This window comes from Rhodococcoides kyotonense, from assembly GCF_001645385.1.
Classification (GTDB): Bacteria; Actinomycetota; Actinomycetes; order Mycobacteriales; family Mycobacteriaceae; genus Rhodococcoides; species Rhodococcoides kyotonensis_B.
In genome coordinates this window covers 1-57,671 of the sequence record NZ_LVHI01000005.1, presented here as the reverse complement: position 1 = coordinate 57,671, position 57,671 = coordinate 1, and the positions used below count along the sequence as shown (strand labels likewise).

At 61.1% G+C, this 57,671-nt stretch carries 54 protein-coding genes and 1 pseudogene (1 of these 55 running past the window's edge); 37 read left to right on the top strand and 18 right to left on the bottom strand.

Annotation, left to right across the window (positions count from 1 at the left end):
• Positions 1-849, bottom strand: the 5' portion of a protein-coding gene (locus tag A3K89_RS04485; protein ID WP_167674231.1) for an LLM class flavin-dependent oxidoreductase. Its footprint begins 378 nt before the window's first position; 849 of the gene's 1,227 nt are visible here — the first part of the coding sequence; the start codon lies at positions 847-849; its stop codon lies beyond the left edge, outside the window.
• Entirely contained in the window at positions 846-1,595 is a 750-nt protein-coding gene (locus A3K89_RS04480) for an SDR family NAD(P)-dependent oxidoreductase (protein ID WP_068422636.1), read from the bottom strand. Before A3K89_RS04480 ends, A3K89_RS04485 begins: the two co-directional genes overlap by 4 nt.
• 625 nt (positions 1,596-2,220) lie before the next feature.
• Here A3K89_RS04480 and A3K89_RS04475 point away from each other — a divergent pair.
• From A3K89_RS04475 to A3K89_RS04430, 9 genes and pseudogenes are all read left to right on the top strand, one after another.
• A complete protein-coding gene (locus A3K89_RS04475) occupies positions 2,221-3,558 on the top strand; it encodes a helix-turn-helix domain-containing protein (RefSeq protein WP_157105226.1) in 1,338 nt (445 codons plus the stop codon).
• A 173-nt stretch (positions 3,559-3,731) separates the two neighbouring features.
• Complete coding sequence (locus tag A3K89_RS04470; RefSeq protein ID WP_068422442.1) at positions 3,732-4,943, top strand: acyl-CoA dehydrogenase family protein; 1,212 nt, start codon at positions 3,732-3,734, stop codon at positions 4,941-4,943.
• A complete protein-coding gene (locus tag A3K89_RS04465) occupies positions 4,940-5,965 on the top strand; it encodes a phosphotransferase family protein (protein WP_068422438.1) in 1,026 nt (341 codons plus the stop codon). The genes A3K89_RS04470 and A3K89_RS04465 overlap by 4 nt, the downstream gene beginning before the upstream one ends.
• Positions 5,966-5,980: 15 nt before the next feature.
• A pseudogene (locus A3K89_RS26225) lies at positions 5,981-7,713 on the top strand (acyl-CoA carboxylase subunit beta).
• Complete coding sequence (locus A3K89_RS04450) at positions 7,710-8,048, top strand: acyl-CoA carboxylase subunit epsilon (RefSeq protein WP_084423572.1); 339 nt, start codon at positions 7,710-7,712, stop codon at positions 8,046-8,048. Before A3K89_RS26225 ends, A3K89_RS04450 begins: the two are co-directional and overlap by 4 nt.
• A 9-nt stretch (positions 8,049-8,057) precedes the next feature.
• Positions 8,058-9,860: an acetyl/propionyl/methylcrotonyl-CoA carboxylase subunit alpha gene (locus A3K89_RS04445; RefSeq protein WP_068422432.1), complete on the top strand. Its 1,803-nt coding sequence runs from the start codon at positions 8,058-8,060 to the stop codon at positions 9,858-9,860.
• Positions 9,861-9,897: 37 nt separating this feature from the next.
• The gene (locus tag A3K89_RS04440; RefSeq protein ID WP_068422429.1) at positions 9,898-10,188 is read left to right on the top strand and encodes a WhiB family transcriptional regulator; all 291 of its coding nucleotides are present in this window, start codon (positions 9,898-9,900) and stop codon (positions 10,186-10,188) included.
• 4 nt (positions 10,189-10,192) lie between these two features.
• Entirely contained in the window at positions 10,193-10,690 is a 498-nt protein-coding gene (locus tag A3K89_RS26650) for a MarR family winged helix-turn-helix transcriptional regulator (RefSeq protein ID WP_068422426.1), read from the top strand.
• A complete protein-coding gene (locus A3K89_RS04430; RefSeq protein ID WP_084423571.1) occupies positions 10,687-12,300 on the top strand; it encodes a thiamine pyrophosphate-binding protein in 1,614 nt (537 codons plus the stop codon). The genes A3K89_RS26650 and A3K89_RS04430 overlap by 4 nt, the downstream gene beginning before the upstream one ends.
• 24 nt (positions 12,301-12,324) lie before the next feature.
• Here the strand turns inward: A3K89_RS04430 and A3K89_RS04425 are convergent, their stop codons facing one another.
• The 4 genes from A3K89_RS04425 to A3K89_RS04410 all read right to left on the bottom strand — a co-directional run bounded on the left by A3K89_RS04425 (position 12,325) and on the right by A3K89_RS04410 (position 16,796).
• On the bottom strand, positions 12,325-14,112 hold the full coding sequence (locus A3K89_RS04425; RefSeq protein WP_254303423.1) for a sigma-54-dependent Fis family transcriptional regulator: 1,788 nt from the start codon (positions 14,110-14,112) through the stop codon (positions 12,325-12,327).
• A gap of 166 nt (positions 14,113-14,278) precedes the next feature.
• On the bottom strand, positions 14,279-15,112 hold the full coding sequence (limC, locus tag A3K89_RS04420; RefSeq protein ID WP_068422419.1) for a (-)-trans-carveol dehydrogenase LimC: 834 nt from the start codon (positions 15,110-15,112) through the stop codon (positions 14,279-14,281).
• 42 nt (positions 15,113-15,154) lie between these two features.
• Positions 15,155-16,318 (bottom strand): LLM class flavin-dependent oxidoreductase, encoded by a 1,164-nt coding sequence (locus A3K89_RS04415; protein ID WP_068422417.1) that lies wholly within the window; start codon positions 16,316-16,318, stop codon positions 15,155-15,157.
• Positions 16,319-16,346: 28 nt separating this feature from the next.
• Entirely contained in the window at positions 16,347-16,796 is a 450-nt protein-coding gene (locus A3K89_RS04410) for a limonene-1,2-epoxide hydrolase family protein (protein WP_068422413.1), read from the bottom strand.
• Positions 16,797-17,090: 294 nt separating this feature from the next.
• Here A3K89_RS04410 and A3K89_RS04405 point away from each other — a divergent pair, with 294 nt between their 5' ends.
• The 14 genes from A3K89_RS04405 to A3K89_RS04340 all read left to right on the top strand — a co-directional run bounded on the left by A3K89_RS04405 (position 17,091) and on the right by A3K89_RS04340 (position 31,401).
• Complete coding sequence (locus A3K89_RS04405; protein ID WP_254303411.1) at positions 17,091-18,314, top strand: acyl-CoA dehydrogenase family protein; 1,224 nt, start codon at positions 17,091-17,093, stop codon at positions 18,312-18,314.
• A gap of 182 nt (positions 18,315-18,496) precedes the next feature.
• Positions 18,497-19,192 carry an MlaE family ABC transporter permease gene (locus tag A3K89_RS04400; protein ID WP_217266250.1) on the top strand — a complete coding sequence of 232 codons (696 nt, stop codon included), beginning with the start codon at positions 18,497-18,499 and terminating at the stop codon, positions 19,190-19,192.
• 126 nt (positions 19,193-19,318) lie between these two features.
• A complete protein-coding gene (locus A3K89_RS04395) occupies positions 19,319-20,098 on the top strand; it encodes an ABC transporter permease (protein ID WP_157105224.1) in 780 nt (259 codons plus the stop codon).
• Complete coding sequence (locus tag A3K89_RS04390; protein WP_068422409.1) at positions 20,098-21,261, top strand: MCE family protein; 1,164 nt, start codon at positions 20,098-20,100, stop codon at positions 21,259-21,261. The genes A3K89_RS04395 and A3K89_RS04390 overlap by 1 nt, the downstream gene beginning before the upstream one ends.
• On the top strand, positions 21,258-22,262 hold the full coding sequence (locus A3K89_RS04385) for an MCE family protein (protein ID WP_068422405.1): 1,005 nt from the start codon (positions 21,258-21,260) through the stop codon (positions 22,260-22,262). The genes A3K89_RS04390 and A3K89_RS04385 overlap by 4 nt, the downstream gene beginning before the upstream one ends.
• A complete protein-coding gene (locus tag A3K89_RS04380; RefSeq protein ID WP_084423570.1) occupies positions 22,263-23,267 on the top strand; it encodes an MCE family protein in 1,005 nt (334 codons plus the stop codon). It abuts the gene before it with no gap.
• Positions 23,264-24,361, top strand: coding sequence for an MCE family protein (locus A3K89_RS04375; protein WP_068422402.1), 1,098 nt, complete (start codon positions 23,264-23,266; stop codon positions 24,359-24,361). Before A3K89_RS04380 ends, A3K89_RS04375 begins: the two co-directional genes overlap by 4 nt.
• Entirely contained in the window at positions 24,358-25,512 is a 1,155-nt protein-coding gene (locus A3K89_RS04370; RefSeq protein ID WP_068422399.1) for an MCE family protein, read from the top strand. Before A3K89_RS04375 ends, A3K89_RS04370 begins: the two co-directional genes overlap by 4 nt.
• A gap of 11 nt (positions 25,513-25,523) precedes the next feature.
• Complete coding sequence (locus A3K89_RS04365) at positions 25,524-26,969, top strand: MCE family protein (RefSeq protein ID WP_371828786.1); 1,446 nt, start codon at positions 25,524-25,526, stop codon at positions 26,967-26,969.
• Positions 26,948-27,562, top strand: a complete 615-nt coding sequence (locus A3K89_RS04360) for a hypothetical protein (protein WP_157105223.1) — start codon at positions 26,948-26,950, stop codon at positions 27,560-27,562. Before A3K89_RS04365 ends, A3K89_RS04360 begins: the two co-directional genes overlap by 22 nt.
• On the top strand, positions 27,529-28,077 hold the full coding sequence (locus A3K89_RS04355; protein ID WP_167674229.1) for a hypothetical protein: 549 nt from the start codon (positions 27,529-27,531) through the stop codon (positions 28,075-28,077). Before A3K89_RS04360 ends, A3K89_RS04355 begins: the two co-directional genes overlap by 34 nt.
• 27 nt (positions 28,078-28,104) lie before the next feature.
• The gene (locus A3K89_RS04350; protein ID WP_068422391.1) at positions 28,105-29,115 is read left to right on the top strand and encodes an ABC transporter ATP-binding protein; all 1,011 of its coding nucleotides are present in this window, start codon (positions 28,105-28,107) and stop codon (positions 29,113-29,115) included.
• A 72-nt stretch (positions 29,116-29,187) separates the two neighbouring features.
• The gene (locus A3K89_RS04345) at positions 29,188-30,039 is read left to right on the top strand and encodes a mycofactocin-coupled SDR family oxidoreductase (RefSeq protein WP_068422388.1); all 852 of its coding nucleotides are present in this window, start codon (positions 29,188-29,190) and stop codon (positions 30,037-30,039) included.
• 72 nt (positions 30,040-30,111) lie between these two features.
• The gene (locus tag A3K89_RS04340) at positions 30,112-31,401 is read left to right on the top strand and encodes an MFS transporter (RefSeq protein ID WP_254303408.1); all 1,290 of its coding nucleotides are present in this window, start codon (positions 30,112-30,114) and stop codon (positions 31,399-31,401) included.
• Positions 31,402-31,466: 65 nt separating this feature from the next.
• On the opposite strand, the gene A3K89_RS04335 is transcribed toward A3K89_RS04340, so the two are convergent.
• Positions 31,467-32,726 carry a bifunctional 3,4-dihydroxy-2-butanone-4-phosphate synthase/GTP cyclohydrolase II gene (locus A3K89_RS04335; RefSeq protein ID WP_068422385.1) on the bottom strand — a complete coding sequence of 420 codons (1,260 nt, stop codon included), beginning with the start codon at positions 32,724-32,726 and terminating at the stop codon, positions 31,467-31,469.
• A gap of 30 nt (positions 32,727-32,756) precedes the next feature.
• Positions 32,757-33,248, bottom strand: coding sequence for a flavin reductase family protein (locus A3K89_RS04330; protein WP_068422381.1), 492 nt, complete (start codon positions 33,246-33,248; stop codon positions 32,757-32,759).
• Positions 33,249-33,398: 150 nt separating this feature from the next.
• Here A3K89_RS04330 and A3K89_RS04325 point away from each other — a divergent pair, with 150 nt between their 5' ends.
• The 5 genes from A3K89_RS04325 (at position 33,399) to A3K89_RS04305 (ending at position 37,195) form a co-directional block, all read left to right on the top strand.
• Positions 33,399-33,731, top strand: coding sequence for a hypothetical protein (locus A3K89_RS04325; protein WP_157105221.1), 333 nt, complete (start codon positions 33,399-33,401; stop codon positions 33,729-33,731).
• Between the two features lie 46 nt (positions 33,732-33,777).
• A complete protein-coding gene (locus A3K89_RS04320) occupies positions 33,778-34,536 on the top strand; it encodes an SDR family NAD(P)-dependent oxidoreductase (protein ID WP_068422376.1) in 759 nt (252 codons plus the stop codon).
• Positions 34,533-35,270, top strand: coding sequence for an SDR family NAD(P)-dependent oxidoreductase (locus A3K89_RS04315; protein ID WP_068422373.1), 738 nt, complete (start codon positions 34,533-34,535; stop codon positions 35,268-35,270). The genes A3K89_RS04320 and A3K89_RS04315 overlap by 4 nt, the downstream gene beginning before the upstream one ends.
• A 46-nt stretch (positions 35,271-35,316) precedes the next feature.
• Positions 35,317-36,501, top strand: coding sequence for a thiolase family protein (locus tag A3K89_RS04310; protein WP_068422370.1), 1,185 nt, complete (start codon positions 35,317-35,319; stop codon positions 36,499-36,501).
• Between the two features lie 67 nt (positions 36,502-36,568).
• A complete protein-coding gene (locus A3K89_RS04305) occupies positions 36,569-37,195 on the top strand; it encodes a TetR/AcrR family transcriptional regulator (RefSeq protein WP_254303407.1) in 627 nt (208 codons plus the stop codon).
• A gap of 90 nt (positions 37,196-37,285) precedes the next feature.
• Here A3K89_RS04305 and A3K89_RS04300 read toward each other — a convergent pair whose 3' ends face one another.
• The 4 genes from A3K89_RS04300 to A3K89_RS04285 form a co-directional block, all read right to left on the bottom strand.
• Complete coding sequence (locus A3K89_RS04300; RefSeq protein ID WP_068422367.1) at positions 37,286-37,744, bottom strand: Zn-ribbon domain-containing OB-fold protein; 459 nt, start codon at positions 37,742-37,744, stop codon at positions 37,286-37,288.
• Positions 37,745-37,746: 2 nt separating this feature from the next.
• A complete protein-coding gene (locus A3K89_RS04295) occupies positions 37,747-38,928 on the bottom strand; it encodes a thiolase family protein (RefSeq protein ID WP_068422364.1) in 1,182 nt (393 codons plus the stop codon).
• A complete protein-coding gene (locus tag A3K89_RS04290; RefSeq protein ID WP_254303406.1) occupies positions 38,928-39,983 on the bottom strand; it encodes a hypothetical protein in 1,056 nt (351 codons plus the stop codon). Before A3K89_RS04290 ends, A3K89_RS04295 begins: the two co-directional genes overlap by 1 nt.
• Positions 39,984-40,132: 149 nt before the next feature.
• A complete protein-coding gene (locus tag A3K89_RS04285; RefSeq protein WP_068422359.1) occupies positions 40,133-41,665 on the bottom strand; it encodes a class I adenylate-forming enzyme family protein in 1,533 nt (510 codons plus the stop codon).
• 190 nt (positions 41,666-41,855) lie between these two features.
• Between A3K89_RS04285 and A3K89_RS04280 the strand changes: the two genes are divergently transcribed.
• Both A3K89_RS04280 and A3K89_RS04275 read left to right on the top strand, forming a co-directional pair.
• On the top strand, positions 41,856-42,674 hold the full coding sequence (locus A3K89_RS04280) for an enoyl-CoA hydratase/isomerase family protein (RefSeq protein WP_068422356.1): 819 nt from the start codon (positions 41,856-41,858) through the stop codon (positions 42,672-42,674).
• Positions 42,671-43,828, top strand: a complete 1,158-nt coding sequence (locus tag A3K89_RS04275; RefSeq protein ID WP_068422353.1) for an acyl-CoA dehydrogenase family protein — start codon at positions 42,671-42,673, stop codon at positions 43,826-43,828. Before A3K89_RS04280 ends, A3K89_RS04275 begins: the two co-directional genes overlap by 4 nt.
• Before the next feature lie 15 nt (positions 43,829-43,843).
• Here A3K89_RS04275 and A3K89_RS04270 read toward each other — a convergent pair whose 3' ends face one another.
• Positions 43,844-44,308 (bottom strand): MaoC family dehydratase, encoded by a 465-nt coding sequence (locus A3K89_RS04270; RefSeq protein ID WP_068422350.1) that lies wholly within the window; start codon positions 44,306-44,308, stop codon positions 43,844-43,846.
• A 172-nt stretch (positions 44,309-44,480) separates the two neighbouring features.
• On the opposite strand from A3K89_RS04270, the gene A3K89_RS04265 reads away from it, so the two are divergent.
• Genes A3K89_RS04265 through A3K89_RS04250 form a run of 4 tightly spaced genes read left to right on the top strand, consistent with a single transcriptional unit; the run spans position 44,481 to position 48,357 of the window.
• Positions 44,481-45,707, top strand: coding sequence for an acyl-CoA dehydrogenase family protein (locus A3K89_RS04265; RefSeq protein ID WP_371828785.1), 1,227 nt, complete (start codon positions 44,481-44,483; stop codon positions 45,705-45,707).
• Positions 45,704-46,837, top strand: coding sequence for an acyl-CoA dehydrogenase family protein (locus A3K89_RS04260; protein ID WP_068422346.1), 1,134 nt, complete (start codon positions 45,704-45,706; stop codon positions 46,835-46,837). The genes A3K89_RS04265 and A3K89_RS04260 overlap by 4 nt, the downstream gene beginning before the upstream one ends.
• A complete protein-coding gene (locus tag A3K89_RS04255) occupies positions 46,834-47,589 on the top strand; it encodes an SDR family NAD(P)-dependent oxidoreductase (RefSeq protein ID WP_068422343.1) in 756 nt (251 codons plus the stop codon). Before A3K89_RS04260 ends, A3K89_RS04255 begins: the two co-directional genes overlap by 4 nt.
• Positions 47,590-47,616: 27 nt before the next feature.
• Complete coding sequence (locus A3K89_RS04250; RefSeq protein ID WP_068422339.1) at positions 47,617-48,357, top strand: SDR family oxidoreductase; 741 nt, start codon at positions 47,617-47,619, stop codon at positions 48,355-48,357.
• 74 nt (positions 48,358-48,431) lie between these two features.
• Here A3K89_RS04250 and A3K89_RS04245 read toward each other — a convergent pair whose 3' ends face one another.
• From A3K89_RS04245 to A3K89_RS04230, 4 genes are all read right to left on the bottom strand, one after another.
• Positions 48,432-48,836 carry a MaoC family dehydratase gene (locus tag A3K89_RS04245; protein WP_068422337.1) on the bottom strand — a complete coding sequence of 135 codons (405 nt, stop codon included), beginning with the start codon at positions 48,834-48,836 and terminating at the stop codon, positions 48,432-48,434.
• On the bottom strand, positions 48,833-49,201 hold the full coding sequence (locus tag A3K89_RS04240; RefSeq protein ID WP_254303404.1) for a hypothetical protein: 369 nt from the start codon (positions 49,199-49,201) through the stop codon (positions 48,833-48,835). Before A3K89_RS04240 ends, A3K89_RS04245 begins: the two co-directional genes overlap by 4 nt.
• Before the next feature lie 107 nt (positions 49,202-49,308).
• Positions 49,309-50,508: an acyl-CoA dehydrogenase family protein gene (locus A3K89_RS04235; RefSeq protein ID WP_068422332.1), complete on the bottom strand. Its 1,200-nt coding sequence runs from the start codon at positions 50,506-50,508 to the stop codon at positions 49,309-49,311.
• A gap of 96 nt (positions 50,509-50,604) precedes the next feature.
• Positions 50,605-52,332, bottom strand: coding sequence for a sigma-54-dependent Fis family transcriptional regulator (locus A3K89_RS04230; RefSeq protein WP_084423568.1), 1,728 nt, complete (start codon positions 52,330-52,332; stop codon positions 50,605-50,607).
• A gap of 548 nt (positions 52,333-52,880) precedes the next feature.
• On the opposite strand from A3K89_RS04230, the gene A3K89_RS25270 reads away from it, so the two are divergent.
• Positions 52,881-53,198, top strand: coding sequence for a response regulator transcription factor (locus tag A3K89_RS25270; protein WP_254303402.1), 318 nt, complete (start codon positions 52,881-52,883; stop codon positions 53,196-53,198).
• A gap of 330 nt (positions 53,199-53,528) precedes the next feature.
• Here A3K89_RS25270 and A3K89_RS04225 read toward each other — a convergent pair whose 3' ends face one another.
• Positions 53,529-54,002 (bottom strand): ester cyclase, encoded by a 474-nt coding sequence (locus tag A3K89_RS04225; protein WP_254303401.1) that lies wholly within the window; start codon positions 54,000-54,002, stop codon positions 53,529-53,531.
• Between the two features lie 488 nt (positions 54,003-54,490).
• On the opposite strand from A3K89_RS04225, the gene A3K89_RS04220 reads away from it, so the two are divergent.
• Positions 54,491-56,131, top strand: a complete 1,641-nt coding sequence (locus A3K89_RS04220) for a hypothetical protein (RefSeq protein WP_068422320.1) — start codon at positions 54,491-54,493, stop codon at positions 56,129-56,131.
• A gap of 179 nt (positions 56,132-56,310) precedes the next feature.
• The gene (locus tag A3K89_RS25665; RefSeq protein WP_157105220.1) at positions 56,311-57,456 is read left to right on the top strand and encodes a hypothetical protein; all 1,146 of its coding nucleotides are present in this window, start codon (positions 56,311-56,313) and stop codon (positions 57,454-57,456) included.
• Positions 57,457-57,671: the final 215 nt, after the last annotated feature.

Here is a 57,671-nt window from a genome sequence, read left to right as displayed (position 1 = left end):
GTCGATCAGCTTGGGCGGCTCGGCTTCCGTGCCCCAGGTTTCCCGGTGAGCCTGCCGGTACTGCTCGATCATCGGCATGTGCATTTCCTTCATGGGCCCTTGAATGAACGCCATCATTGCGATTCCCAGCTTGCCAACTGCCACAGCGGAATCCGGACTCATCGCGACACCCATGGTGCGACCCTTGAATGTCTTCATCGGAGCCGGGTGAATCGGGACACGAGCCTGTTTGTAGAACTCGCCGTCGTTCTCGACGTAGCCTTCTTCGAGTCCGCGCAGGACCATCTCGGCGGCTTCGTCGAAGCGTTCACGCGAGGTAGCCATGTCGATGCCGAACGCCTCGAATTCCCGGCGGGCGAGACCGCGGCCGATGCCGAAGATTGCGCGGCCGTCGGCGAGAGTGTCGAGCAAGGAGATCTTCTCGACGACGCGCATGGGATCGTTCCACGGCAGAATCACCGCTGTTGTCGCCAGCTTGATGTTCTTGGTGCGGGCGGCGAGGTAAGACAAGAACTGTGTGTTGTCGGGGCACATCGAGTAGCCGGGGTCGAAGTGGTGCTCGACGCATCCGACACTCTCGTAGTCGTACTGATCGGCCAACTCCGACAGGTGCAGATGGTCCTTGTAGATCTCGTAGTCCGAGACCTTGTTTCCGTAGTTCTGCAGGAGGTTGGTCATGTGAACCTTCACGGTGCACCCTTTCTTCGGCGGGGGTTTCGAATGACGAAGACTACGAGAGTCTTTCGCTCTGGTTCCTACAATTCTGGGCCTGAATACGGCCACGTGTTCGATGCTGCCAGCGTCGGTCGATGTGACGTGTTGCACTCCGCTACAAAATCGGCCGATCACCGCGACAGAAACCCGCCATCAACCGGCACATAGGCGCCTGTCATGAAAGATGCAGCGGGAGAAGCTAGGAACGTGATGACCGACGCGACCTCATCGGGTTTCCCCAGTCGCCCGAGGGGATGTGAAGCTGCTATGGATTCAATCCATTTCGGGTCGCGGCCGGTCAACAGAGGCGTGTCGACGAAGCCTGCACCGACTGCATTGATGCGTATGGAGTTCGGGGCGTAATCGAGGGCGGCCGCCTTCGTCAGGCCCACCAAAGCGTGCTTGGACGCGACGTACGGTCCTGCGCCGGGCGACGCAACCGCACCCATCACGGATGCCACGTTGACAACTGCCCCTCCGCGTCCTTGTGCGGCCATCTCCGCGACTTGCGCTCGCAGGCACATGAATGCTCCATCGAGATTGACTGCCAAGACAGTCCGCCACAGCTCGTCGCTCGTCGTACCGACTGGCGACTTCACTGGCATCCCGATGCCTGCGTTGTTGACTGCAACGTCGATCGAGCCGAAGTGATCTTGGGCCGCGCGGACCATTGCGACGGCGTCGTCGGGGTTAGTCACGTCAGCCTCGATTGCGACCGCGCCGGGGCCGATCTCGGCTGCGACTCGTGCTGCTGCTTCGCCCGAGAGGTCGGCGACGACGACGCGAGCGCCCGATGCTGCCATGCTATGAACGACAGCCCTGCCGATTCCGGAACCGCCGCCCGTGACCAGCGCGACCTGGCCCTCCAAGTCGAATTTCACGTCATTGTCCAATCGTGTTCGTGTGGATGAGTCGAATCGACGCTAAGCAGAGGAGTTCGGGCGTCGTGTTGCATTTCGCGACAGTGGGCGTGATCGCCCGAAGGCGGGATCGGTCGGTTATTGACATCTGTGTCAGTGAGCTGCACGATGTGCTGTAGCTCACAGAAGGGTAGAGCTCGAGCAGTATGGGAAGGCGGTTGCTGTGACGATCGACGACAACACGCGAACAATCCTTCTTGCTCGGGAGTCGGCGCTCGCAGCACCCAAGAATTTCGCAACGGCGGAAGGCGTCAAGCCAAAGATCGTCGATTCTTGGCGGCGTTCGATCCAGTATGGATTGGACCCGGACAGTTGTGCCCCCAAGCATGCGCCGTCGCCTACGACAAGCCAACAGCTCAGAGTGGCGGCCGACCGCGTTGTCGAGCACCGGAGGGCCGCGCTCGAGCAGTCGAGTTCCAGCCTCGCGGTGACCGACGCTCAAGGCCGCATTCTCAACAGGTGGGTCGAAGATGACGGCTTCGGAAAAGTGCTGGACACACAGCTTGTATCTCCCGAGTACTCGGTAGCCGAAGCGACCACTGGCACAACCAGCGGCGGGATTGTACTCGAGACCGGGCAGCCGGCCATGGTCGCTGGACCAGAACACTTCTACGGGAGCTGGCTCGGTTTCACGTGTGCCGGCGCACCGATCTACCACCCCATCACACGCAGGCTGGTCGGGAGTGTGAACCTGACCGTTCGCTTCGGCGATACGAGTCCTGTTCTGCTGTCCTGGGTGACCGATGTAGCGGCAGATATCGAGCGCGCACTGTTGGATTCTGCATCGCAGCGCGAACGCACCTTGTTGGACGCATTCCTCACCGCCCATCGCGATCCGCGCCATCCGGTGCTCTGTCTCGACGACCAGACGGTGATCGCCAACGCGTCCGCATCACGAATATTGAGTTCGGTCGACAAGTCCCTTTTATGGGAACACGCCTGGAGGAGACTGACGGACTCGAGCGCGGACTCTTCGGACCTGACCTTGGAGAGCGGTGTGTCGCTCTCCGTCGATGTGACAGCGATAGCCGAATCCGGCAAAGCAGTGGGCGCGCTGATCAAGTTGAGGGAACGAGCCGCTCCTCGTGCAGCTCGTTCGACCGAACCCACGCACCGCATGGGGCACCTGTCCGGTCTCGTCGGTATGACCCCCGAATGGCGAGCGATGTGTGCCGAGGTGATTGCGGTCACTGCAGGTTCGGTGTTGCTGATGGGCGATCCGGGTGTCGGAAAGTACGCTGTCGCGTCCGCGCTGGCAGGGAGCAATGCCACGATTCTCGACGCTTCGGAGTTTCACGGCGACGGACGTGGATGGTTGAGCGCGCTGGGCGCCGTCGAGGGAACATGCGCAATCGTCAGAAGGCTGGATTCGCTGGACCCTACGAGCGCGAATTCGACTGTGCGTACGTTCGATTCGCTGCGAGTTCGTGGCGTGCACATAATCGGCACGATGTGCGGGAACTCGGGAGCCCCGAATCCACTCGTGGATTGGTTCGATTCCCTCGTCGAGGTGCCCAATCTGGCACAGCGGATGGCGGATCTGAGAGCTCTCCTCGACGCGCTGACCCGTCGCCACGTCTCCGGCGCACGAGCGATCCGTTGGAGCCCCGACGTCGTTCAAACTCTGAGTAGAGTTTCATGGCCACGGAACGTCGCCTCGCTCGATACCTTCGTTCGCGAAACCCTCAGCAACGTCCACAAGCCGTCCGTCGAGGTTTCGGACATTCCCCCCTACCTGAGGGCAAGAGCGAGTAGACGGGCTCTCGTGGGCCTCGAGCAGGTAGAAGCAAAGGCCATACTGCAAGCGCTGCGAGATGCCAAGGGCAACAAGAGTGTTGCTGCGGATTCGTTGGGCATCGCACGGTCTACCCTGTACAGAAAGGTCAGGGCGCTCGGTATCGATCTGGCCGTCTCGAACTTTTAGATCTGCTCGAGCCCTCCGATGTCGGGTCCTGTGTCAAAACGCGACAAGAATGCCCAGCGCAAAGAATTTACCCTCGTATCGAGTACCGAACCACTTGGTTGAACGGACCGGCAGTTGTCTTGTGCCCACGCCCGACCGTCAACGCTGGTTTGTCGGCAATACGAGGAGTGAGTGTGGCGATCGATCTGTCTTACGGTCCTGTCGTCGAGAACTTGGTTCAGACGACACGGGCGTTCGTGCGCGAATACGTCCTTCCGATCGAGGATGAAAACACAGGAAATATCACTGACGCTGGAGGAGACACCCTCCGCCTCGAACTGCAACGAGCGGCCCGTGATGCCGGAGTATTCGCACCGCACGCGCCTGTCGAATACGGCGGCCAGGGACTGAACATGAGCGACCGAGCGCCGGTGTTCGAGGAAGCCGGGTATTCGCTGTTCGGGCCGCTGGCCCTGAACCTGGCCGCACCTGACGAGGGCAACGTACACATGCTTGCCCATATCGCGTCGACCAGCCAGAAAGAGCAGTTTCTAGCGCCACTTGCCGCGGGCGACGTACGTTCGGCGTTCGCTATGACCGAGCCGGCGCCGGGCGCCGGCTCGGACCCCTCAGCTCTCATGACGACGGCGGCGAAGGTTGCCGGCGGGTGGTCGGTGAACGGACGCAAGTGGTTCATCACGGGTGCAGACGGCGCAGGGTTCTTCATCATCATGGCGCGCACGTCAGGGACACCCGGTGAACGAGGGGGAGCGACGATGTTTCTCGCACCTGCGACCACCCCCGGTATCGCAGTCACGAGGCACATCAGCACGCTGGACAAGTCGATGATCGGCGGGCACTGCGAAGTTACTTTCGACAACGTCTTCGTTCCGGACGAAAACGTTCTCGGGGCAGTCGATGAGGGCTTCATTTACGCGCAGGTGCGACTCGGACCCGCGCGGATGACCCACGTCATGCGTTGGCTGGGCGCAGCTCGGCGGGCACACGACATCGCGGTCGATCACGTCGCCGTTCGTGAGGGCTTCGGTGCGAAACTCGGCGATCTGGGAATGGTTCAGAAGCTGGTCGCGGACAACGAAATAGACATCGCCGCTACTCGCGCCCTCTTGGTCCAGGCATGTCACGCCCTCGACCAGGGGTTGCACGCATCCAACGAGACAGCAATCGCGAAGACCTTCGGCGGCGAAGCAGTGTTCCGGATAGTGGATCGAAGCATTCAGATGTGCGGCGGCCTCGGGGTCTCCGACGATCTCCCGCTCGCTCGTCTGTCCAGGGAAGTGCGGCCGTTCCGTGTCTACGACGGCCCCTCCGAGGTACATCGGTGGGCCTTGGCAAAGCGCGTTGTCGGAGCCGCCAAGCGAGCCAATGGTGGAGGTGCGAAGTGAGCGACCTACCGGGTATGGACGTCGAGGCGTTGGCACTGTTCATGACTGACAACGGTGTGGTGCTCGACGGCGATCTGAATGTCGAGCTGATCAGCGGTGGAAGGTCGAATCTGACGTTCAAGGCCTCCGACGAGTCGTCAGCCTGGGTGGTCCGCCGACCGCCGACGAGTGGTCTCACTCCCTCTGCCCACGACATGGCACGAGAATGGTCGGTCACACAGGCCCTGCAGGTAACCGATGTCCCCGTCGCTCGGACTGTCGCATTCGATCCGGATGGGATCACGCTGGGTGCGCCGATGACCGTAGTCGAATTTGCTCCCGGTGTCGTCGCGCGCAGCCAGGAAGACATCGCGGATTGGTCTGACGCTCAGGTCGACTCCAATACTTGTGAACTGGTGTGTGTGCTTGCACGGTTGCATCAGGTCGACTTCGACTCGGTGGGGTTGAGCGACTTCGGCAAGCCGACGGGATTTATCGAACGCCAGGTGAAAACTTGGGCGCGCCAATGGGAACGAGTCAAGACGCGGGAACTCGACGACGTCGATCATCTGCGCCGAGCGCTACAGGATGCGGTTCCGAGTTCCACGGCTTCGTCTATCGTTCACGGTGATTATCGAGTCGACAACGTAATTCTGGACAAGTCGAACGTCGGAATCGTCAGCGCAGTCGTCGACTGGGAGATGTCGACCCTCGGAGACCCGTTGACCGACGTTGCCTTGATGTGCGCGTACCGACAACCTGTTTTCGACGTCGTGTTGGGAATGAATGCGGCATGGACCAGCACGCGGTATCCCTCGGCGGACGATCTGGCGGAGATGTACGTCCGCGAGTCTGGCCGCGAGCTCAAGCACTGGAATTTCTATACCGCACTGGCGAACTTCAAGCTCGCGGTGATCGGCGAAGGCATAACTCACCGCGCCCTGAACGGCGCCGACGCGAGCAACGGTGCCAGCCGCGCAGCAGAAGCGACACGAGAGTTCGCTGCTGCCGGTCTGCGAGCACTGAACACATCGACATTCTGAGCAGGAGACTGAAACTTGACGATCATCGACGGGGCCACGCAGGCAGTCGATCTGCACACGACGGCCGGAAAACTGGCCGATCTACGGGATCGGTTGGCGCAAGCCACAATTCCCTCGGGTGAGGCGGCTGTGGAGCGGGTGCACGCGAAAGGCAAACTGACCGCCCGCGAACGCGTCCTCGCACTGCTCGACGAGGGCTCGTTCGTCGAAATGGACGCCCTCGCCCGCCACCGCTCCCAGAACTTCGGCCTGGCCGACAACCGCCCCTTCGGCGACGGCGTCGTCACCGGCTACGGCACCATCGACGGCCGCGACGTCTGCGTCTTCTCCCAGGACGTCACCGTCTTCGGCGGCAGCCTCGGCGAGATCTACGGTGAGAAGATCGTCAAGGTCATGGACCTGGCCATCAAGACCGGCCGCCCCCTGATCGGCATCAACGAAGGCGCAGGCGCCCGCATCCAGGAAGGCGTCGTCTCCCTCGGGTTGTACGGCGAAATCTTCCACCGCAACGTCCAAGCCTCCGGCGTCATCCCCCAGATCTCACTGGTCATGGGCGCCGCCGCCGGCGGACACGTCTACTCCCCCGCACTCACCGACTTCGTCGTCATGGTCGACCAGACCTCCCAGATGTTCGTCACCGGCCCCGACGTCATCAAAACCGTCACCGGCGAAAACGTCACCATGGAAGAACTCGGCGGCGCCCACACCCACATGGAGAAGTCCGGTGTCGCGCACTACGTCGCCTCCGGCGAACAGGACGCACTCGACTACGTCCGCGACATCCTGTCCTACCTGCCGTCCAACAACCGCGCCGAAGCTCCCCGCTTGGCCCCCTCGGACCCGATCTCCGGCGGCATCGAGGACAACCTCACCGCCGAAGACCTCGAACTCGACACCCTGATCCCGGATTCGCCGAACACCCCGTACGACATGCACGAGGTCATCCGCCGCATCCTCGACGACGACGAATTCCTCGAAGTCCAAGAAGGCCGCGCCCNCGGCGGCATCGAGGACAACCTCACCGCCGAAGACCTCGAACTCGACACCCTGATCCCGGATTCGCCGAACACCCCGTACGACATGCACGAGGTCATCCGCCGCATCCTCGACGACGACGAATTCCTCGAAGTCCAAGAAGGCCGCGCCCGCAACATCATCGTCGGCTTCGGACGCGTCGACGGCCGACCCTCGACATCGACGCCTCCGAGAAAGCCGCACGCTTCGTCCGCACCTGCGATGCGTTCAACGTCCCCATCATCACCCTCGTCGACGTCCCCGGCTTCCTCCCCGGCACCGGGCAAGAGTTCAACGGCATCATCCGCCGCGGCGCGAAACTGCTCTACGCCTACGGTGAAGCCACGGTCGGAAAGATCACCGTCATCACCCGCAAAGCCTACGGCGGCGCCTACGACGTCATGGGCTCCAAGCACATGGGCGCCGACGTCAACCTCGCCTGGCCCACCGCGCAGATCGCCGTCATGGGCGCCTCCGGCGCCGTCGGCTTCGTCTACCGCAAACAACTGTTGGAAGCAGCCAAGAACAGTGAAGACGTCGACGCACTCCGCTTGAAGCTGCAGCAGGAATACGAAGACACCCTCGTCAACCCGTACGTCGCAGCCGAACGCGGCTACCTCGACGCCGTCATCCCACCCAGCCACACCCGCGGACAAATCGTCTCCGCACTACGCCTCCTCGAACGCAAACAAGTCACCCTGCCCCCCAAGAAGCACGGAAACATCCCACTATGAGCGGCCGTACGGGAGATTGCGAGCCGCACAAGGTCGGGGTGCTCGATGTGCTTGCAACACAGCTGGTCGCGGGTCTAGAAGCAGGCCTGCGCCAGGGGTTCGCCGAGGATGCGGGCGAGCACGTCGCGCGCAATTGCATCCGCATTCTCGGCGGCTGCCCCTCGGACAACGACATTGCAGCGTTGATAGCGGTGTTCGCGGCAGGCGCCTCGCCCCAGAACGTGTCCCGGTCGCCGATGAGTTCGCTCGGCGACTGGGGCAACCCCACAGACCACTTGCGCTACGGGTTGACCTCTGCGCCTGCACACTTCGTCCACGCACACTTCTCGCGATAAGGATCGTCCATGTCTTCATTGAATGGTGTTGCACGTAGACAAATTTCGAAGGTTTTGGTCGCGAATCGCGGCGAGATCGCAGTCCGGGTGATCAGGGCTGCAGCGGACGCCGGCCTCACCAGTGTCGCCGTCTACGCAGAACCCGACGCAAACGCGCCGTTCGTGCGCTTGGCCGACGAGGCCTTCGCCCTGGGCGGCCAGACCTCCGCCGAATCCTATTTGGTGATCGACAAGATCCTCGACGCTGCGAAGAAGTCCGGTGCCGACGCCATCCACCCCGGCTACGGTTTCCTGTCCGAGAACGCCGAATTCGCCCAGGCCGTCATCGACGCAGGCATCATCTGGATCGGCCCATCCCCGCAGTCCATCCGCGACCTCGGCGACAAGGTCACCGCCCGCCACATCGCCACCCGCGCCAAAGCCCCCTCCGTCCCCGGTACCGCCGAACCGGTCAAGGACGCCGACGAGATCCTGGCGTTCGCCGACGAGCACGGCCTCCCGATCGCCATCAAAGCCGCCTTCGGTGGCGGCGGCCGCGGCATGAAGGTCGCCCGCACCCGCGAAGAAATCCCCGAACTGTTCGACTCGGCCGTGCGTGAAGCCGTCGCCGCGTTCGGTCGCGGTGAATGCTTCGTCGAGCGCTACCTCGACAAGCCCCGCCACGTCGAAGCCCAGGTCATCGCCGACCAGCACGGCAACGTCGTCGTCGCCGGCACCCGCGACTGCTCCCTGCAGCGCCGCTTCCAGAAACTGGTCGAAGAAGCACCCGCCCCGTTCCTCACCGAAGCCCAGCGCAAGGAAATCCACTCCTCCGCCAAGGCCATCTGCAAAGAAGCCGGCTACTACGGTGCAGGCACCGTCGAATACCTCGTCGGACAAGACGGCCTCGTCTCGTTCCTCGAAGTCAACACCCGCCTGCAGGTCGAGCACCCCGTTACCGAGGAAACCTCCGGCATCGACCTCGTGCTCCAGCAGTTCCGCATCGCCAACGGCGAGGAACTGTCGATCACCGAAGATCCCGAACCGCGCGGGCACTCCTTCGAGTTCCGCATCAACGGCGAAGACGCCGGCCGCGGCTTCCTGCCCGCACCCGGACCGGTCACCACGTTCATCGCCCCCGAAGGCCCCGGCGTGCGCGTCGACTCCGGCGTCGAATCCGGCTCGGTGATCGGCGGCCAATTCGACTCCATGCTCGCCAAGCTCATCGTCACCGGCGCCACCCGCGAGGAAGCACTCGCCCGCAGCCGCCGTGCGCTGGCCGAGTTCAAAGTCGAAGGCCTCGCCACCGTCATCCCGTTCCACGCCGCCGTGGTCTCCGACCCCGCGTTCATCGGCGACGGCGAATCCTTCGACGTCCACACCCGCTGGATCGAAACCGAATGGGACAACCAGGTTCCCCCGTTCACCGCGGGCGAAGCCCTCGACGACGACGAGGTACTGCCGCGTCAGGCAGTCGTCGTCGAGGTCGGCGGAAGGCGCGTCGAGGTGTCCCTGCCCGGCCAGTTCACCCTCGGCGGCGGCGGCGCAGCCTCCGACGGTGCGATCCGCCGCAAGCCCAAGCCGCGTAAGCGCGGCGGCGGCGGCGCCGGTGCAGCCTCCGGTGACGCAGTCACCGCACCCATGCAGGGCACCGTCGTCAAGGTCGCCGTCGAAGAAGGACAAGAAGTCGCCGAAGGCGACCTCATCGCCGTCCTCGAAGCAATGAAGATGGAAAACCCCGTCAACGCCCACAAAGCAGGCGTCGTCACCGGCCTCGCCGTCAGCCCCGGCTCGGCCATCACCCAGGGAACCGTCCTCGCAGAACTGAAGTAGGAATTCTTCAGCCAACGAGACAAAAGCGGGAGCGGCAATGGTTTCGGTATCGAATAACGCCGGCCACGAGGTCGGCGACGCCACCTACTGGCGAGACTGGGCTCGTTGCAAGAACCTGGGCAGCGATCTGTTCTTCGGCTCGAAGGAAGACCAAGTCGGTGCAGAATTCGCCAAAGCTCTGTGTAGGCGATGTCCAGTCGTGGCCGAATGTCTCCGCTTCGCGTTGCTGGAGCATGAAACGTTCGGCATCTGGGGTGGCATGACCCCCGAAGAGCGTCGATGGGCGCGCCTGCCGTGTGCCCATCGTTGGCGCAAGCTACGGAGCTAACACTATGGAGAGAAAGTCCGCGAACCTTGTCGACGTCGCTGAGATGCGCTTGGTCACGATCGAGGACATCGTAACGACGGAGCTCGAGTCCGCTGCAACGTTGATGCGCGTCTCGAACATCCTGCGTACGAGGCTCGATGAGGCAGTAACGCGGCAACGAATGAGTTGGGCCGGGTACGAGGTACTCGACGCGATCTGTCGTAAAGGTCCGATGTCGTACAGGTCGCTGTCGTCTGCGCTCGATCGCCACCGGACGAGCATCACCAGCATCGTCACCGCCCTCGTCTCGTCCGGGTACGTTACGCGGCGCCGTGGTGGTTCAAGACCGGACGAGTTCCTGGTCGAGACAACAGATTTGGGTGTGCGGCGCCACGAACGGGCCCGAGTCAGCGCCGTGGAGGTCAGCAAGAGAATGTTCGAGTCGGGTGATGCCTCTGCGATGCTGCACCATTTGCGGGGTCTTGATTCAGCGCTTCGCGCGAAGCCGGACGTGAGGGGATGACATCGACGAGCGTGGGTTTGGCAACAACCGGCGCGGAGGCGGTTGTGTTGGGTTTGGCCAACGTCGGTGCACGAACGGTATTCGGCAGTCATGAGGGTTCTTCCCATGTTGTGTCGGCGCTCGTCGAATCCGCCGGATTCTGTCGATATGTGCGGGTGCCTCACTCGCAGGGTGCGGCTTTCGCGGCCATGGGATATGCGCAAGCGTCAGGGCGGACCGGGGTTTGTCTCGCGACGACCGACTCGAACGTCGCCGATCTGGTGTCCCCACTGGCCATTGCTTACAGCTCCTCGACGCCGATGGTGGTGGTGGTAGCGCAGTCGCCGGGCACTCATCCCATCGACGTCGGTACACCGGATATTGTCGGAATGACAGAATCGGTGACCAAGCACGGCTACTTCGTCGACAACGCCGGAAACATTCCGCGCTGTCTGGCGGAGGCGTTCCATGTCGCATCTCTGGGACGGCCTGGGCCGGTTCTCGTCGAAATCCCGTACGGGCCTTTGACGCGCGCGCTTGAATTCGTGTGGCCCGCCGAGGTGACAGTGCCCGGCTATCGTCCCAGCACACGACCTAGTCGCAAACAAGTTGTGGCAGCTGCATCTCTCGTCTCGCGCGCACAACGACCCGTGTTGTATGTCGGTGGAGGTGCGGTGTCCGCCGGCGCCGGTCGGGACTTGCTTTCTCTTGCAGAATTCACCGGGATCCCCGTCGTGACAACTGAAATGGCTCGCGGCATCCTGCCTGACAACCACCGCGCAAGCTACGGGATGGTGGGAATCGACGGAGCTGAATCAGCACGTGCGGCAGTTCGAGCATGCGACGTCCTGATCGCGATTGGCACGACATTCGATCGGTTCGCGACCGAAACGGGCGGCGTGTTCGCGGAGGACACGAAGGTTGTGCAGATCGACATCGATCCGTCCGAAATCGGAAAATATTTTGATCCTGCCGTGCCGATCGTCGGTGATTGTAAGGCTGCCGTCAGAATGCTCGATTACGCGTTGCGCGCCCTGTGGGACGATCGCCGTCCCGATTTCCGTGAATGGATCGGCTACCTGAATGGCACCCTGACGGCCCGCCGCATGAACGTACTCCAGGTGGGCGATACGCGCATGACCTACGGCGTCGCGCTGGACTACCTGGGTCGAGTGATCGGCGATGATGCGGTGTTCGTATCCAACGCCGGCCCCCAGCGTGCGCCTGCGGTAAATCTCCCCAGGTTTCAGATGTGTCGCACCTGGCTGAGTTCAGGGAGCGTGAGAAGCGACCTGTATGCGCCGTTCGCGGCAGTCGGAGCCCGCGTCGCGTTGCCCTCGGTCGATGTCTGGCTGCTGGACGACGTCCGGTCATTTCGGTTGTGTGCTCACTGCCTCGATGCCGCCGTCGCGGCGGGCATAGGCCTGCGCATCGCACTCTTCGACCTCGAGGCCGACATTGCTCGACGTGACGGAATGTCGAGTGAAGGGCAGCGTGCCACCGAGTGGGCGCAACTCCTAGGATTCACGGTTGTGACGTGTCGAAGTCCCGCCGAGATCGCGGCGGCACTGGACGCTGCCCGCGAGGCACCCGAAGAGCCCCTGCTGATTCTGTTCGCACTACAGGGTTGACTCATCCGGCCCTGGTAATGCGAGTCAAAACGTCGACTCGTTCAGGTCGATACCGAGGGTCCGCATCTTTCGGTACAGGGTCGACCGTGCAATCCCGAGTGCCGCGGCAGCTTGATGCTTGTTTCCGCCTGCATTGTGCAGCGCATCGACGATAGCAGTGACCTCGGCTTTCTCCAGACCGCCGAGCCGTCGACGAGACGTCTGAGAAGCCAGCTGAGCGGGAAGGTCCCGCGCACCGATGTATTCGAAATCGGCGTTGGCCACAACCCGCGCAACAACGCGTTCGAGCCCGGCCACGTTGTCCGGCCACTCAATGCGCGAAAGTGCCTGCAGCGCATCGGACATCCACCGCACAGGTCTATCGGCGTTCTGGTGGAGCGCGGTGAAGTGATTGACCAATGCCGGTAGATCTTCGACCCGTTCGCTCAACGTCGGAACTAGTATCGGCGAGACGAAGCGCGCCAATACGTCATCTGTTGTATGGCCGTCATGCGGCCACGCACCGGAGGTGGCGATTACCTTCGCAACGTTCTGGTGGCGCGTCATGAGTACCGCTACCGATTGAACCAAGGCGGTCGGCAGTCGGTCGATGTGCTTGATGACAACGGCCTGACCTCGGCGTTGCAGGGCGTCGTCGAGCTGCCCTAGCCAATCTTGGCCTGTCGATGCATCCGCTGCGTCCAGGACAACTGCACTGGGGCCCGCGATTGCATCCGCAACCGCCCCTTTCCCCACCCCGGGGTCGCCGACGAGAAGCAAGGATGTTTTCGAGGCGCGTGACAGGCGCTCACACAGCGTCTGCCATTGTGCGCCGGTGCCGATCAAACTTGTCAGTATCGGCTCGTGCGCCGGAATGCGTGCGGACCGTGAAGGTGCGGGCACGCGCTTGAGATTCATGACGACGCCTGCGACCGACATATCATTCATGATGGATCGGCACCTGACGTCGACTGCCATTCCGTCTCCGAGCACTAGCGGATCGGTGGCCTTGCGCGGGTCTGCGACGATCTTCGAGGCGAACTCCCAGAGCATAAGTTGGTCGACGGAACCGAGCAGCCGCGCAGCGGCAGCGTTCGTGACGACCGTCTGCTCGCTCACCGCCACAACGGGATGTCGTGCGTCGCGGTTCTCCACGAGGAAGCCCTGCATCAGAAGTTGCTCGGACTTGGTCGACGCCTCCAGAAGTCCGCGCTCTATCTCCGAGACGATCTCACAAACCCAGGAGAGTGCCAGTGGGGAAGTGTCGCGGAACCGGCAGATCAAGTTGACGCTTCCGACGACCTTGCGCAGCACAGGGTGGGTGATGACGGTTCCGGCGGATGTGAAACGCGAGAACTGGGCACCGAAGTGCTCGGGTCCACGCACGAATGTGGGCGTACGGGTGATCAATGTGCTGCCGCTGGTCGTTCCGAGCGTCATTTCCGAGACCAGGAAGCCGGGTTCCACATCCAGTTTGGCGAGTTGAGCCATCAAAGACGTGTCGCCGGACCATTGATGCAGGATTACACCTGCGCTGTTAGTCAGGAACAGGCATGCTTCGGCGTTGTGCAGGTCTTGGAGACGACTGTTCAAGACGGTCTTGGCCACGGTGATCAACCGCGCGTCCATGTCACTGTTGTGTTCGTTGGATGGCACGACCTGACTCGGATCCAATCCATATCGCACACTGCGCGTCCACGATTCGAGGACCGCATCGGACACGCGCATGTCCTCGCCGAGCGCTGATTGCCGATCCTTGATCAACTCGGCCAGTTGATCACTGACCTCGTCGCGTACGGCGCCCGACCGCCGCGTGGGCTTTATGACCTGCATCACAGATGCATTTTGCTTCGCTTACTGACATGATGTCAATAGATTTGCGAACAAAACCTGGTGCCCGTTTCCGGTGCATATTCGGCTTGCGTGCAGGACGCGAAAGCGCAGGCACCGCGGTTACGGTACCTGCGCCCTTCGGGTCCCACGGTCGTGGCCGGGGTGACTATTTGATCGTGGTTCCTGCATCGACCGGGATGGCCGCACCGGTGATGTACCGGGCCTCGTCGGAAACGAGGAACAACAGCGCATTGCTGACGTCGACCGGCTCCACCCACGGAATCGGTAGGGCGTTCGTTGTGGTGGAAGCGACTTCGAAATCTTCACGTGTCGGGTTGTCGATACCCGGGTTGAAGATCCGATAGGTGCCTTCGTTCTGGATCATCGGGGTGTCGACCTGCGTCGGATGTAGCGAGTTGACGCGCACACGTTCGGGAGCCAGTTCGAGAGCCAGGCTGCGCATGAGTCCCACGACGCCGTGTTTGGCGGCGCTGTAGTGAGAAATGTGCGCGTAACCTTTCAGGCCTGCTGCGGAGCTCGTCAGTACGATCGAGCCGCCGCGACCGCCGGCCAGGATATGCGGAATCGATACCTTTGCCGTGTGCCACACACCGGTGAGGTTGATGTCGATCATCTGGCGCCACGTGGCTTCGGGGATGTCCTGTGACAGGTAAGGGACACTGGCGATTCCGGCGTTGGCCGAGACGATGTCGAGACGGCCGAGTTCCGCGACCGCGTTGTCGACCGCAGCCGTAAGTGTGGGGAGGTCGCGAACGTCGGTCTGAACGACGATCGCTCGACGATCGTGGCTCTCTACCTCTTTGGCTGTCTGGGCGAGTTCCTCGGCCGTCCCGGTCGGGTAGCCGATGTCGACGATGTCGTTCGGGACGTCGACGAGGATGACATCCGCGCCTTCTTCGGCCAGTTTGACCGCGTGCGAGCGGCCTTGGCCGCGGGCCGCGCCGGTAACGAGCGCGACCTTTCCTTCTACTCTGGGCATGTCCCCTCCGGGAGGCTGATTATTCGGTGGATGAATCGATAGTCAGTTCGTTCGAGCGCCGCGCTCGGCGTCGAAACGCTTCTGTGCTTCTTCCTGGGCGGCTTGGGTGATGTCGGCCGCGGATCGGTTGCTGTTGATGGTCTGGTTGTACCCGCGCAAACGCGGGCCGAGGTCGCCGTTGAAGTGTGGGGCGACTTGTTGTGCAATGAGTTCGAAACTGCGGTGCGCTGCGGCAGTGGATGCCCACTCACCGTGCAGGACAAGGAATTTGCCGAAACCGCCGGACTTCTCCTGTAGGCGTTCGACCTGAGCGATCGCCATCTCGGGCGTGCCGATCACAGCGAGCCCGGCGTCGTTGATGCCGTCGATGAGTGTGTCGACATCAGGAGCGGCTGCAAACCCTGGGGTGACGTTCGATAGGTAGTTCATCAGGTAAAGCAGTCCGTGCCGGACGTCGGCGCGGGCCTGCTCCTCGGTCTCTGCGACATGCATGATTCCGCTCAGTCGCCATTCGGCGCGGTCTACGGTCTGGCCGCTCTCCGCAGCGATCTCCTCGGCGATCCGCCAGTGCTCAGCGAGCTTTTCGACTCCTACGGGATTGGTTGCCGCGAGTGAGAGGATGCCGGAGCCGTACTTGCCTGCGAGTTTGGGACCGGTCGGTGAAATCGTTGCCGTGACTGCCTTCTGGATCTTCGAGTACGGCGACACGTGGAGGTAGGCGTCATTGCACGTGAACCAGTCGCTGGTGTGAGTGACTGTCTCACCCTCGAGTAGGCGGTGGATCACGTCGTACGCCTCTTCCATCTTCCGGCGACTGTCGATGGGATCGATGCCCATCATCTTGGCGTCGTCGGCGAGCTGGCCCGGGCCCGCACCGAAAATCATGCGACCGCGCGAAAGGTGATCCAACAGAACGAGTCTGTCGGCTACCAGGAACGGATGGTGGTAAGGCAAGGAGACGACGCCGAGCCCCAGCTTGATGCGCTGTGTCCGCTGGGCAGCGGCCGCCATGAACATCTCAGGCGAGGCGACGATTTCGACGCCGCCGGAGTGGTGCTCTCCCAGCCAGAACTCGGCAAATCCGAGACGGTCGAGGTACTCGACCAGCTCGAGGTCTTGATGGATGGCAAAGTTGGCGTCGGAATCCGCCCGGTGCCAGGGTGCGAGGAACGCTCCGAAGTCGACTCTTCCGTATGCGTCGGTCATCAATACTCCTGTGGGTGTTGTGGGAAAGTCAGCCGCGTAGAGGAAGATCGACAGCTTCCTCGAACTCGCGCAGATCGAAGTAATCTCGCCATCCGACGATCTTCCCGTCGGCGATTTCGAAAACGCCGAGAATCGGCAGGGTGTAGCTCTTGCCGGTGGGCAGCGCACGCAGAACGTCTACTCGCTCGGTGTAGACGAGACCGTTGCTCGATCCGATGTGGAAAGTCTCGACGGCGTCGATGCTCATCACCGTGAACAGACCGGCGAGCGTCTGCTGAACTGCGTCCCGTCCGTAGGCCGCAGGCAACGGCATGTTCTGGTACATGGTTTCTTCGGCGAAGTATTCGATCAACTTCGCTGCGTCGTTGCTCGTGAGAGCAGACATGAACTCGAGCACCAGTTTCTCGTCCGCGGTAGAGGCGACGGCGGCGTCGGCATTCTTGGACACCCACTGCGGTGTTGTAATCGATGTGGTCATCGGGCGAACTCCTTGTTCGACGGCGGGATTTCAGTTCAGCGATTACCGTATGTGTCCTGGATCACTGTCGATGTCCCAGTTCGCAACACTGCCTCCTATCGATCTGCAACCGGTGTCGGATTGCGGGCTCGAGCGCACACCGTCCCAATGTGGGACACCTCACAAGCTTGCGCTGCTCATAACTTCGGTCACATCACCGAATGGTGACGTCGGCACCGCACATCACGAAACGCGCGCGCCCGGCACCCGAGTTGCCGCGAGACCACCGCATTCGCATCACACCCAGGAGGAACGTTGAGTACGTCGAACAAGCACTACGTCGAGGTGTCGCCCGAGGAGCGCGCCGAGCTGGTTGCGATCGCCCGCAACCTCGCCGTCGAATTCGAAAAGCTCGGACGTCAGGCCGACGAAGAGAATCTGTTCCCATCCGAACTTGTGCCCCTGTACAAAGCAAGCGGGCTCCCGCGACTCGCTATCCCGAAGAAGTACGGTGGATTCGGTGCCGACGTATGGACGGTCGCGCTGGTGGAAAAGGAGCTCGCCTCGTACGGTGATCCTGGAATCACGTTGTCGTTCAACATGCATCACGTGATGGTCGGCATTTTCCGAAATCTGCTCGACGAGGAAGCACGCGAGCGGCTGTTCACTGACATCGTCGAGAACGGATCCATGATTTCGGGCACGCTCAGCGAGGAACGTGCTGGTATCACAGGTCTTTCCGACACCAAAGCAAAACCCGACGGTAACGGCGGGTGGACGGTCAGTGGGAAGAAGAACTGGGCGACGTACGTCGAGAACGCCGACATTATCGCGTTCACCGCAGTGATCACGAACGACGACGGATCGTTGCCCGAGACGTTCGCCGAGCACGCGGAGCGGGAACCAGTGTTCATCATTCCCGCGTCCTCGCAGGGTCTGAAGATCGATCGCACGTGGGACACGATGTCCATGCGCGCAAGCGGAACTCAGACGTTGATCTTCGATGAGGTCCCGGTCCAAGCTTCGGCTTACAGCGGCTCTTACCGATACGGCCTTTTCGGGGAGATCGAATGGGCCTGCTTCCCGTTCGCCGGTGTGTACCTCGGCGTGGGAGAGCGCGCCTTACGTCTTGCTACAGAGTCGCTCCAGAAGAAGCAGCTCGGACGAACGCAGGAGGGCGAGGAGAAGGCAGTTCGCGACGTCGGTTACGTGCAGTACGAGCTCGGTAAGGCACTTGCCGATCTGCAAGCTGCCGAATGGACTGTGCGAGGGACAGCGGAGGCGCTGTTCGACGGAGACGACGCGAACTGGAACCCTTACGAGCGCCCGGCTCGGGTTGCGATCGGGAAAGTAGCTGCGACTGAGGCCGCGATTCGGGCCACCGATGCAGCTCTCAGACTGGTTGGCGGCGGCGCCATCCGGCGTGGTCTGCCTCTTGAACGTGTCTTCCGTGATGCGCGCGCGGGCATCTACCACCCTGTCAATACCGGCCAGACGTACGACCTCATCGGTAAGAAGGCGCTCGGCTTCTTCGGCTGATTCGAACCCGGGTTGGCCGTGTGCGGGGGGCACGGCCGACCCGGCTACTTGTGGAAAGGATTCACACCTTGGCCGGCACACTGGAGGCCCCCCTCGCCGATCCATCGCCAGCGAGCTCTTCGCAGTGGAGTCGAAACCTCGCAGTCGCTCCGCGTGCAGTAGGTTCGTTCTACTCAAGTTCCTTGGCTACGTTCAGGGCAATCTTCAAGCGCCCGTTCCATCTTCGTGAATTCGTGGAGCAGGCGTGGTTCATCGCAGGCGTGTCCATCATGCCCGCCCTCTTGATGGCAATTCCGTTCTGCATGATGTTCGTGTATCAGATCAATATTCTGCTCGCCGAGCTGGGCGCAGTCGACCTCTCCGGCGCGGGCGTCGGGGTGGCGATCATCCGAGAGATCGGACCAGTCGTCACGGTGCTGGTCGTCGCGGGCGCTGGGTCGACGGCAATCTGCGCGGACCTTGGATCGCGTACCATCCGTGAGGAAATCGACGCGATGAAGGTGCTCGGTATCGACCCCATTCAACGACTCTGTGTGCCAAGAGTCCTCGCCTCGACATTCATCGCGATGTTTCTCAACGGGCTCGTGTCCGCAGTAGGTCTGGTCGGTGGCTATATCGCCACGGTCTACATGCAAGGTGCCTCCCCGGGGCAGTATGTCACCTCGATCTCGATCTTGACTGGCCTGAGCGACTTCATGATCAGCGAGCTCAAGGCGGCGGTCTTCGGAATGCTTGCCGGCTTGGTGGCCTGTCACCTAGGGCTTGGGGCACGAGGCGGACCCAAAGGGGTAGGCGACGCCGTGAACCAGACGGTCGTGTTCAGCTTTCTCCTGCTCTTCCTTGCGAATTCAGTTATCACTACCATCGCGCTGCATTGAGCGCGCGTGCCGCAAGCAGATCCATCAACCGACAGGACGACTGTGTCGACCAGACAAGAAACCAAGCGGGCGAGACACGACCGCGCAGCGAAAATTTTCACATGGCCGGTACGGGAGCTCGAGACGATGGGGCGACAGTTGTCGTTCTATCAACACACCGTCATGGCCGTTCCTCGTACTCTCAGGCGGTACCGATCCGAGACGCTTCGGCTGCTCGCTGAAGTAAGCATGGGGTCCGGCGCCCTTGCGGTCATCGGCGGCACGCTTGTCGTCGTGATCATGCTGACGACCGCCGTGGGTTATGAGGTGGGGCAGCAGGGCGCCACATCCATGGGGCACCTCGGACTCGGGGCGTTGACTGGCTTCATCTCAGCCTTCTTCAACACCCGCGAAGCGCTTCCCGTTATCGCGGGTATCGCTCTTACTGCCACCGTCGGGGCCGGCTTCACCGCGCAGCTCGGTGCGATGCGGGTAAGCGAGGAAATCGATGCGCTCGAGACGATGTCGATTCCGTCCCTCCCGTTCTTGGTGACCACCAGAGTCATCGCAGGCATTGTCGCGGTAATCCCGCTCTATTGCGTAGCCCTGTTCGTCGGGTACGCCGCCACTCGCGTTGTAACCGTGTACATGGCGGGCGAGGCTGGAGGAACGTTCGATCACTATTTCAACGTGTTCCTGGTGCCCAGCGACGTCATCTGGTCGGCCGTGAAGGTCCTGGGAATGGCCGTGGTGGTCATGTGCGTTCACTGCTATCACGGGTTCACCGCCAGTGGCGGTCCAGCTGGAGTGGGGGTCGCGGTCGGACGCGCGGTCAGAACGTCGCTCATCGCAATCATGGCGATCGACCTCCTTATCGGTATCGCCGTCTACGGGGGTACTTCGGGCGCAGTGCGGGTGTCGGGCTGATGATCACTGGTCTGGATACACGATCTCGAGCATCAAATGTGGTGTTGGGGCTCTTAGGGGTAGTCATCATGGTTGCGGCAGCGGCTCTTTCGGTCGTGGTCTACCGCGGCGCACTTGATTCGACGATTCGAGTGACGCTGATTTCTACACGTGTCGGGCTCATGCTTGAGCCAGGGTCGGACGTGAAGCTTCGCGACGTAGTAGTCGGGCGTGTCGATGACGTCAGATTCACCGATGGACAGGCCACGATCGACATGGTTATCGATTCCGACCAGGCGGCGGATATACCCGGCAACGTTGCAGCCGTGATCGATCCGACTACATTGTTCGGCCGCAAGTTCGTGACCCTGTCCGCGCCGACATCGGCGCCGACAGGAACGCTGACGAACGGATCGGTCATCGACACCCAATCGGTGCCGACCGAAGTCAACGACCTTCTGGCCTCGCTCGTCGAGGTGCTGCGGGCCGTGGAGCCACAGAAAGTGAACGGCTCTCTCAACGCTCTTGCGACTGCGTTGCACGGTCGAGGCGAGAAGCTCGGGGAGACGCTGGTGCAGTTGGACGGTTACGTACGCCAATTCAACAACAGCCTGCCCACGCTGCAGCGCGATCTCGCTACCGGCGCCCAGACCGCCAATATTCTCGCGGACGCGAGTCCGGACCTCATGCGCATGGTGAACAATCTGACGACCAGCGGCAACACGATTACCGAAAAAGAGTCGGAACTGTCGAGCTTTCTCTTGAGTTTCACCCAATTCGGCAATAGTGGAGAAACTTTCATGAACGCGGCCGGCACACCGCTGAAAGCGTCTCTGAATTCTTTGTCCCCGACCACTGCGTTGCTGGCCGAGCGCGCGAGCACACTGCCATGCTTCGTCTCGAGCCTCGCACAGACCAATCGTTATCTCGAGCGGACGGTAGGCGGAAGTGCTATGCCGGGCTTGAACATCCGGGGAACCTTGCTGATGGGCGACCCGCCGTACGCCTCGCCGGACGACCTACCCGTCGTGCAGGCCGATGGTCCCGCGTCGTGTTACGACTGGTCTCAGCCGGTGCCGCACAGCGACTTCGACGACGGATCCCACGCATATTCGAAAGCCGAGACGCTGCTCGATTTGATCGGCAACCCCTTTGCGCAATTCCTGCCTGGAGGTGGACAGTGAGTTTTCGTGCAACATCGGCCAAACTGGTCGCGTTTGTCGTGTTGACGACGATCACGGGTCTCGGAGTCGCCACCGTGGTCGGAAATCTCCGTTTCGGCGCTGTCGAGAATTACCAGGCGGTATTTTCCAATGCCACAGGCTTGGGGAACGGTGAAGACGTGCGCATCGGTGGCGTCCCGAGCGGTAAGGTGTCGGGCGTCGAGCTCCAGCCCGATGGCACGGCAGTCGTATCCTTCACAGTTGATTCCGAACATGCATTGACCGCAGGTACGACAGCGGCAATCAAGTACAAGAACCTGATCGGCGATCGATATCTCGACCTCTCACAAGGAGATCCGAATCCTCGCGAGCTCACCGAACCGATTCCCCTCGACCAAACCACTCCTGCGTTGGATCTCGACCAAGTAGTCAACGGCTTCAGGCCACTGTTGCAGGGATTGAACCCCGACGAGACGAACCGGCTTTCAACGTCGTTGGTTCAGGTGCTCAACGGCCAAGAATCGGCTGTCGGGGAACTGGTGACCGAGATCGGTTCTCTCACTCGCACTCTCGCTGACCGAGACTTGGCGATCGGCAACACCATCACGAACTTCAACACGGTCTTGGGTTCGGTGGACGAGCGTCGCGACACAGTGAGCGCACTCGTGGACCAGCTCCAGCGAATTGTCGGTGGCCTGAACGAGGATTCGGGTGCGATCACTGCATCCCTGGAGAGCATCGACGGACTCACCGAATCACTTGCGGACGTCCTCTCCGACAATCGCGCTGATCTGACTGCCGAGATCGCCTCGCTCGGTTCTCTCTCCAGCCGACTCAACGAGCAGACGGACACCCTCAATCTCATTCTCTCGAAACTGCCCGAGAACTACAGGTTGACCGGCCGCGCCGCCGGCTACGGCAACTTCGTGAACTTTTTCGTGTGTGGGCTGGCAGTCAAATACGGAAGTGGTGCCGGGGACGTGTCACCGATGTTTACCGCTCCTGCGGAAAGGTGCAAGTAGATGGCTACCACAATCCGAAAAGAGAAAGATCCGCTGCGACTAGGCGTTGTTGGAACCATCGTTCTTGCAGTGGTCTTGATCCTGGGCTTCACCTACGAGTCCATCCCGTTCATCGGCGGATCGAGCGACTATCACGCGCAATTTGCCGACGCATCGGGATTGTCGGTCGGATCTGAAGTGCAGATCGGGGGCGTCCCAATCGGTGAGGTGCACTCGATCGAACTCGACGGTGACAAGGTAGATGTGGAGTTCGGGGCAGACACGGGTGACATCCGTCTGAGCGAGGACACCACGGCGGCGATCAAGGTCGAGACGGTGCTAGGTGCTCGTTTCATCGAGTTGGCCAATGGACATTCCAGCGCCGAATTGGAGCGCGGTGCCACCATCCCCGTGGAGAACACTGCCTCCGGATACGACATCACCCGGTCCCTGGAAGAGGTGACCGAGCGTGTCCAGAAGACAGACACTGTCGATCTGTCGGGCGCACTCGATCAGGTCTCGGCCGTCGAACAGCAGCTACCGGAGAACCTGAAAGATCAACTGGTAGGAGTCCAGCGATTGTCGGACACCGTGGCGGGGCGCGATGCCGAATTGCGTGAGATGCTCGCGCACGCCTCCGGGGTAACCGGTGTCCTCGCGGATCGCAGCGATCAAATTGCTGCGTTGATGAACCAGGGGAGTACGCTCTTCGCCGCGTTGAACGAACGGTCGTCCTCTATTCATCGGATACTTGTCCAATCACGGGTTATCGCAGACGAGCTCACAATACTTTCGCGCGAGAACAGAGAAACTCTCGGCCCCACGTTGACGAACCTGGATACGCTTGTTCAAACTCTGAACAACAATTACGCCAATATCGACGCATCTCTGACCGGACTGCAGCGTTATGTTCGTCAGATGGGCGACGTCGTGGGTAGTGGCCCGTTCTTCGGTGTCCTCCTGCATAACATCCTTCCCGCAAATCTTTCCGGGCAACTCCCCGGCAGCCTCGGAGGTCCACGATGACCCGGCGGATTCTGTCCACTCGTCCCAAACCGTTTCTTCTACTGCTTGTGGCGGCACTGTTCGCCGTGATCTTTCTCGGCGGAGCCGCCGTCGTAGAAAGGGCTGGAACCAATCACGTGTCGGCGTATTTTCGCAATACCGCCGGGCTCTACGAAGGTGACAGAGTCATGATTCTCGGCGTCGAAGTGGGTTCGATCGACAAGATCGAGCCGCAGGGAGACGAAGTGCGAGTCGATATGTCGTACGACAGTGCTTACTCCGTGCCGGCCGATGCCGGAGCGGTAATCGTAGCTCCCACCCTTGTCACCGGACGGTACGTACAGCTGGCGCCTGTCTATACCGAAGGGCCTCAGCTCGACGACGGAGCGACTATCGGAATCGAACGTACTGCGTCACCGATCGAGTTCGACGAAGTCAAGAAGCAGGTAGTCACGTTGACGCGTGACATGGGTGCGACTGAAGAGAACCCGAACGGTTCACTCGCGGACTTCGTGTCCACGACGGCAGACACTCTCGAAGGAAACGGGCAATCGCTCAACGACTCGTTGACGCGATTGTCGGCCGCCGTTCGAACGTTGGACGAAGGCGGCACGGACCTCTTCGCTACTGTGGACTATTTGCAGAAGGTGACAGCGGCCTTGGCGGAGAACGACCGGCAGATCGTAGGTTTCACCGGACAGTTGGCAGACTTCTCCGGATTCTTGAACAACAATCGCACCGAACTCGATGCTGCGCTGTCGGGTATGTCGACGACTTTCGACGAGGTGACCTCGTTCATTGCGGACAATCGCGAACTACTAGTGAACGACGTGAACAAGTTGAACACGATCACAGGGCTTTTGGTAGACCGTCAGGACGCACTCGCATCGATCTTGCACAACGGTCCCACGGCCCTATCGAACTTCTACAACATCTACGACGCCGATTCCGAATCCCTGACCGGTGCCCTCGCAGTACCCGATGTTCCTGATCCGCGGTCGCTGATCTGTGCCTTGCTCACTACTGCCAACGCTCCTGCCGACGAATGTGCCAAGGCAACCACGGCGTTCGGGCAGGGCTTGGCAAGTGGTGTCGCAGAGGAGGGTGCACGATGACGCGCCGGCGACTGAATATCGCACTGTCGAGTCTGCTGCTGGCAACCATCGCTGCAGGCGTCAGTGGGTGCCGTTTCGACGGGGTGAACTCGATTCCGTTGCCAGGAAACGGTATCGGAGGTGATACCTACAGCGTGACCGTGGAACTGGATGACATCCAAAATCTGGTCGGTAATTCACCGGTGAAGGCGGACAACGTCGTGGTGGGCAATATCGGCGGGATCAGCAGCAGAAATTGGACTGCCATTCTGACCTTGGATATCGATTCCGGGGTCGAACTGCCGGCAAATGTAACAGCCAAGCTGGCACAGACAAGCGTTCTCGGTTCGCAGTATCTGGAACTCAGCGGTCCCGCCGACGAAGAACCGGAGGGGAGGCTGGGGGACGGAGATGTCATTCCGTTGTCACGAACAAGCCAGTATCCGTCGACAGAAGAAGTGCTCTCCGCTTTGGCTCTGGTACTGAACGGGTCCGGTCTACAGCAGATACAGACTGTGACGTCCGAACTCAACCGAGTGATCGGCGGGAGGGAGACCGATCTGAGATCTCTGACAGACAGTCTCCGAGTCTTCGTTTCCGGTCTCGACGATCAGCGTGCCGATATCGTGTCTGCGATCGATGGAATGAACCGTCTAGGAATAGAACTGGCGGCCGAGACGTCAACGATCGAGGCAGGAATCGATTCACTCGCACCTGCGTTGGGTGTCGTCGAAGGTCAGCGGCAGCAACTGACCGACTTGCTGGTCAAACTCGGCGACTTCGGCAACGCGGCCACCGGTGTCCTGCAAGACTCGCGTGCCGAACTTCGTGCAAACGTCGAAGCACTGGAACCTACGCTTTCCGCTCTTGCCGCTTCGGCAGATTCGTTACCCGAGGCACTCAAGATCGCGACGACGATCCCGTTCCCGATCGCGACGGCGGATCGGGCTCTGCGTGGTGACTACATGAACCTGTTCCTTACCCTCGACGTCAGCGCCGAGACGGTCGGAGGCAAGGTTCTAGGGAGCATCCCTGTCGACGAACTCATCGGCCTGAATCCGGCACGACAAGCGACCGATCCGATCCTGGCACCGATGGCGCCCACAGTGGCGGGCCCTGTAATTCCCACAATCGACGACGTGCTGAAGCAGCTGCAGGGAGGTCAAAGATGAGATCTCGTTTGGTGCGAATTCAGCTCATCGTGTTCGGCTTGGTCGCAATACTTGCGGTAGGCAACGCGGTCTTCTCGTACATGGGTGTGCAGCGGTACACGGGTATCGGGATGTATTCGGTGACAGCGGAACTGGAGCGTGCTGGTGGGCTCTATGTGAATTCGCTCGTCACCTACCGTGGGGTGGATGTCGGTGTGGTTACCGACATCGCGGTACGTCCGGACGCGGCTGTGGCGACATTGCAACTACGCTCGGGTGTCGACGTACCTGCCGACACCGAAGCTGTGGTCAAGAGTGTCTCGGCAATCGGCGAGCAATACATCGATCTTGTTCCGGCGACCGCCAGCGAGCCCTACTTGGTCGATGGTGACGTCGTGGACTCCTCGCGTACTTCAATTCCGATCCCATCGTCCGAGGTGGTCGAGGAGGTACACACCTTGCTCGAAGCACTTCCGAAGGACGATCTTCACACCACGGTCGACGAGGCCTACGCCGCATTCGACGGAGCCGGACCGGCTCTCGGAACACTTGTCGATTCTGCACAACCGCTTATCGAGTTGGCCCAGGCAAAAATCACGCCGACCCAGCAGCTGATCACGGATGCGGAACCCGTCCTCGGGGCGTTCAACGAATCAGGTCCATCCATTGCGTCGTTCACTTCCGATCTCGCGTCGTTCTCGGAACAGCTCGTAATGAACGACGGTCAGATTCGAACGATGTTGGACCGAGGTCCGGGTTTCTTCGATACGGTCAGTGGCACCCTCGACGACCTACGCTCTCCTTTTCCAGTATTGCTGGCCAACATGCAATCCGTCGGTGAGGTGGCACGCGTGAACGTTCCGGGAATTCGACAGATTCTCGTGGTCTACCCTGTCCTTTCCGCGTCGATCAACTACATGCACCAGGGCTTCCAGGGTGAGGACCTCGTTTATGGACAAGGACCGCTCGACGTAAAGCTGGGCAATACGGCCAACCCTTTGCCGTGTACCGAGGGGTATGACGCACAACGTCGGGACCCATCGGACCTCTCGCCGATGGAGCCGTCGGTGAATCCGTACTGCAGGCTGCCGCAGGACGATGCACGGGCGGTGCGCGGCGCCCGCAACATGCCGTGCGCCACCGATCCCACGGTTCGTACTGCCGAGGTCGGTAACTGCCCGGGCGGATTGCCCTCGCAATGGCCCCAGATGCTGTCGCGCCCGGGCGCACACTATGCGACTCCAGACGTTGCACCACAACCTGATTCAGCCCCGCAAGAGCTATTGCAACACAACACGGAAGGTTCCGCGACCGCGGCGCCGGCATCGTTCGCACCCTCCTCGCAGTCTGCGGTCGCCGTGCCCTACGACCCGGTGACCGGCAATTTCAGATCGCCGGACGGCAGTCTCTATCAGCTCGGCAACGTCGCCGCCGGCGACGATCGGAAAGGATCGACATGGCAAACGCTATTCGTGTAACCACATCAAAAGACGATGAATCCGCCGTCAGTGAAGATGTGGGCGACGTGGACGACCCCGGCGCCGGGGCCACCGACGGCAGGTCGCCGGACAGGACGGAGCCTCGGGCGTTCTGGATCGGGCCTGCGGCGACAGCGTTGCTGATTCTGATCGTCGTGGTGTCCGCCATCGTGGGAGCACTGTCGGCACTGTCAGCACGGGACGCGACCGACACTGTGGATCGGGACCGCAGAATTCTCCAGGTGGCTTCGGAGATGGCAGTAAACCTCGTCACTCTCAAACAGGACAGCGCCGATTCGGATCTGACCAGAGTGATCGATGGCACCACCGGCGCCTTCAGGGAACAGTTCGTCAGCGCTGCTGACGGATTCGGAGCTCTGCTTACAGAGGGAGGCGTCGAATCCACAGGTGAAGTGAAGCTGGCTGGGATCGTGGAAGCGAGCGACGAATCGGCGACGGTACTCGCGGCGGTGACATCGAGGGTGAAGAACAACGAGGCACCGGACGGAGAAGTACGGGTCTATCGCATGAAGATCAATCTGGAGAACGTCGACGGAGAATGGCTGGTTTCGAACGTGGGGTTCGTAGCATGACTCAGATCTGGTCCCTCGCCACGGGGTGGACTCCCAAGGTTCGCCGCACGGCCTTGATCGTGCTCGCGGTTCTCGCTGCAGTTTCGGTAGTTGCAATGGTGATGGCACGGCAGGCGGACGGTCGAGCGCAGTCACGTATTGCGGCGGAGCAGGACGGAAGAGCATTCGCCGTCGAGGTGGTACCGAAGCTGCTGTCCTATGAATTCGACACTGCAGAAGCGCATTTCGCGGAAGTACTCGACGATTTGGGCGGAGACTTCAAAACGCAGTTCGAGGAGGTGGGCCGGACAGTTATCGTTCCGTCTGCTCGTGATCGCCAAGTGGTGACGACAGCCGAGGTCATCGAGTCAGCGGTTGTCAAAAGCGAAGACAACAGCGCCGAACTGCTTCTGTTTCTCAATCAAACGACCACGAGTTCCGACGCTCCCGAGACCAAGCTCGACGGTAGTCGGGTTCACGTACGTGTCGAACGTTCCGACGATCGCTGGTTGATTACCGAAATGACACCGGTGTGACCGTCGGCCTATGGAAAGGACCAAGAAGTGGGTGTTGAAGTTTCGGTCGAGGGCTTGACCAAGTCGTTCGGACCACAGCGGATCTGGCGTGATGTGTCGTTGACGCTGCCGTCAGGTGAGGTCAGCGCATTGCTCGGACCGTCGGGTACGGGTAAGTCGGTGTTCCTGAAATCCCTGATCGGTCTGCTGCGTCCCGAGCAGGGCAAGATATTCGTTGACGGAACGGACATTTTGCAGTGCAGCTCGCGCGAGCTGTACGAAATTCGCAAGTTGTTCGGTGTGCTGTTCCAGGACGGTGCTCTTTTCGGTTCGATGAATCTGTACGACAATGTCGCGTTCCCGCTTCGCGAGCACACGAAGAAGTCCGAGTCCGAAGTCCGCAAGGTCGTTATGGAGAAGCTCGAGCTGACCGGTCTGATCGGTGCGGAGGACAAGCTGCCCGGCGAGATCTCCGGCGGTATGCGCAAGCGCGCCGGCCTGGCTCGTGCGTTGGTCCTCGACCCCGAGATCATTCTGGTCGACGAGCCGGATTCGGGCCTGGATCCTGTTCGCACGACGTACATCTCGCAGACATTGATCGACATCAACGCCGAAATCGATGCGACGATTCTGATTGTGTCGCACAACATCAATCTGGCACGTACGGTGCCGGACAACATCGGGATGTTGTTTCGTCGGCAGTTGGTGATGTTCGGTCCGCGGGAGGTGTTGCTGACCAGTGACGAGCCGGTGGTCAAGCAGTTCTTGAACGGCACGATGATCGGGCCCATCGGCATGTCGGAGGAGAAGGATGAGGCGCAGATGGCGCACGAGCAGGCACTCGTGGACGCCGGGCACCACGCAGGCGGTGTCGACGACGTCGAAGGAATTGTTCCCCAGATGAAGGCGACGCCGGGAATGCCGGTTCGCCGGGCAGTCGGAAGGCGTCAGGAACGTGTGCGACGCATAATGCACACCCTCCCCGTCGACGCGCAACGGGCGATCGGGGACTCCTTCGATGACTCGCCGACCGAGATACTGGAGGTTGTCCCACATTGATACAAGTTGTGATCTGAGACACCCATAGCCTGAGTTCGGCATCTGAAAGCGGACGAAAGGTAGTGGTTTTCGATGGGTTCACTCGACGGAAAAGTAGCGTTGGTCACCGGCGCGGCACGCGGACAAGGGCTGGCTCATGCCACCGCGATGGCCGAGGAAGGCGCCACCGTCGTTCTGGTAGACATCTGCGAACAGATTGCATCTGTGCCTTACGGTCTGGCGACGGACGAAGATCTCGCTCTGGCGGAAAAAACGGTGCAGTCGGTGGGGGGCCGGGTGCTGGCCAAGAAAGTCGACGCACGATCGTCGGAACAACTCGACGAGTTGGTCACCGAGATCGTCGCCGAATTCGGATCTATCGACGCCGTCGTCGTGAATCACGGGATTTGGACGCGGGCTTCGTTGTGGGATCTCGGCGAATCCGAGTGGCAAGAAACCATCGATGTGAACCTGACCGGTGTGTGGAAGGTTCTGAAAGCTGTTGCTCCACAGTTGAACAAGCAGAGGAGCGGATCGGTGGTGCTCACCTCGTCGGTCAATGGTCTGGAAGGTCAGGCAGGTTCTGCCCACTACACGGCTGCGAAACATGGCGTCCTGGGTCTGATGAAGTCAGCGGCCCTGGAGTTTGCGCCGTTCGGGGTGCGCGTCAATGCGATCTGTCCCGGATTCGTGGACACACCCATGACCAATTGGCAGGGGTGCTACGACATGACCGGTGGAAAGCCCGATTCCACCCGCCAGGAGCATGAGAAGAATGCTCATCACTGGCATGCGATCGGTGGGCTGATCCAGCCCTCGGAGATCAGCGGTGCCGTGGTGTTCCTCGCCTCGAACAGTTCGGCGCGGATCACAGGTGTCACACTGCCGGTCGATGGTGGGCACATGGTGCTGTCGACTTTCAATCCTGCTCCAACCTTCTCCTGACTCAATCACCAATTACACCGGTTTTATCCGGGCCCAATCAACGGAGCTCACGTGACAGAATCAACTCGTTCCGTGTCGACCACCGAACCGCGAAAGATGCGCAGAATCATCACAGCTGCGCTCAGCGCGAGCACTTTGGAATGGTACGACTTCTACATTTACGGTACGGCCGCTGCGCTGGTTTTCAACAAAGTGTTCTTTCCCGGAGTATCTCCCGCACTCGGAACGCTTGCGGCGTTCGCGACGTTCGGAGTCGGGTTTCTTTTCCGGCCGCTGGGCGGCATCGTCTTCGGTCACTTCGGTGACACTTTGGGTCGGAAGAAACTGCTCGTTGTCGCGATGCTGATGATGGGAGTGGCGACCTTCCTTATCGGTCTGCTCCCGACCTACGCGATGATCGGCATTGCCGCGCCCATCGCCCTGGTGATCCTGCGAGCGGTGCAGGGTCTCGCAGTCGGCGGCCAGTACGGCGGTGCAATGCTGCTGGTGACGGAAAACGCTCCGCCAGGCAAGAGAGGCTTTTACGGAAGTTTTGCGCATGTCGGGCCGTCTCTGGCTGTCATCCTGTCGAACGTCGTGTTCCTGGTGGTCGTTGCGGTCATGGACACTCGGGCGCTGGAGACGTGGGGATGGAGGGTGCCCTTCCTGCTATCTGCGTTGGTCATTGCCGCGGGACTGTACATACAGATGAAGATCGAGGACACGGCGGAATTCAAAGCGCTGCAGAAAGACGATACTGCGACGAAGACCACCGCACGAAAACAATCACCGATCATCACTGCGTTCAAGACTCACCCCAAGGAGCTCCTCCAAGCCGGTGGCATGATTCTGGTCATCCAGGTCTACTATTACATCCTCATCGTTTTCACCATTTCGTATGCCACCACGCACGACATCGGACGCACCACTGCCCTCATGACCGTCCTCGCCTCCAGCGTTGTCACCGTGGTGTCGATCCCGTATTTCGCGGCTGTCTCCGATCGTGTCGGCCGAAAAAGGGTCTTGCTGATCGCCGGTGTGGCAACGACATTGACCGCATTCCCGTTCGTCCTGCTGCTGCAGACCGGGAACGTCGCGTTGTTACTTGTAGCGGTGCTTATCCCCGGACTTACCCTGGGTGCTCTGTACGGACCGATGGCCGCGTTCTACTACGAAATGTTCTCCGCTGAAGTCCGGTACTCGGGTGCATCGATCGGCTACCAGCTCGGCGCTGTCGTGGGCGGCGGTTTTGCGCCTCTCATCGCTACTGCGCTGTTGGAGTCCACGGGCACGGTTTTGTCGGTCGGGCTTTACGTTTTCGTTGCCGGACTGCTGAGCGTCTGGGCGATAGCGTCGACCAAGAGCCACGCGCCGTCGGATTGATCCCACCGATCGAGATACACGAAGCTGCCCCGGTCCGCAGACCGGGGCAGCTTCGTGCGTCCTCGTCACACGATCTTCGGCTGATCCCACAATTCGATCATGTGGCCCAATCGATCTCGCTTGGTACGAAGGTACGAGATGTTCTCCGGTGTAGCTCGGCTGTCCGATCCGACACGATCAACGACTTCGACGCCACTGTCGGCCAATGCGTTTCGCTTGTCCGGGTTGTTGGTGATCAAGCGGATTCGCTTGACGGAAAGGTCGGACAAGATGTCGGCCGCAATGCCGTACTCCCGAGAATCCACCGGCAGGCCGAGATCGAGGTTCGCGTCCACGGTGTCACGTCCGCGTTCCTGGAGCGCATAGGCCTGCAGCTTGTGGCCGAGCCCGATTCCTCGCCCTTCGTGACCACGCAGGTAAATGAGGACACCGACCCCCTCGTCCGCGATGTGCTGCAATGAGGATCGAAACTGGTGTCCGCAATCGCAGCGAAGCGAACCGGCGAGATCTCCTGTGATGCATTCGCTGTGGACTCGGACCAGCACGCCGTTTCGCGTCTCCGACGCCGCCGACACTTCGCCCATCGTCAGAACCAAGTGCTCGACGTTCGATTCGGTGGTCCCGTACGCCGTTGCGGTGAAGCGTCCGAACGTCGTCGGCAAGTCTGCGCTACCCCTGTTGTGAACACCCGCCGAAGCGGCCCGAGTTCCACCCGAACCCAGGCGTGTGACGAGTTCGCTGATGGACACGATTGGTAGGTCGTGTTCGGCACCGAACCGGACCAGCTCGTCGCCTCGCATCATCGCGCCCGACGGCGCGACGATCTCGCTGATGACACCTACCTCGGTCAGTCCAGCCAGTCGAAGCAGATCGACCGACGCCTCGGTGTGGCCGCCGCGCTCGCGGACACCGCCGGGGCGAGCTCGTAGGGGGAAAATGTGTCCCGGTCGCCTCAGGTCCTTCGGGGTGGTGTGCCGACTGGCGAGCGCCTCGAGGGTCTTGGCGCGATCACGAGCGCTCACCCCCGTGCCCGCATCGAGTGCGTCGACCGACACAGTGAAGGCCGTGGCGTGAGGGTCGGTGTTCTGTTCGACCATGAGGGGAAGCTCCAACTCGTCGGCCCGCGAGTCGCTCATCGGCGCGCAGACTATCCCCGTGGTGTGTCGGACCATGAAGGTCAGCTGGTCGGCGGTGGCGAACTCGGCGGCCATGACCAGATCACCTTCGTTTTCACGGTCAGGGTCGTCGACCACGATGATCATGCGGCCGGCTCGTAACCGTGCCAGTGCGATGTCGAAGTTTGCCGATCGGTCGTCTGCGTTCATCGTGGTGTCCGTTCAGTTCAGGGCTGAAACTCAAATTCGGGTGAGAGTGTGAAATGCGCGCTCGGTGTACACGGTGGGTGGGTTGTCCCCTCGGTAGCATTGATCTACCTTCCCCACCAGAATCGTGTGGTCTCCGCCTTCGTGCCGAGCGTGCGCAGTGCAGTCGAGAGTTACTGCAGCGCCCTGCATTCGAGGAAGGTCGCGGTGGTCGAGTTCGAAAACATCGCCGGCGAACTTGTCGGCGCCCCTGGTCGCGAAGCGAAGCGCCACGTCGACCTGATCGGAATGAATGACGTGAACGACCCACCTGTCAGCCGCTTCGAACACCGGATGGCATTCGGCATTGACGGACAAACACACCAAGATGAGGGGCGGATCTACGGACAACGAGCAGAACGAGCTGGCGGTGAAACCCCACCACTTGCCGTTCTCGTCGACGGTGGTGACGACGGTGACTCCGCTGGGAAAGCCAGCCATGGCGTCCTTGAAGGTGATGGCCTGATCGGTGTCTGAAGCGGACATCGGTGCACTCCTGGTTTGTCGGACAGTCCTATCGGACTGCATTCGCTGACGAGCCTAGGAAGACGTCACGCCTTATGTATGTCGCACATCACTACAATTGGTTGGACTGTCCCGGAATGAGACGTCTCGAGCAGCGTGTGATGTGTCACGGTGACCAACGTGATTATCGAAGTAACCGAGCGCACGGTGCGGATTCGCGAAGCCGACGACCTGCGACGGCTTCATGCAGAGGTGCCTGAGCTGCCGCTAGCGGAGGCGGTGCGAGCAACGTTCGAAGAGTCCGGGCTCCTGGCGCGCGTCGACGCGGAACACGCTCTCGTGTACGGCGATCGGTTGCAGTCCATGGCGGAGCCGGAAGCGACGACCATCGGGTGGCCGGATGCGTACCGCGCGATGCTCGACTACGCCAAGGCCAAAGGGTGGTACGACGACTCGACCGGCACCGTCCAGGTCCATCTCCAACACACAGCCGACGGCGCATGACGTTCGGCGTACACATTTTTATCGAAGGTCGAGAAGAGGAAACCTCGTGGATGTAAACGGATCGGTGGCACTGGTGACCGGGGCTGCGTCCGGTTTGGGTCTGGCAACTGCCAGCCACCTGTACGGACTCGGGATGCAGGTGGTCGGCATCGATCTACCCGGGTCGGTGGAGCGAGTACTGGGGCAAGGCATCGACGGGGTGACATTCGCGGAGGGCGACGTCCGTGATGAATCGGCGGTCGAAAAAGCCGTACGGACCGCAACGCAGATGGGTGATCTGCGAGTGGTGGTCAATTGCGCAGGAGTAGGTGACCCCGCGCGCACCATCGGCAAAGACGGCCCACTGAATTTGGACCGTTTCAAACGAGTGGTCGACATCAACCTGTTCGGCACGTTCAACGTCGTTCGACTGGCCGCAGAGGCCATGAGCACCAACGAGTCGGTGGACGGCGAGCGAGGTGTCATCGTCAACACCGCGTCGGTCGCCGCATACGACGGCCAGATCGGACAGGCTTCCTATGCCGCCTCCAAGGGTGCAATCGCTGCGATGACGCTACCGATCGCCCGCGATCTGGCCAGCAGACAGATCCGAGTCGTGGCAATCGCGCCCGGAATGTTCGACACGCCGATCCTGCAAGGGCTCTCGGAGGAAGCGCGCCGGTCGATCTCGAGTCAGGTGCCGCATCCGACTCGTCTGGGCCACCCCGACGAGTATGCAGCCCTCGTCGGGCACATCGCGTCCAACGCCATGCTCAACGGTGAGAACATTCGACTCGACGGCGCGATTCGAATGGGGCCACGATGACTACGCGGGTCGCCTTGGTGACAGGCGCCACTCGGGGAATCGGAGCCGAGGTGGCCACGCGATTGGCAACCGAGGGTTGGGATCTCGTGGTGACGGCGCGGTCAGCAGAGGCCCTGGAGAAGTTCGCGGCGGAGCTCGCAGGCAAGACCGGCCGGCGGGTAACCCCGGTCGTGTCCGATCTCGCCGAGGAATCTTCGCCCGCAGTCATCGCAGCCCAGTTCGAACGGGCGCATAGCAGACTCGATGCGCTGATTCTCAACGCCGGCATGGGATCCATTGGGGCGTTTGGCGAATTTCCCCTGCGACGTCTGGACAAGTTGCTGGCAGTCAACGTTCGGGCGTCGTACGCCCTTATTCAACAGTTCTTGCCGACACTTCGGCGAACCGGGAACGTATCCGATCATGGTGCGCGCGTCATTGCATTGTCCTCCATGACAGGAATTGCGTCCGAACCGTTGAATTCCGCGTACGGCGCCAGCAAAGCTGCGCTGACTTCTCTGTGCGAAACGCTCACGCTGGAGGAGTATTCACACGGCGTCAACGCCACCGCAGTATGTCCCGGTTACGTCGCCACGGACATGACCGCAGGGCTCGAGGAACAAGTTGCAGCCTCGCAGATGATCCGGGTCTCGGATGTCGCGGAGGTCGTGGTGTCCATGACGCGACTGTCGAAGAGCGTCACCGTTCCGTATGTCCCGATGTCGCGTCCAGGTCGGAACCTGTGGCGAGCTTGACCATTTTCGGCAAACTTCACAACCCAAGAGATATTGGAGCAAACCAATGACCATCGACGCCGTAATCGTCGACGCAATTCGCACCCCGTCGGGCAAAGGCAAGCCAGGAGGTGCTTTGTCCGGAGTGCATCCAGTGGGACTTCTACAGCAGGTCCTCGAAAAGCTACTCGAGCGCAACGATTTCGACCCGGCACTGGTCGACGACGTCATTGCCGGCTGTGTTTCGCAGACGGGCGAGCAAGCGCTCAACATTGCTCGAACGGCTGCGCTCGCTGCGGGATTGCCCGAGTCGGTACCGGGCACCACAGTGGACCGCCAGTGTGGGTCCAGCCAGCAGGCGGCGCATTTCGCGGCGCAAGGCGTCATCGCCGGTGCCTACGACATCGTGATCGCATGTGGTGTCGAGTCGATGAGCCGAATTCCGATGGGCGCAAGCTCGCAGGGACAGGACCCCAACGTGGCGCCGTTGGCCGCACGCTACCCTGACGGACTCATCGGACAGGGCGTATCGGCTGAGCTGATCGCCGCGAAGTGGGGTTTCTCCCGCACCGACCTCGACGAGTACTCGGCCCGATCTCATCGACTCGCAGCCGACGCGTTGGCCTCCGGGAAATTCGATCGTGAGCTCGTTCCGGTCCGGCTGCCGGACGGCTCGCTTCACACGGCCGACGAAACGCTTCGTGCGTCCACGACAGTCGAGGGTTTGGGCGGGCTACGTCCCTCTTTCCAAGCTCCCGAGTACGACGAGCGCTTCCCCCAGATCAACTGGAGCATCACCCCCGGCAACTCCTCGCCACTGACCGACGCAGCGTCGGCAGTTCTGATCATGTCGGCCGACAAAGCTCGGGAACTCGGGCTCACTCCCCGCGCGCGGTTCCATTCCTTCGCCGTCACGGGCAGCGATCCCCTGTACATGTTGACCGGTGTCATCCCGGCCACGGAGAAGGTGCTCGCGAAATCGGGGCTGAGCATCGGAGACTTCGACACCTTCGAGGTCAACGAAGCGTTCGCGCCGGTCCCTCTGGCGTGGGCAGCCGACACCAAAGCCGACCCGGACAAGCTCAACCCGCACGGTGGAGCGATCGCACTCGGCCACGCGCTCGGTGCGTCGGGAACCAGGCTCCTCACGACCATGTTGGGCACGCTCGAAGCTACCGGTGGTCGCTACGGATTGCAGACGATGTGCGAGGGCGGCGGCATGGCCAACGCCACCGTGATCGAGCGACTCTGAGATGAGCACTTCGGCTACCCGCGCCCCGACTAGGCAGGTCGCGGCGCGGGTAGCTACGGTGAACGGCGTGTCCACCGAGCCGGATCAAGAGGCGGAGCGCCGCTCGGTGCTGCCGCGTCGAGTACGGCTCGATGCCGACGATCGCAGAGAACAAATGATCCGGGCGGCCATGTCGGTATTCGCAGTCAAGCCATACGACGCGATCAGCACAGCCGAGCTCGCGCACGCGGCGGGAACGACACGAACCAACTTGAACTACCACTTCGGGAACAAGCGCGCGCTGTATCTGGAGGCGCTTCGCCGGTTTGCGACGCTTCCGTCTCTGCTGCCACGCGGAACCGTGTCCAAGGACCGTGAAGTGGCGGTGGAGTATCTGTTTTCCCGATGGCTCGACCTGGTCGAGCGCAACAGGGAGACGTTCGTTGCCTTGATTCGTGCTCAGCGCACGGCTTTCGACGACGAGGTCGCCGATCTTTTCGCCAGCAGCCTATCGGGTTGGGAAGATCGGCTGCTCGCCGTACTGGGTCTTCCGGACGACGACGTCGCCGCTCGTGCCCAGGTTCGCGCTTTTCAAGCCATGGTCGGAACGGCCACCGAGGAGTGGCTCGTGTCTGGCTTGTTGACGAAAAAGGGTGTCTGCGAACTACTCAGCCGGACGTTGATCGCCATCGGTGATCTGCACGCTACCCAGTAAACGCTCGTTCTTGATCGACTGTCCTGCTCAGGAACTCGAAGTGGCCTCTCCCGCGAATAGGGGAGAGGCCACTTCCTGATTTCGATCGAGTCAGATTGCGGGTTCGAAATGTGCGATGTCGAGAATCTGGCCGGAGCGCTCCTCTGCCCACACAGCGCGGACGCGGGAGCCCTTCGGTAGCTGTGCGCGAATCCCGGCAGGGTCAGAGAAGTCCAAACCCACAACGTAGTGCATCAACAGAGTGTCCGCGCCGTCGAGGCGAATGCCTCCGATGGCGTACGGAGTCTTCGGACCTCCGCGGAATCCCTGCCATGCGACGGTGAACACCTCGAGGTCACCCTCGCCGGACAGTTCGACCCAAGTGTCGTTGGGCTCGAAGCTTTCTTCGCAGTAGGCCATCGGAGGGACGTAGACCTTCTTCGATCCACCGGTGTTCGCGTAAATTTTCTTCTCTTTGAGCCCGTTCATGAACCGGCCCCACGTTTCTCCGAGGTGGATGTCGTAGTCCAAGTCCCAGTGGACGTGCTGTGTGGTCGTCGGCGAAGTCATCGTTACCTGCTTTCCTTGGTGCTTTCGAACACTGCCAAATTCTCGAACTGGAAGAATGTTCCGCCGGTCCCGTGCGCCAATCCACGGCGCGCACCTTGAACCTGGATCTCCTCGGGTGCATCGCCGATAATCTGCCACGCTATGTAGACGTAGGGCGCGAGCTCACCTGCAACCCCCGCGTTGGTGCATTTGGGGCCGCCGGAGAGATTGATGGGCATGGAACCGCCGAGAAGGCTCTCGCTCGACCGGATGAGATCTATTCCGGTACCTGCATCGCACAAACCGAGGGCTTCGAGCTGCATCGGTTGCATGTGAGCATAGGGGGCGAACACCTCAACGACATCGAAATCATCTCGGGGACTACGTATGTCGGCTGACGCATAGACGCGCCGCGCGAGAATGGCCAAATTCTCCATGACCGCGAAATCGCCTTTGCCGCCACCGAGGTATGGATCACCCGAGGTTCCCATCGCCTTGATGAGAGCGGGCTCGGTCCGCAGTTCCTCTGCGGCTGACTTCGATGTCACGAGCATTGCGCAAGCCGATGTCGACACCGGGCACACCATCGGCTGCGTCAGCGGCGAGGACAGTAGCGTTCCGTTCACCACATCGTCGACCGTGACCGTGTACCGCAAGTGCGCAAACGGATTGCGCGATGCCTTGTCGTGATCAGTGACTGCGATCGACGCAAAATCCTCGAGCGTCGTCCCGTGTCTGGCCTGGTAAGCACTCGCAGCAAATGCGCCCATATGGAAGCCGCCCATACCCAACGGCTGCTCGACGATCATGGGGGAATTGGTGTTGATTGCAGCCTGCAGATCCTGCACGCCGTAGAACGTCGGTCCGCCCAGGCACAGTACGCGATCGTGCGTACCCGCACGCACCATCCGGGCGGCAACCTGCATGAGGTTGCCGCCCGTCGTGCCGCCGGTGTTGACCACCAACACCGGAACGTCCGAACCGAGGCCCACCTGCCGAGTTTGGAACTTCGCTCCGAGAATGGTCCCCTCGAAACCGTCGATGTCACCGACGACGACGGCATCGATCGAACTGGCTTCTGCGCCCGCATGTTCCAGGGTTCTGTGCACAGCTTCGGTGCACAGCTCCACGAACGATCTCGTCTGCTTGCGGGGAGACGACGCCTCGGTGATACCGACGCCGGAAACGAATGCTTGCTGTGCCATCACGCACCTTCCACTACGAGAACCGTGCTGTCCAGCGTGGCGGTTCCGGTGATCGTATCGACCGAATGGACCACGCCCGTTCGATGATCTGGGTTGTTCTCGATGCGCTCCACCGCCTCCAGAAGGCGCAACGCACCGTTCGCTAGACCGGGGTAGTTGCCCGCAACACCGCCCGACGGGTTGATACTCGTAGCCGGTAGGTTCTTGTTCACAGCCAAAGCCTGGAGGAACGGGTGATACAGGGCGATACTGGGAGCGGTGAATTCGACCAGGTCTACCGTCTCGGCAGGATCGGAGATGCCCGCCGAGCGGTAAGCGGCCGCAGCAGCGCGGGACGTGGATGCGCCGGGATCTCGCAGCCACTCGGTGCTTTCGAGGTACGCACCCGTTGCATGGCCGACACCGCTGATGATTGCTCCTCTGCTGTTCGCACGCGCGGCGCGTTGAGGGGAAGCCAACACCACAGCCGCCGCACCGGTGCTGTACGCCGGGAGCATCAACTCGGTCAGCGGAGACGACACTTGCGCCGAGGCAAGGACGTCGGCAGCCGTCACAGGTGCCGCTCGCAGGCTACGCGAGGACTCGGCTGCGACATTGATCTGCTGCGCGGCGAGTTCTGCAAGTTCTTCGAGCGACGTCTCCTGTTCGCTCAGTGCCCACGACGCATGAAGCCCGTAAGACGCGTGCGCTGTCAACCCGATCGGCCGCGCGAAGTGCGCGTCGAAAGCCATGTTGGACAACTGCTGCAGGAACTGCTGCCGCGCATCTCCGGTTACAGATGTCTCCGGATTGTAAGCACCGACAGCTACGGCGACATCGACGTCGCCGGCTGCAATCGCCTGCGCGGCCGCGATTATCGCAGTGCCGACATCCGATTCGAGTCGATACGAGTCCTTGAGGTAGCCGCCGGAGGCCGAGTTCGTCAACCCGCTCGAAATGCTACGACCGTCGAACAGGTCCATCGATGAGGTCACCGTCAGTCCGATCTCGTGCCTGTTGATCGAAGCGGCGTCGAGGGCGTCGTACACGGCTCGATAGACGAGCTCGTCCACCACCGCGTTATGTTCGGGGACCCAGGACGTCGTCGCAATCCCTGCGATATGGACCGGACCGAACGAAGACGCTCGTCCTCGGCGTAGCTGTGCTGTCGGCGATGATGTCGCCGGTGTCGCAGGCGTCGGCACTATGTTCCTTTCGTTACTTGTCACACGAACGTCCGCTTCAGCTGCGGCCGGTCGATCTTGTTGTTCCCGGTTCTCGGCAGCGCGTCGACGAACTCGATGCGCCGGGGTTTCTGCAGTCCCTGAAGATCGGGATGTGAAGCGCAATAGGCGAGAATGTCTTCTTCGGTCACCGAAGACCGGCGGGGGACGATGATTGCGGTGACCTGCTGCATCCAACGCTCGTGATAGGTCCCGATGACTGCGACTTCCGCGACGTCGGGGTCGGATGCGAGGTGGTTCTCGATGAGCTGGGGATAGATGTTCTCACCACCCGAGATGATCATCTCGTCGATCCGCTCGACGTAATGCATGACCCCGTTGTCGTCGACGCGTACGAGATCGCCTGTGCGAAACCAGCCGTCGACGAACTTGGCGTCGGTTGTCTCAGGCAAATTCCAGTACCCGGGTGTCACGGCATCACCCCGGACCTGGAGTTCTCCCAACCGGGGGCCGGTGGCCAGAACGTCGTCGCTACCCGGGGCCGTCAAGCGCCACTGAAGAATTTGTTCGAGAGGACGGCCGAGCGCATAGGGGCGCTCCTGCTCACCCGGTCGCTCGCAGATCGACAATCCGGACTGTTCGGTCTGACCGTAGATGTTGACGGCGTTGACGATTCCGGTGGCCTTCATGAAGCGGTCGACGGGACCGGTGGGTAAAACGGAGCCGCCGATTGCACACACTTTCATCGAGGACAACGCGATCGGGTCGTTCTCGAGCTGGTTGGCGACGTCGACCACCATGGTCGGCACGAGCGCCGTGAACGTGGCATCGATTCTGACCGCAGCTTCGCGCCACGCGGCTGCATTCCATCTCGGTAGGCAGTAAATGAATGCCCCACTGAACAGAATTGGAAGCGTCGTCAACTGCATGCCGCCGACATGAAAGAAGGGAGTGCAGATCACGGCGCGTTCTGTCTCGTCCAAGTTCCACGCGTCGATCTCGGCCTCGATCACCGCAGTGGTGTTGCGGTGGGTCTGCTGTACGCCTTTGGGCTTGCCGGTCGAACCGCTGGTGTACATCAGAAGCGCATTGTCACCGTCCATACGAGGAACGATCTGGGAGAGCGGGGCCGATGCCACGACGTCGGCGTACGTCGCGACGGCGGGCTCCGTACGCTCGCCGGAGATACTGACGTCCACCAACGAGTCGACGACATCCAGGCCGGCCAGATCACCCGCGAGCCTTTCGATTCCAGCGGCTTCCGCAAATATCATACGAACGCCGGAATCGTCGGCGGCATGGCGAAGTGGCCCGCGCGGAATTGCGATGTTGAAGGGGACGAGGACGGCGCCTGCCTTCCAGATTCCGAAAGCAACGACGAGGTATCGTGCCGTGTTTCCCATGTAGATACCGACGCGGTCCCCAGGCTGGATCCCGCGGTTTATCAAGTACGACGCAACACGAGATGCGAGGTCGTCGAGCTCACGATAGGTCAGCGTCCCGTCGGCGTTCTCGAACGCAACCTTGTCCGGTCGTTCCTCGGCCACGTGGGCAAACGTGCTGGCGAGATTCATGAAGTGTCCCTCACTCGAAAGTCTCCGATCCGAGTGCGACCAGCAAGTCGATCACATCTCGTCCGACGAACGATAGGACGAACGGGCGGGGCAGCAGTGTCGCAATTGGGGACAGATCGGCCGCAGGGCGGCTTTGCGGGGTCACCATGAAGCGGCAGGCGTCCGGCCTGACTTTCGAGACTGGAGAACTATGACGCAGGTGAACACCGAGTCCGCACAGAATGCGAACGACGCAGGCAGCAGCGGTTCGATAGGTGTGACCGTCGATGGACCGATTGCGATTGTGACCATCGACCGGCCCCGGAAACTCAACGCCATGACGCGATCGATGATCGACGATTTCCGTACAGCGACGTCAGAGCTCGATGCCGACCCTTCCGTGCGCGCGATTGTCATCACCGGCGCAGGTGAGCGATCCTTCTCTGCTGGCGGCGATCTCAACACACTGCTGCCGCCCGCTATGGATGCGGCCGACGATCTACTCAATCCCGTCACCACCGACCGATTCCTCAGCTCGGTGTTCACGCCGGTGATCGCTGCGGTTCGCGGACTGTGCATCGGTGCGGGATTCGAAATCCTGCTCGGGACCGACATTCGGGTGGCCTCCACGGACGCGGCGTTCGGTCTACCCGAGGTGAAGTGGGGTCTCGTACCCGGATCAGGCACTCATGTGCGTCTACCCCAGCAAGTGTCATGGCCGGTTGCGATGAAGCTCTTGCTGACAGGCGAATCGATCGACGCGCAGACCGCGCTGACAATCGGTCTGGTCAACGAAACAGTCGCAAGCGATCGCGTCCTTGATCGGGCTCTCGAGATTGCGGGGGTTGTTGCCAAGAACGGCCCACTGGCAGTCAGGACGGCAAAAGAGATCGCGGTGCGCGCACTCGATCATCACGGCGCCTTCGCTCTCGAGCATGCTCTCAATAGCCGGGTACTCGGATCCAACGATGCGCGGGAAGGCGTCGCAGCGTTTCAGCAGAAGCGCGACACGACGTTCGTCGGCCGATGAGCGAAAGCACCGAGCTGGTCGCAGCGGTTCGTGAAGCGGTGCACGGGGTCACCGAACGGTGGGACCGGGGCTACTACATGCAGTGCACGCGCGAAGGACGGTCACCGACTGAAATGTACGCAGCAATGGTCGAACAGGGTCTGTTCGCCCTCGGAGTCGAAGAACGTCACGGCGGTGCAGGCGGCGGCCTGACCGCGACCGCTGCGGTGATGGAAGAGATGAGCATCGCGGGCACTCCACCGATGCTGTTCTCGCTGACTTCGTTCGCGCGTCAGGCGATCATCAAGCACGGGACGCAGGCTCAGATCGACGAGCACGTCGTACCCACCCTGACGGCGGAGCGCACCTTCTGTTTCGCGATCACCGAGCCCGACGCAGGAACGAACAGTTTCGCCATGCGCACCGCAGCAGTTCGCCGAGACGACGGCCACTACGTGCTCAACGGTCAGAAGGTGTTCATCTCGGGGGCTGACGATGCAACGCACATGATGGTGATAGCTCGGACCACCCCGGCCTCGAAGGTAGTACGGCGGAGTGACGGCATCTCCATCTTCGTTCTTCCGAAAAACACTCCGGGCGTGACCATGTCAGCCATGAACATCGAATGGCAGGCTCCCGAGAAGCAGTTCACGGTGTGGTTCGACAACGTGGTCATACCCCCCGATGCCGTGATCGGCGAACCGGGGAAGGGTCTCTCGGGCATGTTCGACGCCCTGAACGCCGAGCGAGTGGTCATCGCGGCGTGGACGCTGGGGCTAGGCCGGCGGGCGCTGGCAAAAGCAGTCGAACATGCCCGCGGCCGAGCCCCGTTCGGCGTTCCCATCGGCTCGTATCAGGCGGTGTCTCATCCGCTTGCGCGAGCGAAAGCACAGCTGGAGGCCGCGGGCGTCATGACCTATCGCGCAGCCGAGAAGTTCGACGCAGGTAATCACGCAGGCGACGATGCGAACATCGCCAAACTGCTGGCGTCCGAGGCGTCGTACGCAGCGGTGGATGCCGCAATCCAGACGCACGGCGGTTCTGGATTCGACGCCGAATCGGATGTCATCACCCTGTATCCGATGATCCGTCTGCTCAGGGTTGCGCCTCTGAACAACGAAATGATTCTCAACTACATCGCGGAGCACATGCTTGCGCTACCGCGTAGTCATTGAGACTCGAAACCGTTGTCAGTCGAAGTACCGGTACACCGCGTCCGCGACGCACACCGGTTTGGTGCCACCCTCTACTTCGAGGGTGGCACGTACGACGATCTGGACCCCGCCGTCGACGGCTGCAGCCGATACCAAGGTCGAGGACAATCTCACCCGTGACCCCTCCGGAAGTGGCGCGGGAAATCGGACCTTGTCCAGGCCGTAGTTGACGACCATCGACGCGTCTTCGACACGTAGTACACGTGCGAACAGCGGCCCGATGAGCGACAGTGAGAGGTAGCCGTGCGCGATGGGCTTGCCGTACGGTCCGGCCGCAGCGCGTTCGGGGTCGACGTGAATCCATTGATGGTCGTCGGTGGCGTCCGCGAATAGATCGATACGGTGTTGGTCGATCGAGACCCATTCCGTCGTCGGCAGGGCGACGTCGACGAGGTCGTGAAGATCGGCGGTGGACCGGCGGGTGACAAACGCGTCAGGCATGATTCAGTCTTCCGTTCGTTGGCGGTGCCGCCACATTAGAGCGATCGGCTGCCGTGCCGATGTCGCTTACCGCGACACCCCACGGCGAGGTGACCCAGACTGAGACAACTCGCAACTGCTCCGGGATGCGAGTGTCGACTGGTCGTAGTCGACCTCGTCGGTTGCGTCGTTCATGACCGATCTCTTGGAAGGGCTGATCTTGGCGATGACGGAGGAGAAAGCGGCGGCGGACCTGCGCGGCGAAGTCGAGCGGTTCTTGCACGATCACGACCCCCGCACGACCGAACGCATCGACTTCCTGCGTGCTCGGTTCGACGCCGGATTGGCGTGGGTCGACTATCCGCTCGGCCTCGGGGGCCGCGGTCTGGACCGAAGTCTCCAGGCGGTCGTCGACGCCGCGTTTCTGGAGGCAGGTGCGCCGGACAATGCACCGCACCGGAACGTGATCGGACTCGGTATGGCGGCACCGACATTGTTGAAGTACGCGAGCGAGGCGGACCAGAAGCGCTACCTACGCCCCCTGTGGACGGGCGAAGAGATCTGGTGCCAGCTGTTCAGCGAGCCCGGAGCCGGATCGGATCTTGCTACTGCGGGAACGAAAGCCGTGCGTGACGGTGACGACTGGATCGTCAACGGCCAGAAGGTATGGACCTCTCTGGCGCATGAAGCGTCCTGGGCTCTGCTGATCGCACGAACCGATCCGGACGTACCCAAGCATCGTGGTTTGTCGTATTTCGTCTGTGACATGTCGTCGCCGGGTGTGGAAGTGCGTGCCTTGCGTCAGCTCACCGGAGAGGCAGAGTTCAACGAGGTGTTCCTCAGCGACGTTCGTGTCCCGGACGCGAACCGCCTCGGAGACCTCGGGGAGGGCTGGAAGGTGACCCAGACGACCCTCATGAACGAGCGGGTCGCCATCGGGGCGGGCCTGGCGCCACGGGAGGGTGGTCCTATTGGATTTCTTTGCAAGACATGGCGTTCGGGCGCTAACGAGGGTGCAACGGCAGGCACGTACGACCGCGTCCTGCAATTGTGGGAGCGTGCGGAAGCTGCCCGCCTGACCACCGCGCGGCTGCGCCAGCAGATGGCGGCCGGACTGCCCGGGCCCGAAGGATCAGGGGCGAAGTTGACCTATGCGCTTTTGGCTCAGGAGATATCGAGCGTCGAGGTGGATTTGCTCGGCGACGACGGCCTTCGGTTCGACGACTACACGTTCCGTCGCCCGGATCTCGACGAAGAATCCTCACGCCCGGGTACCTATCGGTTCCTGAGAACGAAGGGCAACTCGATCGAGGGTGGCACTTCGGAAATCATGCGCAACATCATCGCCGAGCGCGTTCTCGGGCTGCCGGCGGAACCGAGAGTGGACGTCGACGTCCCTTGGAAGGAATTGGCACGATGAGCGTCCCGACCAAACAGGAAACACCGACTCAGTCCGCCGTACCCGACCTGCTCTACTCCGAAATCGAGAACGAGGTTCGCGACGGAGTCAGAAACGTGTTGGACAAGAGGAGCTCGTGGCCGGCGACGCTCGAGCGTATCGAGTCCGACGCAACCGTCGACAGCGAACTGTGGATTTCGCTGGCGCGCGATGTCGGGTTGGCAGGTCTTGCGATCGCTGAGGATGCGGGTGGCGCAGGCGCGTCCTGGCGCGAGGTCGCAGTGGTATTGGAGGAACTCGGCCGTCACAGCGCGGCAGTGCCGTTCGTCGGCCATGTCGTCACGTCGACTGCGTTGTTGACCGCAGCCGGGGCGAGCGAGTCGCTCGAACTGGCCGCCACTGGAGACGTCGTCTTCGCCGTTGCGCTACCGGCAACGACCGTGCCCTGGCAGTTGCCGACGACCGGTATCACTGTTGTCGACGGTCGTCTTTCCGGGTCTGTGAGGTCGGTATCGGATGCGGTGTCTGCCGATGTTCTGCTCGTCCTGGTCGGCAATGACCTCCACGCGGTGCAGGCATCGGACGCCGCGGTGACGCCCGTCGTGTCCTTGGACATGACGCGCCAGTTGGCGGACATCGAGTTCGACTCGGCCCCTGCCACGCTGCTCGCTTCCGGTGCGTCCGCGGCGCTTGAGCACGCGTTGGTCGTCTCGGCGGCGCTGCTGGCGTCGGAGCAACTCGGCCTTGCCGAGGAAGCGTTGCGGCTGACGGTCGACTATCTGAAGGAACGCCGGCAGTTCGGCCGAGTTCTGGGCAGTTATCAGGCGATCAAGCATCGCCTGGCTGATCTGTGGGTCGAGATAACCAACGCGCGTGCCGTCGCACGGTACGCCGCAGCCTGCGCAGCGGAAGGCTCGGACGACCTGCCGGTCGCATCGTCCCTGGCGCATTCCGTCTGTTCCAGAGTTGCGGTGAAGGCAGCCGAGGAATGCGTTCAATTGCACGGCGGTATCGGGTTCACCTGGGAGCACCCAGCCCATCTACTTCTGAAGCGCGCTAAGTCTTCTTCTGCGTTGTTCGGAGGGATAGACAAGCACCGCGAGCGTACCGGGCAACTGGTGGATATCACCATCGAGACGGGGCAGCGATGACAGATCTCAAAGGCAAGACCGCGGTCGTCACCGGAGGGAACGGTGGTATCGGCCTCGGACTGGCAGTTGGATTGGCTCGTGCCGGCGCCGATGTGGCTATCTGGGCCCGAAATGCCGAGAAAAGCCAGGCGGCCGTCGACGAGCTGCTGTCTCACGACGTGCGGGCAGGAGCGTTCTCATGTGACGTCTCAGACGAGGCATCGGTTGTCGATGCGACAGCCGCGACCGTAGCTCAGTTCGGAAAAATCGACACGTTGGTTGCCAACGCGGGCATCGCGGCGGCTGATTCCTACCTCGAGACCAGTCTCGAGGAATGGCATCGGGTGCTGCGCACCAACCTCGACGGAACCTTTCTTACGACGCGTGAGGTCGGCCGACACATGGTCGAGCGCGGCGAAGGGGGTGCCATGATCGTTCTGTCGTCGACGGTGTCGAAGTACGGTGCGGCCGGTCAAGCCGCGTATGCGGCGAGCAAGAGCGGCTGTGCGTCACTCGGCAGGACGTTGGCAGTCGAGTTCGCCAGGCATCGAATCCGGTGCAATGTCCTCATCCCGGGTTGGGTTGCAACTCCGATGAACGACCACCTTCGGGAGGACGAACGATTCGTCGACGTCACCACCCGACGCACGCCGGTGCGTAGATGGGCGTCCCCCGACGAGTTCCATGCCGTGGCAGCGTTCTTGGGCGACCCGTCGCTGACATTCCATACAGGTAACGAAGTCGTCGTAGACGGCGGATACACCATCTTCTGACAACGAAGTTCGCTCGAAAGGCGCAGCGTGACAATCTCATACAACTTCGACGGACGTACCGTTCTGATCACCGGCGCAGCGCAAGGAATCGGCAAGGCTCTCGCTGAGTTCTTCGTGGCATCCTCGGCTCGGGTCGCCGTGGCCGATCGCGACGCGGCTCTGCTGGAATCTGAATGGGGATCGGCCCGCGAGAACGTTCTGCCTCTTACTGTCGACGTGGCCGACCGTGGCTCGGTCGATGCCGCGGTGGACACCATCGTGAACACATGGGGGTCGATCGACGTAGTGGTAAACAATGCAGGTATCGCCCGTGACTCCGTCGTCTGGAAGTTGACCGACGAGCAGTGGGACAGCGTCCTCGCCGTACACCTCACCGGTACATTCAACGTGACACGCGCGGCGGTACCGCATATGCGCGCTAACAAGTTCGGTCGCGTCGTAAACGTGACCTCCTACACGGGAATGCACGGAAACATCGGCCAGTCCAACTACGCAGCCGCCAAAGGCGGAATCATCGGCTTCACCAAGTCTGTCGCTAAAGAAACGGCGCGCTTCGGGATTACAGCGAATGCGATTTCTCCCAACGCTGCAACTGCGATGGTGGCGGCGGTGCCACCCGAGAAGCTGGCAGAGATGACAGCGACGGTGCCGCAGGGCCGTTTCGCTGATCCTTCCGAAATGGCAGCCGCCGTTGCGTTCCTCGCGTCGGACGAGGCTGCGTACATCACTGGCGTCGTATTGCCGGTCGACGGCGGGGTGTCGATGTAACCGTGTGTGAAATACTTTCGGCCCCCACCTGCGGTGGGGGCCGAAATCGTTCGCAAGTCGGATCAGTGACGCGGTCAGTTCAGGTTGACCGTCGCGGTACCGTCGATCACGCGGGTGCCGTCGGCCAGATCCGCCCACACCGAACATTCCGCGAATCCGGCGTCTATGGTGGTGATTTCGCCACCGGCGATCACGGTGTCTCCCGCGCGAACGTTTCCGCGGAAACGGCACTTGATTTGCGTGACGTTGTCGCTCGACCCGGTCCAGGCGGCGAGCATGTCGATGATGTAGGCCATCGTCGTACCGCCCTGGTTGATTTCGCGGTCCCCCATACCTGCGCGTGCAACCGCATCGAGGTCGAAATGTATTGGGTTGGGGTCTTGCAGAATCAACGCTATCTGGCGGATGTGTTCTCCACTGACGCCGTCCACTGTGAATTCCGGGATCGCCGATCCCACCGTCACGTCGGTGACCGTCACGATTGATTTCCTCTCTTGAACAGGTAGACGCTTACCACCGAACCAGCTTCGGACCCCGACTCGTCGAAGAGTCGTACCTCGATGGTGATGCTGTCCAGAATCGATCCATCCCTGGTGTTGCGACGGTCTGTCTCGACGATCCGCGCAGTACTGCGGTAGGTGGAACCCACGGCGAGAGGCGCATTTTGCTCGATCTCGCATGTGCCGAACAGCAATGTGTCGTTCGGTCCCTGGTGCGCCAGTCGGCACAGCTCGTCGACCGAGATTCCCATACCCCGCAGCGCAATAATCAGGAACCACAATGGATGTGCGGTTTTGCTCGCCGTCGGGTTCAGCAAAGCGTGGTCCGCGATAGCGCTTTCCACACCGGTGATAGTTGTGGTGTCACCGGGCAAGTCCCGCCCGGCCAATGTGGGGTCCAGCTCTGGAGCAGTGGCGCTCAATAGCTTCTCTTTCCGTGATGGGCCAGCGGTCAGTAGGAACGGGGCAATCCGAGTGTGTGCTGCGCAATGTGGTTGAGGACCATTTCGGTGGACACCGGAGCGATCTGCTGTAACCGGATGATGCTCCACAAGTCGGCCAAACCGTACTCATGGGCTAGTCCGTTGCCGCCATGGACCTGGATCGCCGTATCGAGGGCGAGGTGCCCAGCCTTGGAGGCGAGGTATTTCGCCATGTTGGATTGTTCGCCCGCGGGCAATCCTGCATCGAACAAAGCCGCTGCACGCCAGGTCATGCCGCGCGCAGCTTCCAACTGGATCTTCGCTGCTGCTAGTGGATGCTGGACACCCTGGTAGGTCGCGATCGGAACTCCGTTCCACACGGCGCGTGACTTTGTGTACTCGACTGCGCGATCGATAGCGTACTGAGCGATTCCGGTGCAGATCACCGCGCTGAGAACACGCTCGGGGTTGAGGCCGTCGAAAAGCGGGACCAGGCCCTTGTCTACCTCGCCGACGATGCTGTCAGCGGGAAGACGAACATTGTCAAAGAACAACGTGAACTGTCGTTCCGGAGCCGACAGTGCGGTCGGAATCAGTTCGCGCGTCAATCCCTCGACGTTCGGGTCGACGACGAACAAAGACAGTTTGCCGCGCCCGGACTTCTCGTCCTTGCCAGTTCGCGCAACGAGCAGAAAGCGATCGCAGTGGTCGACGCCCGAGATGTAGTACTTCGAACCCTTGACCACCCATTCGTCCCCGTCGCGGGTTGCGCTGGTGGATACGTTGTGCGAGTTCGAGCCCGCATCCGGCTCGGTCAGAGCGAAGACGAACTTCAGCGAGCCATCGGCGATCCCTGGCAGGAAAGCCTGCTTCTGTTCTTCGGTTCCGTGCAGTCCGAAGACACTGCCGGCAATCCCTTGTGACAGGACCATCGCGAGCTCGGGGCAGCCACCCGCAGCCATTTCTTCTAAAACGATCGACAGCTGGGTGAGTCCAGCACCGCTGCCGCCGTACTCTTCGGAGATGTTGAGGCCGAGGTAGCCGTTTCTGCCCAGCTCGTCCCACAGTTCCTGCATCGGCTCACCGGTGAGGGACTTCTGCCGGTAGTACTCGTGACCGTACTTCGCGACGATTTTCGAAACGGTCTTGCGGAGCAAAACCTCTTCTTCGCTGGGCATCAGCGGGAGCGACGCGATATCAGGCGAGGTGGCGGTGGTCGAAGACGCCATGTCAGTGATCCTCCTACGGGATTGGTCGGCTCATTCCACGATGACAGCCGACCGCTCTCGCAAATGTCTCGTTATAAGTCACTCGGAGCGAGAAGCTCAGAAATGGGCAGCGCTGAGGTCTATGCCGAACGCACGAACCTTGCGGTAGAGGGTCGATCGCGCGATTCCCAGCTTGTCCGCGGCCAACCGCTTATTACCGCCTGTATCGCGTAGTGCGTTCATGATCGCCGTTGCTTCTGCCTGTTCGAGGCCCAGCAGCTGTCTCCGGGCGGCCCTGACGCGAATATCGGTCGGTAAATCCTGAGCCCCGATGTATTCGCGTCGCTTGGAGACGACGAGTTCACGGACGACAGCGTCCAGAGAAAGTATGTTTCTGTCCCACTCGACGCGCCCGAGAGTCTGTACTGCATCGGCCATCCACCGAATGCGCCGACCGGTGCGGTTGTGCCTCGACGACAGTGCATCGAGCAACGAAGGCAAGTCATCGCTTCGTTCGCTGAGCCGGGGGACGGCGACTGTGGTGTCGAACCATTCGACCAGGGGAGTGCTGAGGCTCACGCCCTCGGGTGCGGCCATGGTGGCTGCAACTCGGATGCCGCGGTCGCGGGCTAACCCGAGGGCGGCGACCACCGACCTCTGCCAGCTAGGTTCTATGACGTTCAGGTGCCGGAGTACGACAGGGTTCGTCGTGGTTGCGAGCGTGTCATGTACCTGGGCGACCCAGGCCGCGCGGTCGGCTGATTCCAGCGAATCAGCATCGATCACGGTGACGTCGTTACCGAGAACGCCGGTGGCGATGGCCGACTTTCCAGTTCCGGCGTCGCCGACGATCAACAAAGACATCGCCGACGGATCCAGCGCTGCTCGGCATACGCGCTGCCATTCCGGGCTTCTGCCGACGAGACCGGGGATTGATAACAGCGACCCGTTGGCGTCGGCATCGTTCTTGGTGGTCCGTTTCGATGGGGCCTTGACGCGCAGCACCGCGCCAACAGCAAGCGGTCCGTCTTGCACCGGGGAGACCGTCACCGAGACGGTGCTGCCGTTCGCCAGGTCCAGTTGAAGCGCGCGGTCGGTTCGGCCACCGGACATCGCTTTCGCGGCGTGTTCCCACAAAATGGGTTGGTCGGCCGACCCGATGACGCGAGAAGCTGCTGCGTTACTGATGATCGTGTGCTCGTCGAGACAGACGACTCCGTGGCGGCTGTCCCGGTTGTCCGCGAGAAATGCTTCGAACAGCAGATGTTCACGGCGAGTCGACACCACCGCGAGTGCTCGTTCGACTTCGGCGGCTACTTCACGAACCCACGACAGCATGATCGGACTCGTGTCCTCGAACCGACATGTCAAATTCAGGGTCCCAATCAGACGCTTGCTTGTCGGATGGTAGATCGGAGCGCCCGCACAGGTCAGCGCTAAAGACTCTTCGAAGAAATGCTCCGGACCCGCCACCATCGAAGCGTGGCCGGTCTCGAGGATCATTCCGGCGCTGTTAGTGCCAACGGAAGTCTCGGCGAAGGAGTAGCCAGGGAGTACGTCGTGATGGTCGAGTCGCCTGGTCAGCTTGGAGTCTTCGACGCATCGACTGAGCACCAGACCCTGGGCATCGGTGATGGTCAGACTGCTCGAGGAATCCATCAACGCCCCCCGCCGTGCGTCGATGACCGGGCGTGCCGCCGCCAAAAACTGTTCGTTGACGCGCTGCGTGTCTTCGAATATCGGCCTCGAACGATTCGGTTCAAGACCGTACAGAATCGAGCGCCTCCACGACTGCACAATGGCGGGCCGCACAGGGCTCGAATCAATGTCCGGATCGCCGGACATGAAGGACTCTCGAGCGCGCAGAAGCGTGCGGGTACGTTCGTCCAAAGACACTGCGGGCTCCTTACTACAGCGATGCCTGCGTCGCCGACGCTCTTATCGAAGGTGATGTACACCACCATGATCCTGACTACTGACGATTGTGTCAATAAGGGATAGGTCAAGAGTTGCCAGGCGAACGCAGACTGCCGGGGATCGACGGAGCTAGCTTGGGCAACCCACGAAACCTCGTGGCGTTCCCGCGTCTCACACACACGCGAACGAGAATCAGAAGAGCCGCAAATTTCGGCGGTAACGGCCGGACGGTCGCCAGCACGACCCGCCGAATCGGAGGAGGCCAGTTTCGTGTCGCGACCGCGTGCACCGAGAAACGCCCGTCGGCGTTGCGGACAACCCGGGTGGAAAACCTTTCTCCGGAGCGCCGACCGACGGCCGCCACCGGCGTCGGCAGTGAACGGTTCGGACGCATAGCAAACTTCAGATGGGCGTACAGTGGCACTCAGTGCATCAATAGCTTGGAGATGTTACTAAGTTGAGGTCGAGACGGTGGTTTGGTCGAGCAAGCCACACAGCAAGGCGGGATTATCGACATGGCACCCGGTGAAATGACGCCGTTTTTGTTGACCGACAGGGAACTGGAGGTACTCGACGGCGTCGTAATGGGCGAAAGCAACACCGAAATTGCTGTGCGCCTATTCGTAAGCGTCAACACCGTAAAATTTCATGTGCGCAACGTACTTCGAAAGCTTCAGGCGCGTTCGCGTACCGAAGCGGCGGTCATTGCAACTCGCATTGACCTTGCAGGTTGCAAGTCTCCATCTCCGGCGCCGCTCGTTCGACGTGATACGGCCCCCCGTCCAACGGCCTGAAAGGCCGACCTCGACCCACTCAGCCAGCCGACCAGGCGTACGCGGGAAGTACGCGTAGGTGGTCAAGGAGAACCACCCGCGGCCACCAACCAATCCGTCCCTGGCCGAGCTAGTATTAGCACCGCTCTAGGTGGCTGCCCCGGAACCTGCGTTCAGCCACGTAGCCATCGGGGTGGGTTCGAGTTCGCACTTCCTGCGACTCGCTACAGACTACTGGTAACCCTGCATATCAGAATTGGTCGTATTGCTCCGCGCTCCGCGCTGGACGCACGTGCTCAGCGCTCTGTGCTCGGACGCATCATGTTTGTGTGGCAGACGCGGGACTGCCTCCTATGTGTCACCGGCGAGAAGTTCACTGCGTAACGCAGCTTCCAAATCTCCCCAGCACCGGACGATCTTGCCGTCACTGTCGACCCTGTAGACCGCGAACTCTTGGATCCGCACATGCCGACCAGTCGGGGCGATCCCGTCGAACCCACCACGGTGGGTACCAGTGGCCGTCAGCCGAGCCGCCATCGACAGACCCTCGACGCTCTCCGAGCTGCAGTTGAAATCAGGGAACGCAACCGTGATGTCCTGAAGTCCGTCGCGATAACCGCCGAAGCCGCTGCGAACACCTTCGACATCGGTGGCGATGAACGCGCCGAGGTCACTGAAGCGGTGTTCGTTGCAAGCTGCGATGTACCGCGCGTAGGTACTGGCTGGATTGTTTGCAAACGTATCCATGCCATCCAGGGTAGAGGCCTGCTCAGTCCACGTCCGGGTCAGTCGCTCAGGAAGCCAGCATTGAGCCAGGGGTGCCATCGGCGCTGAGTTACGACAAATAAAAACTCAAGCTAAATTCTCTGCGCTGCAACAATATACAGCATCTTTCCGGTAACCCTGCATATCAAGATTGGCTGTATCCGCTCGCCTGGGGGAGTCCCCTTCGCCGCAAATTCCCACCAACACCGCCGGCACCCAATCTGTGGCAGTTGGCTCACATGTCGGGTGGGTGCTTTCGAAAGTAAGAACATTTACGGTATACGCCTGTCGTACGTTTGACCGACATAGATTGACAAATGAGTGTGGAATGGCCGTGAATAGTGAGTCAAGTAGGCACCACCCGGAGGTACTCGACCATTACTACCGTCTTGCCGCGATCGATGCTGCGGTCCGCTGCTCCGCTGCTCCGCGTGTCGGTTGCCTCCGTCGTGCTGCTGTGCGCAGCCTGCTCCTCCAGCACCTCGGGTGAAAATTCAGACCCGACTGTCGCGCCGGAAACTACAACTCACACCGGGGACCCACGTGCAGTGGAAGCCACAGTCGACAAGAACGGCGTCACGCTCACCGGTGAGATCGACGGCGCCAGCGTCACTGTGGAATCGGTTGCCGGTATCGCAGCGTCGGGCACTACGGTCCGTCTTTCTCCTGCCGAGTCGATTCCGACATCGTCGACCTCGGCGCTGCAGCTCGGTGGTGGCGCGTCGATCGTGCTCGGAGACGAGGATCAGCCGAAGAAGCCGATAACGGTGACATTCGACATCCCCGCCTCCGACACCCGCTTCGATGACTTGGGCGACGACGTCGACCCGGTGGTGGTGGCGGTCAGCACCACTGACCCTCCCGGCTCGGAGATGTTGCCGGCGGAATGGGACGCATCGAGCCGGACCCTGACAGCTACCACCACGCATCTGAGCAGCTTCTACAACGGCACCGTGAACTATTCGCAGTTGCGGGAGACGGTGTCGGACAACGTCGACGGCTTCTTCGGGCAGAAGACCGACGCGCCGAGCTGCTACGGCACAGCCGCGACGATCGGCGCGGTCACTTACGAGGCGGCAGCTCCTGCCGAGGACGTGGTGTGGCCGTGCCTGGAGAACAGGGGTGGCAACCTCGCGGTGACCCTGTACTCGAACTCGCCCCTCGGGTGGATCGTGCGAACCGTGCCACCACCGCTCGAACGCAAAGAACTGACCGACATGTCGTCCTCGTCCGCTGCGAACTCTGTCCTGTATGGAAGCCTGCTGGACTCCGATCTCGGCGACGGTACTCTGCTGTACCCGTTGGGGTCGTCGGAGGTGGTGTTCGCGCCGCCGAACGTGCCGAGGCGAATCGACCTGCGTGCGCAAGCGGCGATGACATTGGTCGACATCGGGATGCACGGCGGATCGATGGTGTGGGGCGGCAACAGGGCAATGGAGGTTGCCGATCCGTTCACTACCGTCGACGCCGTCGACTGCATGTCCGGTGGGATTAACTGGGACCGGATACGACAAGCGTCCGACACACAAGCCGGCGAGATCAGCCGCGAAGCCCTCGATTGCGCCGGGACCGTAGGGTCACTGGCGGTGAAGTCCGAGTCCCTCGACGTCGGCGCGCAGGCGGCGAAGGCCTTGGGCGCCACCCTCACCGGTATCACCTCATTACCGAAAAGCGCGTCACTGTTCGCGACGACGGTGACCGGCCTCGCCGGGGAGTTCAACGGTAAGAACTCGGCGTCGGTGGTGATCCGTTCACGTGGTGGGGACACAGTGGACTTGTCCGGTGTGCCGGATGAGGTGTTTTCCGTCGAATCGATTTCGATGGAGAACAGGCTGACCGGGCCAGTGCAGATCGGCAGGGCGATCGGCCCGAACAGGTACGCATTGAGCGACTCCGTGCGCCCCAACCAACCACCAGCCATAGACCTGACCTACTCTTGGACAGCCGAAACCACAGCGGGCGAGGAATACAACGGTGAGCACTGCCAAGTGATCGTGAGCATCGAAGGGCCACAGTCAGGGTTCGAGGATCTGAAATCCGCCCGGTGCAGCAGCGGCGGATCGAGCAGCTTCAGCGGCGGCGACTCCGGCCAGAAGTACCTCATCACCGTGCCAGGCAACTACACGGTCCGACTACGCGACCTGATTACCGGCCTGAATTCCGAAACATCGTTTATCGTCGAGAACTGAGTCGCCGATGTCCCCGCCTGCGCCATGCACGCCGCCGAATCCAACCGAGTCATATCGCTATCTTTACTTATCGGCCGCCCGTCACTGCTCGGGACAACAATAACTGCTTGACGAAACCACAGCAGGTGTCATCCACTCTCCTGTGAACAACAGATGTTGGCAAGTTTCAGGACGCTCATGTGGCGCAATTGCGTGAAATCCTATCGCTACGGTGCCAAGTTTTGTCGTTCGACTCGATCTACGCAGCTAACCGTATCGATTCAACAGAAAGCCGAAAAATGCATTTTGCAAACGCACTACGGCTGGCCGTCAGTCCAGTTCTGGTATTGACTGTCCTGACCGGGTGTTCTTCGCCTCAATCGAACAGTACTATCAGCTCAGATGGTAGCGTCGGGGAACTATCTGTGGAACCGGCAGCCGGGAACCGCGTTAGTGACCTCCAGATCCCACCCATGGGCTCGCTGGCGGGTGGGATCGACTATTTCTCGTCAGATCAAACCCTCTTGATCTCTGGCGAGAATGCCACTATTCGAATTGATGTCGCAGATCCAGAAGCACCCGCTCTGATTCCCGAAGCCACGCTGCCAAAACCTGGAGGACTCGACGGTACAACGCTGCAGGGAGTTTTCATAACCGCCGCCCGAGAGGGCTTAGTTCCGTTCGACGCTCAAACCAACCAAGCGATCAAGAATGCAAACGATAGCGGTTCTTGCCAAGGGGACTACAAGGCCGTGTACAATCCGTTTTCCAGAAGCCTCCTGGCAGTTGGGGCGGACGGCGGCCCTTGCCTGAATTTGTTCACAGGGCCATCGTATACCAAAAAAAGCTCAATATCAGTGGACGATTACGTCGGACTAAGCGTCGACGGAATTGCATCAGACAATATATCTGGAGCTTTCTTCTTCTTTGATGGAAAAAAGATATTTAAGTATGATCCGGACACCAAATCGATTTACCATACGCGCGAAATGGAATCTTTCGTGACCGGAATGGTTAAGCGTCCGGAAATGAACGAATTGGCCCTTACCACCTACGATGGGGTTCAATTTATAGATGCAAAAAATGGCGAAGATGTCGCCTCACCTATACCCGTAAAACTGGACGGCGGTCAAATCGCAGCCGATTCCGCAGGTAATATAATCGTTTATTCGAATACGCTCAGCCCCATTAGTATCATCCGTTCCGGCAGCCACATCATGGAAGAATTCAGTAATTTTACAGCTGAAGACTTTCCCTACGGGCGATCCAACCTTTCAGTTACAGTGTCCAATGACAGTACTCTTTACGCGACAGACGGATACAATCTGCACATTTTCCGTTATTAGTCCGCGGCGTCAACGGTCATCGGATGTGTGGAGGTGAATGGTGCATCCGATGCAATACGCCGAAATTGACTGATTAAGTGTCGTGTTCGGTAGTCGCGAGTTCTCCTGCTAATTACCCCAGTTCGGTGTTGTCGAGGGCCAGCGGATTGTGCGAACAACATCTAACCGCGCCGTAGTATCGGTGGCAGCGAGGAGAAAGGTGGTAGCAGGATGGA

What these genes read in the sequence shown, in the direction of transcription:
- A3K89_RS04265 (WP_371828785.1), top strand. Translation starts at nt 44,481, where the DNA reads ATGACCGATCTCTTGGAAGGGCTGATCTTGGCGATGACGGAGGAGAAA.
- A3K89_RS04270 (WP_068422350.1), bottom strand. Translation starts at nt 44,308, where the DNA reads ATGCCTGACGCGTTTGTCACCCGCCGGTCCACCGCCGATCTTCACGAC.
- A3K89_RS04355 (WP_167674229.1), top strand. Translation starts at nt 27,529, where the DNA reads ATGGCTGGTTTCGAACGTGGGGTTCGTAGCATGACTCAGATCTGGTCC.
- A3K89_RS04425 (WP_254303423.1), bottom strand. Translation starts at nt 14,112, where the DNA reads ATGCAGGTCATAAAGCCCACGCGGCGGTCGGGCGCCGTACGCGACGAG.
- A3K89_RS26650 (WP_068422426.1), top strand. Translation starts at nt 10,193, where the DNA reads ATGGAGAGAAAGTCCGCGAACCTTGTCGACGTCGCTGAGATGCGCTTG.
- A3K89_RS04280 (WP_068422356.1), top strand. Translation starts at nt 41,856, where the DNA reads ATGACGCAGGTGAACACCGAGTCCGCACAGAATGCGAACGACGCAGGC.
- A3K89_RS04475 (WP_157105226.1), top strand. Translation starts at nt 2,221, where the DNA reads ATGGTCGCTGGACCAGAACACTTCTACGGGAGCTGGCTCGGTTTCACG.
- A3K89_RS04445 (WP_068422432.1), top strand. Translation starts at nt 8,058, where the DNA reads ATGTCTTCATTGAATGGTGTTGCACGTAGACAAATTTCGAAGGTTTTG.
- A3K89_RS04260 (WP_068422346.1), top strand. Translation starts at nt 45,704, where the DNA reads ATGAGCGTCCCGACCAAACAGGAAACACCGACTCAGTCCGCCGTACCC.
- A3K89_RS04370 (WP_068422399.1), top strand. Translation starts at nt 24,358, where the DNA reads ATGACGCGCCGGCGACTGAATATCGCACTGTCGAGTCTGCTGCTGGCA.
- A3K89_RS04410 (WP_068422413.1), bottom strand. Translation starts at nt 16,796, where the DNA reads ATGACCACATCGATTACAACACCGCAGTGGGTGTCCAAGAATGCCGAC.
- A3K89_RS04295 (WP_068422364.1), bottom strand. Translation starts at nt 38,928, where the DNA reads ATGGCACAGCAAGCATTCGTTTCCGGCGTCGGTATCACCGAGGCGTCG.
- A3K89_RS04235 (WP_068422332.1), bottom strand. Translation starts at nt 50,508, where the DNA reads ATGGCGTCTTCGACCACCGCCACCTCGCCTGATATCGCGTCGCTCCCG.
- A3K89_RS04300 (WP_068422367.1), bottom strand. Translation starts at nt 37,744, where the DNA reads ATGACTTCGCCGACGACCACACAGCACGTCCACTGGGACTTGGACTAC.
- A3K89_RS04275 (WP_068422353.1), top strand. Translation starts at nt 42,671, where the DNA reads ATGAGCGAAAGCACCGAGCTGGTCGCAGCGGTTCGTGAAGCGGTGCAC.
- A3K89_RS04450 (WP_084423572.1), top strand. Translation starts at nt 7,710, where the DNA reads ATGAGCGGCCGTACGGGAGATTGCGAGCCGCACAAGGTCGGGGTGCTC.
- A3K89_RS04255 (WP_068422343.1), top strand. Translation starts at nt 46,834, where the DNA reads ATGACAGATCTCAAAGGCAAGACCGCGGTCGTCACCGGAGGGAACGGT.
- A3K89_RS04380 (WP_084423570.1), top strand. Translation starts at nt 22,263, where the DNA reads ATGGCTACCACAATCCGAAAAGAGAAAGATCCGCTGCGACTAGGCGTT.
- A3K89_RS04375 (WP_068422402.1), top strand. Translation starts at nt 23,264, where the DNA reads ATGACCCGGCGGATTCTGTCCACTCGTCCCAAACCGTTTCTTCTACTG.
- A3K89_RS04330 (WP_068422381.1), bottom strand. Translation starts at nt 33,248, where the DNA reads ATGTCCGCTTCAGACACCGATCAGGCCATCACCTTCAAGGACGCCATG.
- A3K89_RS04225 (WP_254303401.1), bottom strand. Translation starts at nt 54,002, where the DNA reads ATGGCACCCCTGGCTCAATGCTGGCTTCCTGAGCGACTGACCCGGACG.
- A3K89_RS04415 (WP_068422417.1), bottom strand. Translation starts at nt 16,318, where the DNA reads ATGACCGACGCATACGGAAGAGTCGACTTCGGAGCGTTCCTCGCACCC.
- A3K89_RS04285 (WP_068422359.1), bottom strand. Translation starts at nt 41,665, where the DNA reads ATGAATCTCGCCAGCACGTTTGCCCACGTGGCCGAGGAACGACCGGAC.
- limC (WP_068422419.1), bottom strand. Translation starts at nt 15,112, where the DNA reads ATGCCCAGAGTAGAAGGAAAGGTCGCGCTCGTTACCGGCGCGGCCCGC.
- A3K89_RS04430 (WP_084423571.1), top strand. Translation starts at nt 10,687, where the DNA reads ATGACATCGACGAGCGTGGGTTTGGCAACAACCGGCGCGGAGGCGGTT.
- A3K89_RS04310 (WP_068422370.1), top strand. Translation starts at nt 35,317, where the DNA reads ATGACCATCGACGCCGTAATCGTCGACGCAATTCGCACCCCGTCGGGC.
- A3K89_RS04345 (WP_068422388.1), top strand. Translation starts at nt 29,188, where the DNA reads ATGGGTTCACTCGACGGAAAAGTAGCGTTGGTCACCGGCGCGGCACGC.
- A3K89_RS04335 (WP_068422385.1), bottom strand. Translation starts at nt 32,726, where the DNA reads ATGAACGCAGACGACCGATCGGCAAACTTCGACATCGCACTGGCACGG.
- A3K89_RS04360 (WP_157105223.1), top strand. Translation starts at nt 26,948, where the DNA reads ATGGCAAACGCTATTCGTGTAACCACATCAAAAGACGATGAATCCGCC.
- A3K89_RS04230 (WP_084423568.1), bottom strand. Translation starts at nt 52,332, where the DNA reads ATGTCCGGCGATCCGGACATTGATTCGAGCCCTGTGCGGCCCGCCATT.
- A3K89_RS04440 (WP_068422429.1), top strand. Translation starts at nt 9,898, where the DNA reads ATGGTTTCGGTATCGAATAACGCCGGCCACGAGGTCGGCGACGCCACC.
- A3K89_RS04315 (WP_068422373.1), top strand. Translation starts at nt 34,533, where the DNA reads ATGACTACGCGGGTCGCCTTGGTGACAGGCGCCACTCGGGGAATCGGA.
- A3K89_RS04390 (WP_068422409.1), top strand. Translation starts at nt 20,098, where the DNA reads ATGATCACTGGTCTGGATACACGATCTCGAGCATCAAATGTGGTGTTG.
- A3K89_RS04395 (WP_157105224.1), top strand. Translation starts at nt 19,319, where the DNA reads ATGGGGCGACAGTTGTCGTTCTATCAACACACCGTCATGGCCGTTCCT.